At 61.9% G+C, this 55414-nt stretch carries 56 protein-coding genes and 1 riboswitch (2 of these 57 only partly in view); of the genes, 36 read left to right on the top strand and 20 right to left on the bottom strand.

The features are described 5' to 3' along the window. On the bottom strand, positions 1-164 hold the 5' portion of the coding sequence (locus ACU680_RS24955) for a PepSY domain-containing protein (RefSeq protein WP_007960465.1). 103 nt of this gene lie to the left of the window's left edge; only the first 164 of its 267 coding nucleotides appear in the window; its start codon is at positions 162-164; its stop codon lies off the left edge, out of view. Between the two features lie 168 nt (positions 165-332). On the opposite strand from ACU680_RS24955, the gene ACU680_RS24950 reads away from it, so the two are divergent. The 3 genes from ACU680_RS24950 to mntP all read left to right on the top strand — a co-directional run bounded on the left by ACU680_RS24950 (position 333) and on the right by mntP (position 3328). Then, a complete protein-coding gene (locus tag ACU680_RS24950; RefSeq protein WP_448180800.1) occupies positions 333-995 on the top strand; it encodes a response regulator in 663 nt (220 codons plus the stop codon). Continuing rightward, positions 992-2362: an ATP-binding protein gene (locus ACU680_RS24945; protein WP_448180799.1), complete on the top strand. Its 1371-nt coding sequence runs from the start codon at positions 992-994 to the stop codon at positions 2360-2362. Before ACU680_RS24950 ends, ACU680_RS24945 begins: the two co-directional genes overlap by 4 nt. A gap of 223 nt (positions 2363-2585) precedes the next feature. Then, positions 2586-2756: riboswitch (yybP-ykoY riboswitch) on the top strand. A gap of 8 nt (positions 2757-2764) precedes the next feature. Further along, positions 2765-3328: a manganese efflux pump MntP gene (gene mntP / locus ACU680_RS24940; RefSeq protein ID WP_448180798.1), complete on the top strand. Its 564-nt coding sequence runs from the start codon at positions 2765-2767 to the stop codon at positions 3326-3328. A gap of 1 nt (position 3329) precedes the next feature. On the opposite strand, the gene ACU680_RS24935 is transcribed toward mntP, so the two are convergent. The 5 genes from ACU680_RS24935 to ACU680_RS24915 form a co-directional block, all read right to left on the bottom strand. Continuing rightward, a complete protein-coding gene (locus ACU680_RS24935; protein ID WP_448180797.1) occupies positions 3330-4043 on the bottom strand; it encodes a DUF72 domain-containing protein in 714 nt (237 codons plus the stop codon). Between the two features lie 215 nt (positions 4044-4258). Then, positions 4259-6046 carry a thiamine pyrophosphate-requiring protein gene (locus tag ACU680_RS24930; RefSeq protein ID WP_448180796.1) on the bottom strand — a complete coding sequence of 596 codons (1788 nt, stop codon included), beginning with the start codon at positions 6044-6046 and terminating at the stop codon, positions 4259-4261. 214 nt (positions 6047-6260) lie between these two features. Then, positions 6261-7586, bottom strand: coding sequence for an MFS transporter (locus ACU680_RS24925; protein WP_448180795.1), 1326 nt, complete (start codon positions 7584-7586; stop codon positions 6261-6263). A 37-nt stretch (positions 7587-7623) separates the two neighbouring features. After that, complete coding sequence (locus ACU680_RS24920; protein WP_400759092.1) at positions 7624-8700, bottom strand: C45 family autoproteolytic acyltransferase/hydrolase; 1077 nt, start codon at positions 8698-8700, stop codon at positions 7624-7626. Between the two features lie 37 nt (positions 8701-8737). Further along, positions 8738-10465, bottom strand: coding sequence for an amidohydrolase (locus ACU680_RS24915; RefSeq protein ID WP_448180794.1), 1728 nt, complete (start codon positions 10463-10465; stop codon positions 8738-8740). A gap of 106 nt (positions 10466-10571) precedes the next feature. Between ACU680_RS24915 and ACU680_RS24910 the strand changes: the two genes are divergently transcribed. Further along, on the top strand, positions 10572-11534 hold the full coding sequence (locus tag ACU680_RS24910; RefSeq protein ID WP_448180793.1) for a LysR family transcriptional regulator: 963 nt from the start codon (positions 10572-10574) through the stop codon (positions 11532-11534). A 1-nt stretch (position 11535) separates the two neighbouring features. Here the strand turns inward: ACU680_RS24910 and ACU680_RS24905 are convergent, their stop codons facing one another. Then, positions 11536-11811, bottom strand: coding sequence for a DUF2798 domain-containing protein (locus tag ACU680_RS24905; protein WP_007960490.1), 276 nt, complete (start codon positions 11809-11811; stop codon positions 11536-11538). A gap of 126 nt (positions 11812-11937) precedes the next feature. Here ACU680_RS24905 and ACU680_RS24900 point away from each other — a divergent pair, with 126 nt between their 5' ends. Then, complete coding sequence (locus ACU680_RS24900; protein ID WP_448180792.1) at positions 11938-12867, top strand: LysR family transcriptional regulator; 930 nt, start codon at positions 11938-11940, stop codon at positions 12865-12867. Between the two features lie 33 nt (positions 12868-12900). Here ACU680_RS24900 and ACU680_RS24895 read toward each other — a convergent pair whose 3' ends face one another. Next, complete coding sequence (locus ACU680_RS24895) at positions 12901-13794, bottom strand: LysR substrate-binding domain-containing protein (protein WP_367084224.1); 894 nt, start codon at positions 13792-13794, stop codon at positions 12901-12903. Between the two features lie 184 nt (positions 13795-13978). Here ACU680_RS24895 and ACU680_RS24890 point away from each other — a divergent pair, with 184 nt between their 5' ends. The 3 genes from ACU680_RS24890 to ACU680_RS24880 all read left to right on the top strand — a co-directional run bounded on the left by ACU680_RS24890 (position 13979) and on the right by ACU680_RS24880 (position 16100). After that, on the top strand, positions 13979-14599 hold the full coding sequence (locus ACU680_RS24890; RefSeq protein WP_448180791.1) for a LysE family translocator: 621 nt from the start codon (positions 13979-13981) through the stop codon (positions 14597-14599). A 73-nt stretch (positions 14600-14672) separates the two neighbouring features. Then, positions 14673-15512, top strand: coding sequence for a glutathione-dependent disulfide-bond oxidoreductase (gene yghU / locus ACU680_RS24885; RefSeq protein WP_448180790.1), 840 nt, complete (start codon positions 14673-14675; stop codon positions 15510-15512). A gap of 231 nt (positions 15513-15743) precedes the next feature. Continuing rightward, the gene (locus ACU680_RS24880) at positions 15744-16100 is read left to right on the top strand and encodes a hypothetical protein (RefSeq protein ID WP_007960501.1); all 357 of its coding nucleotides are present in this window, start codon (positions 15744-15746) and stop codon (positions 16098-16100) included. On the opposite strand, the gene ACU680_RS24875 is transcribed toward ACU680_RS24880, so the two are convergent. The 3 genes from ACU680_RS24875 to ACU680_RS24865 all read right to left on the bottom strand — a co-directional run bounded on the left by ACU680_RS24875 (position 16097) and on the right by ACU680_RS24865 (position 19248). Continuing rightward, complete coding sequence (locus tag ACU680_RS24875; RefSeq protein ID WP_448180789.1) at positions 16097-16825, bottom strand: type 1 glutamine amidotransferase; 729 nt, start codon at positions 16823-16825, stop codon at positions 16097-16099. The two genes, ACU680_RS24880 and ACU680_RS24875, sit on opposite strands and share 4 nt — an antisense overlap. Positions 16826-16946: 121 nt before the next feature. Continuing rightward, positions 16947-18143 (bottom strand): MFS transporter, encoded by a 1197-nt coding sequence (locus ACU680_RS24870; RefSeq protein ID WP_448180788.1) that lies wholly within the window; start codon positions 18141-18143, stop codon positions 16947-16949. A 55-nt stretch (positions 18144-18198) separates the two neighbouring features. Next, complete coding sequence (locus ACU680_RS24865; protein ID WP_448180787.1) at positions 18199-19248, bottom strand: NAD(P)-dependent alcohol dehydrogenase; 1050 nt, start codon at positions 19246-19248, stop codon at positions 18199-18201. 160 nt (positions 19249-19408) lie between these two features. Between ACU680_RS24865 and ACU680_RS24860 the strand changes: the two genes are divergently transcribed. From ACU680_RS24860 to ACU680_RS24840, 5 genes are all read left to right on the top strand, one after another. After that, complete coding sequence (locus tag ACU680_RS24860) at positions 19409-20341, top strand: AraC family transcriptional regulator (RefSeq protein ID WP_448180786.1); 933 nt, start codon at positions 19409-19411, stop codon at positions 20339-20341. An 89-nt stretch (positions 20342-20430) separates the two neighbouring features. Next, on the top strand, positions 20431-20886 hold the full coding sequence (locus ACU680_RS24855; protein ID WP_027613020.1) for a (2Fe-2S)-binding protein: 456 nt from the start codon (positions 20431-20433) through the stop codon (positions 20884-20886). Beyond that, positions 20886-23138: a xanthine dehydrogenase family protein molybdopterin-binding subunit gene (locus ACU680_RS24850; RefSeq protein WP_448180785.1), complete on the top strand. Its 2253-nt coding sequence runs from the start codon at positions 20886-20888 to the stop codon at positions 23136-23138. Before ACU680_RS24855 ends, ACU680_RS24850 begins: the two co-directional genes overlap by 1 nt. A 17-nt stretch (positions 23139-23155) precedes the next feature. Beyond that, the gene (locus tag ACU680_RS24845) at positions 23156-24508 is read left to right on the top strand and encodes a c-type cytochrome (RefSeq protein WP_448180784.1); all 1353 of its coding nucleotides are present in this window, start codon (positions 23156-23158) and stop codon (positions 24506-24508) included. A gap of 11 nt (positions 24509-24519) precedes the next feature. Further along, the gene (locus tag ACU680_RS24840) at positions 24520-25524 is read left to right on the top strand and encodes an XdhC family protein (protein WP_448180783.1); all 1005 of its coding nucleotides are present in this window, start codon (positions 24520-24522) and stop codon (positions 25522-25524) included. A gap of 39 nt (positions 25525-25563) precedes the next feature. On the opposite strand, the gene ACU680_RS24835 is transcribed toward ACU680_RS24840, so the two are convergent. Further along, positions 25564-26229, bottom strand: coding sequence for an O-methyltransferase (locus ACU680_RS24835; protein ID WP_367084213.1), 666 nt, complete (start codon positions 26227-26229; stop codon positions 25564-25566). 111 nt (positions 26230-26340) lie between these two features. Here ACU680_RS24835 and ACU680_RS24830 point away from each other — a divergent pair, with 111 nt between their 5' ends. Together ACU680_RS24830 and ACU680_RS24825 are read left to right on the top strand one after the other, a co-directional pair. Then, positions 26341-26979, top strand: coding sequence for a TetR/AcrR family transcriptional regulator (locus tag ACU680_RS24830; RefSeq protein ID WP_367084212.1), 639 nt, complete (start codon positions 26341-26343; stop codon positions 26977-26979). 102 nt (positions 26980-27081) lie between these two features. Then, the gene (locus ACU680_RS24825; RefSeq protein ID WP_448180782.1) at positions 27082-28080 is read left to right on the top strand and encodes a zinc-dependent alcohol dehydrogenase family protein; all 999 of its coding nucleotides are present in this window, start codon (positions 27082-27084) and stop codon (positions 28078-28080) included. A 113-nt stretch (positions 28081-28193) separates the two neighbouring features. Here ACU680_RS24825 and ACU680_RS24820 read toward each other — a convergent pair whose 3' ends face one another. Then, positions 28194-28535, bottom strand: a complete 342-nt coding sequence (locus ACU680_RS24820) for a hypothetical protein (protein ID WP_367084210.1) — start codon at positions 28533-28535, stop codon at positions 28194-28196. Positions 28536-28621: 86 nt separating this feature from the next. Next, complete coding sequence (locus ACU680_RS24815; RefSeq protein WP_367084209.1) at positions 28622-29266, bottom strand: ATPase; 645 nt, start codon at positions 29264-29266, stop codon at positions 28622-28624. 170 nt (positions 29267-29436) lie between these two features. Here ACU680_RS24815 and ACU680_RS24810 point away from each other — a divergent pair, with 170 nt between their 5' ends. The 7 genes from ACU680_RS24810 to ACU680_RS24780 all read left to right on the top strand — a co-directional run bounded on the left by ACU680_RS24810 (position 29437) and on the right by ACU680_RS24780 (position 37560). Beyond that, a complete protein-coding gene (locus ACU680_RS24810; RefSeq protein ID WP_007960531.1) occupies positions 29437-29685 on the top strand; it encodes a hypothetical protein in 249 nt (82 codons plus the stop codon). A gap of 55 nt (positions 29686-29740) precedes the next feature. After that, entirely contained in the window at positions 29741-30769 is a 1029-nt protein-coding gene (gene ahr / locus ACU680_RS24805; protein ID WP_367084207.1) for an NADPH-dependent aldehyde reductase Ahr, read from the top strand. Between the two features lie 107 nt (positions 30770-30876). Then, complete coding sequence (locus ACU680_RS24800) at positions 30877-32034, top strand: GGDEF domain-containing protein (RefSeq protein ID WP_448180781.1); 1158 nt, start codon at positions 30877-30879, stop codon at positions 32032-32034. Between the two features lie 8 nt (positions 32035-32042). After that, positions 32043-32537, top strand: coding sequence for a PaaI family thioesterase (locus tag ACU680_RS24795; protein WP_448180780.1), 495 nt, complete (start codon positions 32043-32045; stop codon positions 32535-32537). A 186-nt stretch (positions 32538-32723) separates the two neighbouring features. Then, entirely contained in the window at positions 32724-33596 is an 873-nt protein-coding gene (locus tag ACU680_RS24790; RefSeq protein WP_448180779.1) for an AraC family transcriptional regulator, read from the top strand. An 87-nt stretch (positions 33597-33683) separates the two neighbouring features. Then, complete coding sequence (locus tag ACU680_RS24785; protein ID WP_448180778.1) at positions 33684-35228, top strand: methyltransferase regulatory domain-containing protein; 1545 nt, start codon at positions 33684-33686, stop codon at positions 35226-35228. Positions 35229-35430: 202 nt separating this feature from the next. Further along, the gene (locus ACU680_RS24780; RefSeq protein WP_448180777.1) at positions 35431-37560 is read left to right on the top strand and encodes a TonB-dependent receptor family protein; all 2130 of its coding nucleotides are present in this window, start codon (positions 35431-35433) and stop codon (positions 37558-37560) included. Positions 37561-37591: 31 nt separating this feature from the next. Here the strand turns inward: ACU680_RS24780 and ACU680_RS24775 are convergent, their stop codons facing one another. Next, positions 37592-37960: a lysozyme inhibitor LprI family protein gene (locus tag ACU680_RS24775; protein WP_448180776.1), complete on the bottom strand. Its 369-nt coding sequence runs from the start codon at positions 37958-37960 to the stop codon at positions 37592-37594. A gap of 40 nt (positions 37961-38000) precedes the next feature. Between ACU680_RS24775 and ACU680_RS24770 the strand changes: the two genes are divergently transcribed. From ACU680_RS24770 to argE, 9 genes are all read left to right on the top strand, one after another. Beyond that, a complete protein-coding gene (locus ACU680_RS24770; protein WP_448180775.1) occupies positions 38001-38231 on the top strand; it encodes a hypothetical protein in 231 nt (76 codons plus the stop codon). A 692-nt stretch (positions 38232-38923) separates the two neighbouring features. After that, positions 38924-39109: a DUF1843 domain-containing protein gene (locus tag ACU680_RS24765; protein ID WP_007969208.1), complete on the top strand. Its 186-nt coding sequence runs from the start codon at positions 38924-38926 to the stop codon at positions 39107-39109. A gap of 34 nt (positions 39110-39143) precedes the next feature. Beyond that, positions 39144-39761, top strand: coding sequence for a DUF1842 domain-containing protein (locus tag ACU680_RS24760; protein ID WP_448180774.1), 618 nt, complete (start codon positions 39144-39146; stop codon positions 39759-39761). 41 nt (positions 39762-39802) lie between these two features. Beyond that, positions 39803-40381 carry a DUF1842 domain-containing protein gene (locus ACU680_RS24755; RefSeq protein ID WP_007969210.1) on the top strand — a complete coding sequence of 193 codons (579 nt, stop codon included), beginning with the start codon at positions 39803-39805 and terminating at the stop codon, positions 40379-40381. Between the two features lie 102 nt (positions 40382-40483). Beyond that, a complete protein-coding gene (locus tag ACU680_RS24750) occupies positions 40484-41947 on the top strand; it encodes a GDL motif peptide-associated radical SAM/SPASM maturase (RefSeq protein WP_448180773.1) in 1464 nt (487 codons plus the stop codon). 247 nt (positions 41948-42194) lie between these two features. Next, positions 42195-43514: a flavin-containing monooxygenase gene (locus ACU680_RS24745; RefSeq protein WP_448180772.1), complete on the top strand. Its 1320-nt coding sequence runs from the start codon at positions 42195-42197 to the stop codon at positions 43512-43514. A 58-nt stretch (positions 43515-43572) separates the two neighbouring features. Further along, positions 43573-43989 carry a RidA family protein gene (locus ACU680_RS24740; RefSeq protein WP_003225869.1) on the top strand — a complete coding sequence of 139 codons (417 nt, stop codon included), beginning with the start codon at positions 43573-43575 and terminating at the stop codon, positions 43987-43989. 280 nt (positions 43990-44269) lie between these two features. Beyond that, positions 44270-44947, top strand: a complete 678-nt coding sequence (locus ACU680_RS24735; protein ID WP_448180771.1) for a DUF1028 domain-containing protein — start codon at positions 44270-44272, stop codon at positions 44945-44947. Then, positions 44944-46092, top strand: a complete 1149-nt coding sequence (gene argE, locus ACU680_RS24730) for an acetylornithine deacetylase (RefSeq protein ID WP_448180770.1) — start codon at positions 44944-44946, stop codon at positions 46090-46092. The genes ACU680_RS24735 and argE overlap by 4 nt, the downstream gene beginning before the upstream one ends. A 19-nt stretch (positions 46093-46111) precedes the next feature. On the opposite strand, the gene ACU680_RS24725 is transcribed toward argE, so the two are convergent. Beyond that, positions 46112-47023, bottom strand: a complete 912-nt coding sequence (locus ACU680_RS24725) for a LysR family transcriptional regulator (RefSeq protein WP_007966782.1) — start codon at positions 47021-47023, stop codon at positions 46112-46114. Positions 47024-47383: 360 nt separating this feature from the next. On the opposite strand from ACU680_RS24725, the gene ACU680_RS24720 reads away from it, so the two are divergent. Both ACU680_RS24720 and ACU680_RS24715 read left to right on the top strand, forming a co-directional pair. Continuing rightward, the gene (locus ACU680_RS24720) at positions 47384-48799 is read left to right on the top strand and encodes a purine-cytosine permease family protein (RefSeq protein WP_448180769.1); all 1416 of its coding nucleotides are present in this window, start codon (positions 47384-47386) and stop codon (positions 48797-48799) included. A 103-nt stretch (positions 48800-48902) separates the two neighbouring features. Next, entirely contained in the window at positions 48903-49526 is a 624-nt protein-coding gene (locus ACU680_RS24715) for a glutathione S-transferase family protein (RefSeq protein WP_448180768.1), read from the top strand. A 60-nt stretch (positions 49527-49586) separates the two neighbouring features. Here the strand turns inward: ACU680_RS24715 and ACU680_RS24710 are convergent, their stop codons facing one another. The 3 genes from ACU680_RS24710 to ptrR all read right to left on the bottom strand — a co-directional run bounded on the left by ACU680_RS24710 (position 49587) and on the right by ptrR (position 51767). Beyond that, complete coding sequence (locus ACU680_RS24710) at positions 49587-50015, bottom strand: TOBE domain-containing protein (RefSeq protein ID WP_103484165.1); 429 nt, start codon at positions 50013-50015, stop codon at positions 49587-49589. 127 nt (positions 50016-50142) lie between these two features. Next, the gene (locus ACU680_RS24705) at positions 50143-50805 is read right to left on the bottom strand and encodes a M24 family metallopeptidase (protein ID WP_448180767.1); all 663 of its coding nucleotides are present in this window, start codon (positions 50803-50805) and stop codon (positions 50143-50145) included. An 83-nt stretch (positions 50806-50888) separates the two neighbouring features. After that, complete coding sequence (gene ptrR / locus ACU680_RS24700) at positions 50889-51767, bottom strand: putrescine utilization regulator PtrR (protein WP_041063049.1); 879 nt, start codon at positions 51765-51767, stop codon at positions 50889-50891. A 103-nt stretch (positions 51768-51870) separates the two neighbouring features. On the opposite strand from ptrR, the gene ACU680_RS24695 reads away from it, so the two are divergent. Then, the gene (locus ACU680_RS24695; RefSeq protein WP_448180766.1) at positions 51871-53262 is read left to right on the top strand and encodes an aldehyde dehydrogenase family protein; all 1392 of its coding nucleotides are present in this window, start codon (positions 51871-51873) and stop codon (positions 53260-53262) included. Positions 53263-53406: 144 nt separating this feature from the next. Here ACU680_RS24695 and ACU680_RS24690 read toward each other — a convergent pair whose 3' ends face one another. Further along, entirely contained in the window at positions 53407-54576 is a 1170-nt protein-coding gene (locus ACU680_RS24690; RefSeq protein WP_448180765.1) for an acetyltransferase domain-containing protein, read from the bottom strand. Between the two features lie 181 nt (positions 54577-54757). Between ACU680_RS24690 and ACU680_RS24685 the strand changes: the two genes are divergently transcribed. Both ACU680_RS24685 and ACU680_RS24680 read left to right on the top strand, forming a co-directional pair. After that, positions 54758-55354: a paraquat-inducible protein A gene (locus ACU680_RS24685; RefSeq protein WP_448180764.1), complete on the top strand. Its 597-nt coding sequence runs from the start codon at positions 54758-54760 to the stop codon at positions 55352-55354. After that, positions 55351-55414: the start of a paraquat-inducible protein A gene (locus tag ACU680_RS24680; protein ID WP_448180763.1), read on the top strand. 626 nt of this gene lie beyond the right edge of the window; only the first 64 of its 690 coding nucleotides appear in the window; its start codon is at positions 55351-55353; the stop codon falls past the right edge of the window. Before ACU680_RS24685 ends, ACU680_RS24680 begins: the two co-directional genes overlap by 4 nt.

Here is a 55414-nt window from a genome sequence, read left to right as displayed (position 1 = left end):
CCGTCGGTGACCTTGAACTTGCTGATCTCGTAGCCCTGGGCTTTAAGCTGCTCCTGAAAGGCTTTCTGGTCTTGCCATTGCGAGCGTTCGGCGGTGGTGCATTGCGGGCCGGCGACGGCCAGCGGGCTGGCAACGATGAGGGACAACAGCAGAAGTTTGCGCATGGAAACACTCTCGCTCGATGAGGAAGGCCTCACTGTGCAAAAGCAACCTTAGTCGAAGCTTAGTTGGCAACGAGTCGTTACATCTTTCCCGTCGGGTCAGCTGCCACGGCCCGCTGCACAGCGGCATGATGCGGCCCTCACCCGCCGTGTTTCCCAAGAGAATCCGCTATGCGTCTACTGCTGGTCGAAGATGATCGCGCCCTCGGCCAGGGCATTCGCGTTGCCCTCGGCAGCGAAGGCTATACGCTCGACTGGTTGCAGGATGGGGTCAGCGCCCTGCACGCCCTGCGCAGTGAGAGCTTCGACTTGCTGCTGCTCGACCTCGGCTTGCCCCGGCTCGACGGCCTCGCGCTGCTGCAACGCTTGCGTGGCGAGCAGCAGGACTTGCCGGTGCTGATCCTCACCGCCCGCGACGGCACCGCCGAACGCATTGCCGGGCTGGATGCCGGCGCCGACGACTACCTGATCAAACCGTTCGACGTCGATGAACTGAAAGCGCGGATTCGCGCATTGCTGCGCCGCAGTCAGGGCCGTGCGCAGCCGGTACTTGAACATGCCGGCGTGTGCCTCGATCCGGTCACGCAGCAGGTCACCTGGCGCGGCACCGACGTGGTGGTGACGCCGATGGAGTATCAACTGCTGCATCAACTGATGGCCCGCCCAGGCAAAGTCGTCACCCGCGAACGCCTGTCCCGGGCGTTGTACGGCTGGCAGGAACGGGTCGAGAGCAATACCCTCGAAGTGCTGATCCACAATCTGCGCAAAAAACTCGCAAGCGAGTTGATCCGCACCGTGCGCGGCGTCGGTTATGTGCTGGAGCTCAAACCATGATTTCCATCCGTGCGCGGATTCTGGTGCCGGTGCTGATTCTGGTATTGATCGGCGACCTGCTGATCAGTTGGCTGGTGCTGCGCGACAGTCACCATGAAATCGAAGAAGTCTACGATGCCCAACTGGCGCAAAGCGCACGCCTGCTGCAAGGCGTGCTGGCCCAGCGCGCACCCGGCGACAACGACTGGAGCCGGCTCTATCAGGCCTTCGACGAAGCCATGAGCCGCGTCGGCGACGGCGAGGCCGCGCACCCTTACGAAACCCGTCTGACCTTTCAGGTGTGGCGCAGCGACGGGCAGTTGCTGGTGCGCTCGGCCGAAGCGCCGGAGCTTGCCGCACCGCCCACTACCCTCGGCTCGCATGACCTGATGGAGAATGGCCGCGACTGGTGCGCGTTTCTGCTCAAGGATTCGCAACAAGGGCTGCTGATCTGGGTCGGTGAGCGTGACGACATCCGCCAGGATCTGATCGAACGCATCGTCGGCCACACCGTCTGGCCGAGCCTGATCGGCGTCCCGCTGCTGGCCGCGCTGATCTGGCTGACCATCGGCTGGGGCCTGCAACCGTTGCGCGCCATGGCGCAGAGCATTCGCGGCCGTGACACCGAGACCCTGAAACCGCTGCACCTCAGCCCCCTGCCCCACGATCTGGAGCCGATGCAAACCGCGCTCAATCGTCTGCTGCAACAGATCGACAATCTGCTGGCGCGTGAGCGGCGCTTCATTGCCGACGCTGCCCATGAGCTGCGCACACCGCTGGCGATTCTGCGGATCCACGCGCAAAACGCGCAACTGGCGGCGACCCCGCAACAACGCGAAGAGGCGCTGGAATATCTGGTCAGTGCGGTGGATCGGGCGACGCGCATCGCCAGTCAGTTGCTGACCATGGCGCGCATCGAACCGCACCTGGCCAACCCCGAAACCCGCACTGTGGAACTGACCGAGCTGGTGCGCGAAGAACTCGCCGAACTGGCACCGCTGGCCATGGAAAAAGACGTCGAATTGATCCTCGACAGCGACCACCACTGCCCGGTCGACACCGACCCGGTCGCCCTCGCCATCGCCTTGCAGAACCTGGTGACCAACGCCCTGAATTTCGCCCCGCCGGGCAGCGAGGTACGGGTTCAGGTGCAACCGCAGGCGGGCGGCGCGGTGTACATCAGCGTCGAGGACGCCGGCCCCGGTATCAACGAGCAGGAATACGCGCGGCTGTTCGAGCGTTTTTACAGCCACGGCCACAGTAACGGCGCCGGACTGGGGCTGGCGATCGTGCAAATGATCGTCAGCAAGATCGGCAGCACGTTGCAGCTGTACAACCGGCCGCAGGGCGGGTTGTGTGCGCAATTGCGGATCAATGAGGAGCGCTGAGCTGACAAGTTCGAGCGTAACTCCGTGTGAAGATATCTGTGGCGAGGGAGCTTGTCGAATCGTCGCACCGTCCCGCTGGACTGCGCAGCAGGCCTTCTGCTGTTCGACAAAAGAAGGGCCGCTTCGCGACCCGGCGGGAGCAAGCTCCCTCGCCACAGAGTGTTGTGTTTATTGATCGCCTCGATGCTTTTGACAAAATTTTCATGCTTACCCCAATAACATTCGCAGCCTCGTTGGGGAGTAGCCTGTTTCCGAGTCCCTCGGAAGCGTCCGTATCAACATTCTCGGCAACACGCCGTGGTACGGACACCTTTTGGTTGGTGAGACCGACGACACATCCATGCCTAATGTCGGGCGTGTGGTTGTGTCGTTGACTCATAGCCCGACTGGAAGTGTGCCCCCGTGAATCCTGTTTCCCTCATATCCCTCGCTCTGGCCATGTCCACGGACGCGTTCGCCGCGGCCATCGGCAAAGGCTCCAGCCTGCACAAACCACGTCTGAGCGAAGCCCTGCGCACCGGCCTGATCTTTGGCGTGATCGAAGCCATCACCCCGATCATCGGCTGGCTGATCGGCCAGGCCGCCACCCGTTGGGTCGCCGAATGGGACCACTGGATCGCTTTCACGCTGCTGGTCATCCTCGGTCTGCACATGATCTACAACGGTCTGAAGCACGAAGACGAGGAAGAAGAAAAACCCGGCCAGCACTCGTTCCTGATTCTGGCGGTCACCGCGTTCGCCACCAGCATTGACGCCCTCGCGGTCGGCGTCGGTCTGGCGTTTGTCGACGTGAATATCTGGGTGGCGGCAGCGGCGATCGGCGTGGCAACCATGACCATGGTGACCATCGGCGTGATGCTCGGCCGGGTGCTCGGTGCGGTGGTCGGCAAGCGTGCGGAAATCGTCGGTGGCGTGGTGCTGATGATCGTCGGCGCGACCATTCTGTACGAGCACTTGTCGGCCTGAGTCAGATCTGGACAAGCGCCGCCAGTGTCATCGCGTTGCCCAACGCGGCGCCACTGGCGGTGTTGTCGAAGATGCACCAGACGCTGGCCCCCTCCGCAGCGCAGGCCTTCATGTCCTGCGCCAGCCGTTGCAGACAAGGCAACTCATAAGCACTGTGATAAATCCGTGGTGAGCCGTGCAGCCGCCAATAGCGCACACCCGGCCAGCCCTGCGCCGAACCGTCGGTACTGATCCGCGACGGATCGACCACGACTTGGGCAATCCTATACGCCTGCAACATCGGCGCAGCCGCCACCCACGATTCATGCCGTGGTTCAAACACCACGTCACCGTCGAAGCGTTGGCGCAACGCCACGAAAAACGCCTCTGCGCTTGCCGGCTCAAACACAAGCGACGGCGGCAGTTGCACCAGCAAACACCCCAACCGGTCAGCCAGTCCCTCGCACTGCCCGAGGAACTCATCCAGCGGCTGATCACTTTCGCGCAAGCGCAACTCATGGGTGATCAACTTCGGCATCTTCACCGAAAACTGAAACCCGGGCGGCACCGAATCCGCCCAGCGTGCATAGGTTTGACGCCGATGCGGACGATAAAACGAGCTGTTGATTTCCACGCAGTCGAACCGCGCCGCATAACGCTGCAGATGCGTGCCCTCGGCCGGAAACTCTGGCCAGTATTCACGCCCCAGACTCCAGCCTGCGCAACCGATGAACATCAAAAAAGCACCTTCGCCGCTTCACGCATGAAAATCTCCACGGTCTCGTTCACAGATTTCAGGCACAACGAAATACCTGTGGGAGCTGGCTTGCCAGCGAAGGCGTCGATACATCCACAAACGCTGTGCCTGACACAACGCTTTCGCGAGCAAGCTCGCTCCCACAGGGTTCAGCGGCGCTCACAGATTTGGAGCGCGACGAAGCGCCTACACGATTATTTTTTGCCGGGGAGGACGCTGGCCAGCACCTGCTTGGCAGCTTGCACGATCACGCCCGCCTCGTCCGGGTCGCCCTTGAGCAAGGTCGTGGCGAATTTCTTCGCCTGTTCGAGCTTGATGTGCGGTGGCAACGGCGGCACGTTGGGATCGGTCTTGAACTCGATAAGCACCGGTACGTCCGAGGCCAGTGCCTGCTCCCAGGCGGCGGCGACGTCTTCTTCGCGGTCGACGAAAATCCCTTTCAGGCCGATGGAAATGGCGAACAAGTGATACGGCACATCGGGGATGCTTTGCGACGCTTCGAACTTCGGATCACCCTCCATCACCCGCTGCTCCCAGGTGACCTGATTCAAGTCCTCGTTGTTGAACACCGCACAGATCCATTTCGGGCTGTCCCACTGACGCCAGTATTTGGCGACGGTGATCAGCTCGGCCATGTTGTTCATCTGCATCGCGCCATCGCCCACCAGCGCAATCACCGCGCGCTCGGAATGGGCGAACTTGGCGGCAATCGCGTACGGCACGGCAGCCCCCATCGAAGCCAGTCCGCCGGACAGCGAACACTGCATGCCCCGGCGAATTTTCAGGTCACGGGCGTACCAGTTGGCGCACGAACCCGAGTCACTGGTAATGATCGCCTGATCCGGCAGGCGTGGTGACAGCTCGTACACCACCCGCTGCGGATTGATCGGATCGGCCTTGGACATGGCGCGTTTCTCCAGGGTCTTTTCCCAGGTGCTGCGCCAGCCTTCGATTTTCTTGCGCCACTTGTGCGAGGTTTTCTGTTCGAGCAACGGCAGCAGCGCTGCGAGGGTTTCGGCGGAGTCACCAACCAGATTGACCTCCATCGGATAACGCAGGCTGAGCATGTCCGGCTGTAAATCGATCTGCACGCCACGCGCCTGACCTTCCTTCGGCAGAAATTCGGCATAGGGGAAACCCGAGCCGATCATCAGCAAGGTGTCGCATTCGTTCATCATCTTGTAGCTCGGTTCGGTGCCCAGCAGGCCGATGCTGCCTGTGACCCACGGCAAATCGTCCGGCAGCGCGGCCTTGCCGAGCAACGCCTTGGCTACGCCAGCACCGAGTTTTTCCGCAATGGCTATCACTTCATCCGTTGCCTGCAACGCGCCGGCGCCCACCAGAATCGCGACTTTTTCGCCACTGTTCAGAACGTCGGCGGCGCGTTGCAGATCGGCCTCGTAGGGCAGCACTTTCGGCTTGGTATAACCGACGCCAGAGTGCGCGGTGCCGTGCGCCCGCGCCGGTGGCTCGTATTCGAGATCCTGCAGGTCATTGGGCAGGATGATCGCCGTCACCCGCCGTTCGCCAACCGCCGTGCGCACGGCGCGATCGAGCAAATGCCGCACCTGCGACGGCGCCGACGCCTGCTGCACAAAAGCCCCGGCGACATCCTTGAACATCGAGACCAGATCCAGTTCCTGCTGATAGTGACTGCCGAGCGCCGTCCGCGCCTGCTGGCCGACAATCGCCAGCACCGGTTGGTGATCCATCCGAGCGTCGTACAACCCGGTGATCAGGTGCGAAGCGCCCGGCCCGGAGGTGGCAATGCACACGCCCAACTCGCCCGTGAACTTGGCGTGGGCCGAGGCCATGAACGCGGCCATTTCTTCGTGTCGGGCCTGAACGAATTCGATCTTGCCATTGGCCCGGGCGAGCGCGCCGAACACGCCATTGATGCCGTCGCCCGGATAACCAAAAATCCGCGTGACGCCCCATTGGCTGAGCCGCTCAACCAGAAAATCTCCCACTGTCGTCGTCATCTCGTTCCTCGCCTGTCACCGATGCATGAAGCCGTCCCGGCGGATTAGCCGCCGGGCGGTACAAGGGTCTGGACAGCTTGGGAGCACGCGAAGTTTCGATTGTTTTTATTGCCGAACCGCCCCCTGTAGGAGCTGCCGAAGGCTGCGATCTTTTGATCTTGAAAACAACATCAAAAGATCGCAGCCTGCGGCAGCTCCTACAGAGTCGAATGGTTCAACCGGCAGCGGGCATGGGTGAAGGCCAATCGGCCTCGTCGATCTGTTCAAGGCTCAGGTGCGCCGTTTCTTTGAGCAGCAACGAACACAACGTGACGATGCCCAGCGCAATCGCGCCGTAAACCGCCACCCCGAAAGCGTTGTGGTTGTTGGCGATAAGAATCGCCGTGGCCGCACTGGATGCCGTCCCGCCGCCCAGCGCCGCGCCGATCTGATAGGCCGCCGACATTCCCGAATAGCGCATGTGCCGGGGAAACTGCTCGGCGAGGAACGCCGGAATCGGCCCTTGCGTCGCGCCCATGAACGCACCGATGACGATGTACGCAGCGGTGGAAACCAGCAGGCTCTTGAGGCCGATCAGCGGGAAGAATGCGAAGAAGCCGAGGGCCATGATCACCGCGCCGAGGACCATCACCTTGCGACGGCCGATGCGGTCGGACAACAAGGCAAACAACGGCGCGGTGATGACGATGGCGATCGACAGCGACAAGTCGAAGATCAGCGCGTCGGTACTGCCGTAACCCAGTTGCGTGGCGTACGACAGAAAGAACGTGCTGCCGATGTAGGCGATGGTCACGTAGCCGAAAGCGATACCGGTGCACAGCAGCATGGCTCGGGGCCGTGCGCGTAATGCCTCGAGCAATGGCATGCGCACCGGCGCCTGCGGTTCAGCGGGCGGTTCGAGGGGTTTCTGCAAGCGCGCATACAGACCGATCAGCACCAGCACACCGCCGAGCCAGAACGGAATGCGCCAGGCGAATCCGGCCAGGTCATCGTGCGCCGCGACGCTGACGATGGCGAACACCCCGGCACCGAGAATCCCGCCGATACCGATGCCCATGCTGGTGAAGCTGCCCCACAGCCCACGTCGTCCGGGCGGCGCCGACTCGATGCCGAACAGCGCCGCACCGCCCCACTCGCCACCGGCGGCGAATCCCTGCACCAGCCTGAGCAACACCAGCAACACCGGTGCGCCCGCACCGAGGGTGGCATAGTCCGGCAGGCACCCGATCAGCAGCGTGCTCAGGCCCATCAGCAGCAGCGTGATCACCAGCATTTTCTGCCGGCCGAGTTTGTCGCCGTAATGCCCGAACACCATGCCGCCCAAAGGGCGGGCGAAAAACCCGGCGCCGAAAGCACCGAACGCCACCAGGGTCGCGGTCAGCGGGTCCATCTGCGGAAAGAACACCTTGGGAAACACCAGCGCGGCGGCGGTGCCGTAGATTACAAAGTCATAGAACTCCAGCGCGGTGCCCATGCCGGAGACGAAAAACGTCCTCAGCGCAGACGGCGAAGCGCTCGTGCGATCAATGTCGGTAGCCATGTGCAATGCTCGTTTTGTTTTTATTGGAGGCAGCGGTTCAGAAGCGCAGATAGCCGTTTCGGGCCAGTTGTTTGGGGTTGCCGGCGGCGTATTCAAGCACGCTGTTTTCAGTGTCGATGCCGATGGTCAGCAGGGTTTCCCAGCGTTCGGTGGCCGGCATGCTCAGGTCCGGATGGAAGCAGATCGGCGCGTCTTCGCCCGCCTCGCCACACATGGCGTCAGCCCGCTGACTGAGGTTGCCGCTGGTCATGTTCGGCCGCGCCGTGTTGACGTGGGCAATACGCGCGTAGGTCGTGGACGCATCAGGGGTGCGCTCGCCCAGACTCAGTTCGGGATCGAGAAAATGGTTGGTGTGAGTGATCCAGCCGTCGGCGTCGGGCCGCACCACGGCGGTGAAGGCCGGCGACATTTCAATGCTCACCGCACGCGGGTTCGAATCCTCGCGGGAGAACACGGTCAGCACCGTGGAGGCACTGACTCGCGCCGAACGCGCCAGCGCAATCGCCTCCTCAACACTGCTGGCTTCCTCGAGGATGCGCCGGGCAATCGCGTGCACCGGCACCCCGGCCGATCCATTGTCGCTGGCGTGATGGAGGATGTTGAAGTGCAGGCCCAGCCCCGCGCTGTTGACGCCGATCTTGCCGAGCATGCCGAACTCGGTGAACAGTTTGACCGTCATGCCCTTGGCCGTGGTCAGTTGCAGAATCAACCCGTTGGGCACCAGCGAATCGTGCCAGTCCCAGGTCTGAATGGTGCGTGGCGCCAATGCGCCGTTGGGCGCAAACACCGCGGTGGAACACTCGCCTTCGGTGGACGCCGGCATCACCGCGAGAATCTCGGTGCGGGCATTCAGGCTGGCGAGCTGCCATAGTGGTACTCCGGCGCCTTCAGCGGTGGCGACGATTTCTTCGGCGAGGCTCGGGCACCAGCCTTGCAGGGTGTGCAGACTGGCTTCGCCGATGGCCCGCACTTGTGCCTCAGGCACGCCGACCTGAGAGAAGAAATCCAGATAAAGCGCCACTGTCTGGCGGATCTGCGCAGCCCAGGTGACGCCAATCTGTTGCCCGCGAATCTGCGGGTTGCGGGTGTCGGTGACAAAGCAATGAACATTCACGAAAAGGTTTCCTTGGTTACGTTACACAGAGAGGCCGTCAAGGCTTGCGGCGGTAGATTTCGCGCCCGGCAAACCAGGTATTGAGCACTTGGGTGTCGCGCAGGGCGGCGGGATCGACCGTGAATACATCGCGGTCGAGGACGATCATGTCGGCCTGCTTGCCGGGCTTGAGCGAACCGATCCGGTCTTCCAGGCGCAGCACTTTGGCCGCGTTGAGGGTGTAGGCCTGGAACATGGTCTGGCGGTCGATGTCTTCGGCGGCGTTGAGCACGCCTTTCGGGCCTTTGCGGCTGACCGCCTGATAGATCGCCTTCCACGGTTCGGGGGTGGTAATCGGCCAGTCACTGGCACCGGCGATGGTCGCGCCATTCTTCAACAGCGAGCGCGCGGGATAGGTGTACATGAAGGCCATCGCGCTGACGTAGGGCTTGACCAGATCCATACTCGACTCGTCGGCAGCGGCCCAGAACATCTGCATCGAGGCGATCACATTCAGCGCCTTGAAGCGGGCGAACTCCTTGGGGTTGACCATTTGCAGGTGGGTGATCGAATGGGCGATGCCGCTCTGCCGATCCTTGCGCGCCTGTTCGATGCCATTGAGCGACTCACGCACCGCACGGTCGCCGATGGCGTGGATGTGCACCAGCCAGCCGCGCGCATCGGCGGCACTGACCAGTTCGCCGAAATGCGCCGGGTCGATCAGCAGTTCACCGGTTTTTTTCGAGTTGCGGTACGGCTCGAGCATCGCCGCGCTCTGCGCCGGCACTTCGGCCACGCCGTCGGCGAAGATCTTGATCCCCGGCAGGGTCAGGTTGCTGACGCCGAGAAACTGCTGGCGCACCTTGTCCAGCTCATCAAGGTCGGCCGGCGTAGCCTTGGAGTCAGCCATCAGCAGCGCCGCGACGTGAGCGGTGAGTTCGCCGTTTTCCGAGAGTTTTTTGTAGGTCGGCAGCACGCCGAGCGAGGTGTTGGTGATGTCACTGCCGGGGACTTCGTTGGCGAGCGGGTCCAGCCACCCGGTGATCCCCAGGCTCTTGTAGTAGTTCAGCGCTGCGCGCCCGCCGGCCAGCAACTGATCAGCCGTCGGCGGCGGCAGCAAGGCCTGCACCGGGTACAGACCGGCATCGACGAGAAAGCCATCCGGGCTGCCGTCGGGGTGGTGGCCAATGGTCGCCTGTTCTTCGCCTTTGAGGCCCTTGATCTTTTCAGCCGTCACGCCAGCGCGTTCGAGCATCGCCCGATTGGCCCAGCCGGTGTGCAGATCCCAGCCCAGCAACAGGATCGGCTGGTTCGCCCATTCGCCCTGATTGAAGCGCTGTTCGAGGCCGGCAATGTCGCTCCAGTAAGTCGAAGGCAATCCGCCGACACTGAGGAATTGCCCGCGCTGCGCCTTGCCGTTCTGGCGCCATTGGCGCAGGCGTTGTTCCAGTTGATCGAGCGGCAGCAGTTGCCCGTCCAGGTTGGCCTGCAACAGCTGCAGCCCGCCCTTGATGGTGTGCGAATGCGAGTCGATGAAGCCGGGCATCAGCACCTTGCCGTGCAGGTCGATCACTTGCGTGGCCGCCGTCTTCAGGCGCAACACCTGCGCATCCGTGCCCACGGCGAGGATCTTGCCGTTTTCCACCGCCACCGCTTGCTGCAAGGGCTGGCCGGGTTCGGCGGTGTAGACCTTGGCGTTGTGCAGGATCAGATCGGCGGACGCCAGACTTTCCAGTGAGGCACAGGCCAGTGCCGATGACACCATCAGGGTCAGTAGCTGCTTCATGAGGTTTCTCGTTATTTTTGTTAGGCTGCGAGCAAGCCTATCCAAGCCTTGGCGATAACTGAATGCCACCTCGCGCACAACTTCTGTGCCCATCAGGAATAGATCAATGGACAAGATGAGCGCCCTGACCATGTTCGTCGCCACCGCCGAACACGGTAATTTCAGCCGCGCCGCCGAGGTGCTCGGCAAGACCCCGTCGGCCCTGACCAAAGCCGTGGCGCAGCTGGAAGACGAACTCGGCACGCGCCTGTTCGACCGCACGACCAGACGCATGGCGCTGACCGAGGCCGGGCGGATTTATCTGGACGGTGCGCGGCAGGCGCTGATGCAACTGCAACTGGCCTGCGAAGGCGTCGAGCAGCTCAAGCACGAATTGAGCGGCGGCCTGCGCATCACCGCGCCGCCCTCCTTCGCCCCGGCGTTTCTCAACGAAGTCTGCTGCCGTTTTCTCGACGCCCACCCGCAGGTGCATCTGGAAGTCGACTTGAGCGATAGCTATGACGACCCGGTGGACGGCGGTTACGATCTGGCACTGCGTGACGGCCCGATCGATCTGCCGGGGGTGATCGCCCAACCTATCGTCGAGAATCAGGTGGTGTTGTGCGCCAGCCCGGCGTATCTGGCGCGCAAGGGCAAAGAGGTGTCACTGGACAACTATCAGCAGCACGAGTGGCTGATCTTCCGTCATCCGCTGCTCAACCGGCATTTCTGGTGGGTCAAGCAAGGGGAGCGGCGGATTCGCCTGACCCAGCCGAATCCGCGAGTGGCCAGCGACAATTACGACTTCCTGCTGGCGTGCCTGCTGAAGGGCCAGGGCCTGCAGTTTCTGCCGCAATGGAGCGCTGCAGCGTATCTGGCGCGCGGCGAGCTGGTGGAAGTGATGCCCGAGTACTGGCGTGAGCCGAGCGCGTTCGGCCCATGGATTTACGTGCTGTACCTGGCGCACCGGCGCAGCACGCGCAAGGTCAAAGTGTTTATCGAATTCTTGAAGGCGCACTGGCGCCCACTGGCACCTGGGGTGAATCCCGACCTGCCCGCCGCTGACGGCCGCTGTTTTTCCGAGTTGTGAATCAACGGTGCGGATGCACCGTCATCGCCACCAGTTTGATCACGATCGGCCGCACCACGAGGATGCAAAGGAAAGCCACCGGCATCGCCAGCTTGTAGGCGTGCAGCGCATTACTCAGGTAGTCGTTATCAATCCCGGAGTTGGCGGCGGTGATCACCAGCGACATCAGGAATGCCATGATCGTCGCCATGTACAGCGCAAACACATACGGCGTCGCCCGTGCAGAAAGCTTGCGTCGGCCGAGATACAAGGCATCGGTATCTGTTCTTTGATTCATATGGCTTTTCCATCCATTGATAGGGAGCCGGCACCTTAGCAAAGCCCCCTGCCCTCAACTAGACGGCCCGCCGCAGGTACTTTATAAAGCATAACTTACGAATCAAACCCATACGGCGGGACACGGATGAATCTGTTGGCGGCGATTGCCAGTTTTATCAAAGTGGTCGAGGCCGGCTCGATCGTCGGCGCCGCCAAGACGTTGGGCGTCAGTGCGGCCGCCGTGAGCCAGACCCTCAATCGCCTCGAAACCCACCTCGGCGTTCGCCTGCTGCAACGCACCACACGCAGCATGGCGCTGACCGAAAACGGCGCGTTGTATTACGAAAAGGTGCGACGTATTGCGGCTGATCTGGAGTCGGCTCAAAGCGCGATCATCGGCGACGAAGGCGAGCTGCAAGGCCGCTTGAGCATCGCCTCCACCAGCGCCTTCGGCCGTCACGTATTGGCGCCGTTACTCGCCAGTTTCGCCGCACTGCATCCGCGCCTGCTGGTCGAGCTGTCGACCACCAACGGCAAGATCAATCACATTCAGAACGGCATCGATCTGAGCCTGCGGATCAAGCCGCAACTGGAAGATGGCATCGTCGCGCGCAGGATCGTGTCCCTGCCCTTCGTCTTCTGCGCCGCTCCCGCCTACCTTACGCGCGCCGGCGTACCGCAGTCACCGCAAGAGCTGCAGCATCACGCCTGCCTCGCATTCCGCTATCCACTGGATGGCCGCTTTCTGCGCTGGGGTTTGATCCGCGACGGCCAGCCCTACGACGCACCGATCAATGCCACCGCCATCAGCGACGACATTGATGCGCTGGCGCAAATGGCAGTCCACGGCGCGGGCATCACGCGCCTGGCCGAATTCGTCGCCGCGCCCTATCTTGAGAGCGGTCAACTGGTGCCGCTGTTTGAAAATCTCCCGGGTGAAAGCCACGCCTATGTCGAACCGATGGACATCTACGCCTGCGTGCAGGAGCGTGCGGCGATGACGCCGAAGGTTCGAGCTTTCATGGATTATTTGACGGAGCACCTGAACAGGCGCTGGCCGATGCAAGTTCGTTGATCATGCCTGGCGGATGAATGCAGCGCTCTGTCTTCAACGCTTCAGATCAGCACCGAGCCGTTGACTGCACGCGCTCATCTGCCGGGTAATCCATTCGCGAAAAAGCATGGCATTTGCACTCTGTTCGAAGGGTCGCGGTGATAACAGGCAATAACTCGAACCGTCGCGAACGAAGCCGAACGGCGCGATCAATTGGCCGGACTTGAGTTCGTCCTGCACCATCAGAAACGACGCCATACCGACGCCCAGTCCGGCCAGCGCGGCCTGAATGCACAGGTAGAAATGCTCGTAATCGACCCGACTGACCTCCGCCACGCTAATCCCGGCCTGTCGCACCCAGTTATCCCACGCCTGCGGGCGCGTCTTGCTGTGCAGCAGGCAGGCACCGCGCAAATGATCGCTTGCAGGACGACTGGACGGCACGCAAACCGGGCCGATCCACTCCTCGCAAATGCTCACGCCATGCACGGTCTCGTTCCAATGAAAATCGTCGCGCCGGATCGCCAGATCCACCCCTGAACGAGCGAAGTCGATGGGCCCGCCGGCCGTCAGCAATTGCACCTGCAACTGCGGGTGTGCGCTGTGGAAGTCAGGCAAGCGCGGGATCAGCCATTTCATGGCGATGGTCGGCTCGCAGGACACCACCAGCACGTCATCGTGGACTTCGCGTTGCAGACGATAAACAGCGCTTTCCAACTGCTCGAACATCGGCGCGGTGACATTGAACAGCAAGCGCCCGGCGTGGTTGAGAAAGATCGCCCGATTGCGCCGCTCGAACAGTTCGACGCCGATCGCCTCCTCCAGCAAGCGCACCTGACGACTGACCGCACCGTGGGTGACGTGCAGCAGCTCAGCAGCCTTGACGAAGCTCTGGGTCTGGGCGGCGGTGTTGAAGAAGCGAAAGGCAGCCAGCGGAGGCAGGTTCATATAGACGATGATTTCTCACAGATTTTCGCGACTATAAATCGTTTTTTTTGCCGAAGACACTTCTCCATCATGGCGCCGCTCGCAGACGCTAGAGCATTCGCATCAACAATGTTGGTCGTTGGTACAGATCGAAGCTCGACATCTGTGAATTTTAGTAGCGCAAATAACGTCATGGAGAGCAGGAATGAACGAGCTGTTTCTGGTAATCGCCATCACCATTTTGGCGGTGATCAGTCCTGGGCCGGACTTTGCCATGGTCACCCGCAACAGTTACGCCTACGGCCGGCGCAGCGGTTTGCTGGCGGCGCTGGGCATCGCCTGTGGCGTGCAGGTTCATGTGTTCTACACGGTGTTCGGGGTGGCGCTGATCATCACCCAATCGCTGCTGCTGTTCTGGATGATGAAACTGCTGGGCGCCGGCTACCTGATCTATCTGGGCATCAAATCCTTTACCAATAAATCTGTGCTGACATTTGCCGATGCGAGCGCTTCGGCGCCCCGCGCCTGGAAGGTGTTCTGCTCAGGTTTTCTGACCAATGCACTGAATCCGAAAACCATGTTGTTCGTGGTGGCGGCTTACAGCCAGGTGGTGGAGCCAGGCAGTTCACTGACGGTGAACTTCGCCTATGGCCTGTTCATGTCGGTCATTCATTGGGCATGGTTCAGCCTGGTCGCGCTGTTTTTCTCCACTGAACGGCTACGCCGGCGCCTGCTGGAAAAACAGCGGCTTCTCGACAAGGTCATCGGGATCGCATTGATGGGTCTGGCGGCGTGTTTGATCATTCCGGGGGTTGCGCAGTCTTGAGCAAGAGCGTTTATGCTGTCGTGTCTGATACCCGTCAGCTCATTCTCGGCAAGTTCATCATGAGGCCCATTTCATGAGTAAAGCGCCCTACGTACCGCCCAAGGTCTGGAAACACGAAGCCCCCTCCGGCGGCCAGTTCGCCAGCATCAACCGCCCGATTGCCGGGCCGACGCATGAAAAGACGTTGCCGGTGGGCAAGCATCCGCTGCAGCTGTATTCGCTGGCGACGCCCAACGGCGTGAAGGTGACCATCCTCCTGGAAGAGTTGCTCGCACTGGGGCACACCGAGGCCGAGTACGACGCGTGGCTGATCCGCATCAACGAGGGCGATCAGTTCTCCAGCGGCTTTGTCGAGATCAACCCGAACTCGAAGATTCCGGCGCTGCTCGACCGCAGCGCGCAGCCGCCGATTCGGGTGTTCGAATCCGGTTCGATCCTGCTGTATCTGGCGGAGAAATTTGGCGCCTTCCTGCCCCAAGACCCGGCCGGCCGCACGGAAACCCTGAACTGGCTGTTCTGGCAGATGGGCGCCGCGCCTTATCTGGGCGGCGGCTTCGGGCACTTCTATGCGTATGCGCCGGAGAAGCTCGAATACCCGATCAACCGCTTCACCATGGAAGCCAAGCGTCAGCTTGATGTGCTCGATCGACGCCTGGCTGAAAGCCGCTATCTGGCCGGCGACAGCTATACCATCGCCGACATCGCGGTCTGGCCGTGGTACGGGCAACTGGTGCGCAATAACGTGTATTCGGCGGCTGAATTCCTCGCAGCCCAGGAGTACACCCACGTGCAACGCTGGGCAGAAGAAATCGCCGAGCGCCCGGCAGTCAAGCGTGGCCAGCGGGTCAACCGCACCTGGGGTGACGAGGCGAGCCAGGTTGCGGAGCGACATCAGGCCAGCGATCTGGATTGACGCCGCGCTCCCACAAAGACTTGTGCTGGACATGGGAATCCGTAATCACCAGCAAACTTTATGGGAGCGAGCTTGCTCGCGAAGGCGCCGGGTCAGTCAACACTGACATAACAGACCTGGCGCTTTCGCGAGCAAGCTCGCTCCCACAGGGAATTCGGGTTGGACATGAGGATTTTTGAACCTCAGCAATTACAGTGAGACCACACCACCACTGTCGTCAAAGGATCTGCAATGCCCCCTGGAAAACGTGAACTGGCGCGGATCGAGCGGCGCTTGATTGCCACGCTCACCGACGCGTGTGAAACCGCAAAAAGCGAAATCAAAGGCTTCACCTGGCTGACCCACACCGCTGACCTGAACGCACTGGCGGCAACCCTGAACGTCATCTGGGTGTTCGACACTGAAGCCGACAAAAACCTCGCCCTGACTGACGCCAAGGCACGTCTCTTCGAACTGACGGCCACTGCGCTAAAGGAGGCCGATATCGATCTGTCCCCTTCAGAGCGCAATGTGCGTTTCGACTCCGAGGAGGAATGCCAACGCACGCACGGAGGCAACTGGCGCGAGCGTCTGGCCCGGTATTCCTAGCCCTTGCGTTGCTGCTGATACTGCGCCATCAGCTTGTCGAGGAACTCGAACAGCTTGAGGTTCATCTGCTCATACGCGTTGGTGCGAAGTGCCGCCGGCTGCTGAACGAAACGACGATCGACCGCTGCCGCCAACTCTTCAGGGGAAGCGGCAATCAAGCGCTCCACGACCTCCGCCGTGAACTCCATGTGGCACTGGAAACCGTAGACCAGATCGCTGTATTCGATTATCTGACGCGGGCAGCCCTCACTGACGGCGAGAACCTTCGCCTGCGCCGTCAGCCCCGGCATGTCGTTGTGCCAATGCCCCACTTCGAGCACATCGCCAAAGTGCGCCACCTTGGCATTACCCTTCCCTGCCTCGGTCAAGGTGATCGGAAAATTGCCGATCTCTTTTTCCGGACTGTTTCCATGCGCAGCACCCAGCGCTTCGCCGAGCAATTGCGCACCCAGGCAAACGCCGACCACTACCTTGTTCGCGTTGATCGCCCGGACGATCAGATCGCGCTCGGCGGCCGCGTCGAAGTGCGCGCATTCGTCTTTGCTCGTCGCCGGCGATTGCGGGCCGCCCAACACCACCAGCAGGTCGATGTTTTCGACGCTCGCGGGCAAGGCCTCAAACGCATGAACGCGCGAATAGCTCGCTTCATGGCCACGCTCGCGCACCCAGGTCTCATAGGCGCCGGGTGATTCGAATGCTTCGTGGACGACGAAATGAACGTTCATTGGAAATCCTTGGTGAGGGGCTGAGAGAGTGATGCGCGAAAGCCTATATGACACTTGGTGTCATATGCAAATCCGTTGCTGGAGCCGAGCTGCCCGCTCAACGATCACTCTCTCACTTCTCTCAACCGGTCACGTTCGATTCGACCAGATGCACTTGCTCAGCACTGCGACCGGCAAGCCAGGCGAGCGCAGACGCCACCACCAACACCGCAGCGCTCAGCTCGAAGGTGGCTTTATAACCGCTCAGGTCAAACGCCAGCCCACCGACGATGGCCCCTGCTGCGATAGCCAGTTGCACGATGGCCACGAGCAAGCCTCCGCCGGCTTCGGCATCTTCCGGGAGTGTCTGCGCCAGCCATGTCCACCAGCCAACGGGAGCCGCGGTAGCCACCAGACCCCATAGCCCGAGCAGTACCGCGGTCAGCAGCGGCGATGCGCCGAAGTTCACCAGCGCCAGTGCGATGACCGCCATTACCAGCGGGATAGCCGTAAGCGTGCGGTACAGGCCGGTGACGAGGAATCTTTCGATCACAAAGGTCCCGATGAAACCCGCAAGCCCCAGTCCCAGCAGCATCAAGGACAGTGTTGAGACGCTGACCCCGGTGACCCCCTCCAGAAACGGCCGCAGGTAGGTGAACAGCATGAATTGCCCCATGAAAAATACGCTGACAGCGACCATCCCCAAGGCGACCGGCCATTGCTTCATCAGCCGCAGGGCGTTGCCGCGACCGGCCTGACGCTCGAGCTTGAAGGACGGCAGACTGATCAGCAGCCACACGGCCGCCAGCGCGGCGACCGGAACCACGCAGAAAAATGCGCCGCGCCAGCCTATCAACGCGCCGAGGAAACTCCCCGCCGGAGCGGCAATTACCGTCGCCAGCGCGTTTCCGCCGTTGACGATCGCCAGCGCCCGGGATACTTGATCAGGCGGCACCAGACGCATCGCGGTCGCCGCCGACAACGACCAGAAACCGCCGATGGCGATGCCGATCAAGGCCCGCCCGAACATGAACGAGGGGTAGCCCGGCGCGAACGCGACGACCGTACCCGAGACGATCATCAGCAAGGTCAGCCCCAGCAACAGCTTTTTGCGCTCGACACGCGCGGCGACCGCTGCAATCACCAGACTGGTCACCAGGGCGAATGCACCGGACACGGAAATCCCCTGCCCGGCCTGGCCTTCGCTGATGTGCAGATCGGCGGCAATCGGCGTCAGCAGGCTGACCGGCATGAATTCTGAGGCGACCAAAGCGAAGGCGGCCAACGACATGGCCAACACCGCGCTCCAGCCGCGTTGTTCTGTAGAAAGGGAAGTCATTGGAACTACCTGTATTGCGAGAGGCGTCCGGGCGATTGCCCGGACGCACTGTTTTTCACGGTGCCAGCGTCGCGTTATCGATCACGAAACGGTATTTGACGTCACCTTTGAGCATGCGCTCGTACGCCTCATTGATCTGCTCGGCACGGATCAGCTCAATGTCCGAGACGATGCCGTGTTCGGCACAGAAATCGAGCATCTCCTGAGTCTCTGGAATACCGCCGATCATCGATCCCGCGAGGGTGCGACGCTTCATGATCAGGTTGAACACGTTCGGCGATGGATGCGGCGACGCCGGAGCGCCCACCAGTGTCATCGCGCCGTCACGCTTGAGCAGCACCAGCAAAGCGTCGAGGTCGTGGGGGGCGGCCACGGTGTTGATGATCAGGTCGAAGCTTTTCAGGTGCGCGGCCATTTGCTGCGCATCGCTTGAAACCACCACTTCATCGGCGCCAAGGCTTTTCGCGGCCTCGCGTTTCGATTCGGACGTGGTGAACGCCACGACGTGCGCGCCCAACGCGTGCGCCAGTTTGATCCCCATGTGCCCCAGACCACCGATGCCCACCACGCCGACTTTCTTGCCGGGGCCGGCGTTCCAGTGCCGCAGCGGCGACCAGGTGGTGATGCCCGCGCACAGCAGCGGCGCCACCGCAGCCAGTTGAGCCTCGGGGTGGCGAATGCGCAGGGCGTAGCGCTGATGCACGACGATCGCTTGCGAATAGCCGCCGAGGGTCCAGCCGGGGGCATCCGGGGTCGGAAAATTGTAGGTGCCGATCATGCCGTCGCAGTAGTTTTCGAGGCCTTCGGCACACTCCTCGCAATGCCTGCAGCTGTCGACAATGCAGCCAACGCCGACCAGATCACCCGGAGCGAAGCCGCTGACCTGTTGGCCTACGGCGGTGACCCGACCGACGATCTCGTGACCGGGCACACATGGATATTGTGTGCCCTCCCATTCGGCCCGCACCTGGTGCAGATCAGAGTGGCAGATACCGCAATAGGCAATCTCGATCTGCACGTCTTCCGGGCCGGGATCGCGACGGGTGATGCGCAGAGGTTCAAGCGGTTTGTCGCCCGCATGGGCGCCATAAGCGAAGACTTGCATGGTGGCTCTCCTGTAATGGTTTGACACATTCTCCCGGTCGATTCGCCTCTGCCCTAGTGCATTCCTCTTGAATGCTTGCCTGATCCTCTGAGGTTGCAGGGCGGTATATAGGAAACCTCTGCTGGGCGGACTAGAGTTCGATCAACAGGAGCGACCCGACATGAACCCTACCCCCGCGCGCCACGAATCACCTTTGGCGTTGAACATTGACCCGCTCGTGAGTGCGCCGGGTGACTTCGCCACGTCCGTACCCGGCTTGTCGCTGTTTCGCCGCGATCAGCCGGCGCCACCGACCGTGTGCATGATCGAGCCGAGCCTGATTCTGGTGGGCCGTGGGGAAAAGCGCTTATGGGTCGGCGGTGAGGGTTACCGCTACGACCCTTCGCGGTTTCTGGTCACCTCGCTGGATCTGCCCGCCAATTCCGAAGTGATGCTTGCCAGCCCCGAACAGCCCTGTGTCGGGCTGGTGCTGAGACTGGATGTCGGCATGCTCGCCGAGATCCTCAGCAAAGGTGGCTTGCCTGCGAAACGGCAGCCGTCGATGAACACCGGCGCTGGTATTGGCAACCTGTCGTGCGCGCTGGAAGGCGCGCTTGAGCGCCTGCTGGCATTGCTTGACGAGCCTGAGGCGATCCCGGTGCTGGCGCCGCTGATTCTGCGGGAAATCCACTATCGGCTGCTCCATACCGATCAAGGCGCGCGGCTGCGGCAGATCACGGCCGTCGATGGCCAGGGTTATCGCATCGCCAAAGCCATCGACTGGCTCAAGGTCAACTACACCGCGGCGCTGCGCATCGATGAGCTGGCGGCGCGGGTGCAGATGAGCGCACCGACCTTTCACCACCACTTCCGCCAACTCACCGGTATGAGCCCGCTGCAGTACCAGAAATGGCTGCGCTTGAACGAGGCGCGCCGGCTGATGTTGATGGAGCGTCTGGACGTTTCGCGAGCGGCGTTTGCGGTCGGCTATGAAAGTCCCTCGCAGTTCAGCCGCGAATACGCCCGCCTGTACGGCACCGCACCCAGTCGTGACATCGCGCTGCTGCGTGGCGACCCCTTCGCCGCAGAAGCGCTGGGCAACGCGGCCAGTTGAGCAAAAGAACACGCGTTACCGGTGAGGCGCCACGCCGCGTTTCACCGCTTATAAAAATGCACGTCAACCGATGATCGAGCGGGTGAACCATGGAACTACGAATCAACCAGAAAACCTATCAGGTCGATGCCGACGCCGATACGCCCCTGCTGTGGGTGATCCGCGATGATCTGGGCATGACCGGCACCAAATACGGCTGTGGACTGGCGCAATGTGGCGCCTGCTCCGTGCTGGTGGACGGCAACGTGGTGCGCTCGTGCGTCACGCCGGTGGCCGGTGTGGTCGGCCGTGAGGTCACCACCATTGAGGCGATCGAGGCCGATGACGTCGGCAAACGCGTGGTCTCGACCTGGGTTGATCTGCAGGTCGCCCAGTGCGGCTACTGCCAGTCCGGCCAGGTGATGGCTGCCACGGCGCTGCTCAAGCAAAACCCAAAACCGAGTGACGCGCAGATCGAGGCGGCGATGGTCAATCTGTGCCGTTGCGGCACGTACAATGCCATTCATGCCGCCGTGCATGAGCTGGCCGGCAAGGGAGACGCCTGATGAACGTGCGTATCGATCCTGCTCAGGAAGCATCAGCACTGGCTCTGCATGAACCAATCAACGTGTCGCGCCGACGTTTCCTGGCCGGCACCGCCGTCGGCGCACTGGTGCTCGGCTTCGGCCTGCCACTGGGTGCGACTCGCGTGCAAGCGGCAGTGGCGGCCGCGACTGCCGAGCGCGGCACGCAGGTGCCGGCGTTTCTGGAAATTCGCCCGGACAACCGCGTGCGCCTGCTCTGCCCGTTCATGGAAGGCGGACAAGGTACGTTCACCGCGATGGCGCAGATCGTCGGTGAAGAACTGGATGCCGACCCGTCGACATTCCTGGTCGAAGCCGCGCCGCCCGGCGAAGCTTATGTAGTGATGGAAAACGGCATGCGCATCACCGGCGGCAGCATGTCGGTGCGCATGAGTTACCCGGTGATGCGCCGCCTCGGCGCCCTCGCCCGCGCCATGCTGCTGCAGGCCGGTGCGCAGCAACTGGGGGTGCCGGTGAGCGAACTGAGTACCGAACCCGGCAAAGTCGTGCACGCCAGGTCGGGCCGCTCGCTGGCCTACGGCGAACTGGCCGAACACGCCATGGATCTGCCGGTTCCCGATCCGGCGTCGGTGCAGTTGCGTGATCCGAGCCAGTTCCGCTGGATCGGCAAACCGGTGAAGCGCGTCGATGCCTACGACAAGTCCACGGGCAAGGCGCTCTACAGCATCGATCTGAAGGTCGACGACATGCTCCATGCCGCCGTTCAGCATGCCCCGCGTTTGGGCATGACCGTGGGCAACTTGCGCAACGAAGAACAGGTCAAGGCGATGAAAGGCGTGCATTCCGTGCATCGCCTGCCGGGGGCCGTGGCGGTGGTCGCCGAGCGTTGGTGGCACGCCAAACGTGCAGTGGAAGCAATTCAGGTCGACTGGCAGGAGCCAACGGCCGACAGCCAGGTACGCTCGATGCCTGCGGACTTTTCCAGTGACGCCTGGCTCAAGCGCCTGGCAGACGACAAAGGCCCGGCCAGGGATGATGAAAATGAGGGCGACGTGGCTGCAGTTCTGGCCAGCGCCAAAACGCGGATTGACGCCACTTACCACAACCAGTACCTGAACCACGGCCAGTTGGAGCCGCCATCGGCGCTGGCCCGATTCAATCCGGACGGTTCGCTGGAGGTCTGGTTGCCGAATCAGGCGCCGGACATGTTTCGTGCGGACATCGCCAAACGCACCGGGCTGGATCCGTCGCGCATCACCTTGCATTCGCCATTGCTGGGGGGCTTCTTCGGTCGGCATTTCCTCTACGACGCCGCCAGTCCCTACCCGCAGGCGATCGAGTTATCGAAAGCGGTTGGTCGTCCGGTGAAACTGATCTGGAGCCGCGAGGAAGAGTTCCTGCGTGACGTGCTGCGTCCTGTAGCCGCAGTGAATTTCCGCGCCGCGCTGGACAACGACGGCTGGCCGCTGGCAATCGAAGCAATCAGCGCCACTGAAGGCCCGACCGAGGCGCTGGCCGGCAAGCAGGGTGAGAAGCTCGACCCGACGGCACTTGAAGGCTTGTCGGGCAAGTCCTATGCAATCCCCAACAAGCGCATCGCGCAGATCTACGCCAAAGGCCCGGCAATGCTCGGTTACTGGCGTTCGGTGGGCAACTCGCTCAACGACTTCTTCTATGAATCGTTCCTTGACGAACTGGCCGACAAGGGCGGTAAGGACCCGTTTGAACTGCGCCTGCATCTGCTGCGCGACAACCCGCGACTGACCACGCTGCTGCAAGCAGTGGGCGAGCTGTCGGGTGGCTGGAAGCGTGGGCCGTTCACCGCGGCGGACGGCAGCAAACGCGCGCGAGGCGTGGCGATGGCGTCGCCGTTCGGTACGCAGACGGCGGTGATCGCTGAGGTCTCCATCGAGAACGGTCAGGTCAAGGTGCACGACATCTGGCAGGCGATCGACCCCGGCAGCATCGTCAATCCGGCGATTGTCGAAGCGCAGGTCAATGGCGCGGTGGCGCTGGGCCTGTCGCAGACCCTGGTGGAGGAAGCCGTGTGGATTGATGGCAAACCGCGCGCGCGCAACTACGACTTGTATCCGATCCTGCCGCCTGCGCGAATGGCCCGGGTCCACGTGCGTGTTGTCGAGAGTGGAGAAAAAATGGGCGGCATCGGCGAACCACCGTTGCCCGCTGTCGCGCCCGCCGTGGCCAATGCGGTGGCAACGCTGACCGGGCAACGGGTGCGCAGCCTGCCCATGAGCCGCCACACCTTCAGTTGATCAGCGCCGGAGCGTCCATGAATAACCGCCGATTCGCAAGAACCGCTGGCTGGCTGGCAGTGCCGTGCCTGGTCGCGGCAGGCCTGCTGGCCTGGTACGTCACCCGCGAGCCTGTCTCGCGCCTTGAACACAACCAAACCGTCGTGGCCGATATCGACCCGGCGCTGGTCGCGCGTGGCGAATACGTCGCCCGCCTCAGCGATTGCGTGGCATGCCACAGCGTGCCGGGCGGTGCGCCGTTCGCCGGCGGTCTGGAAATGGCCACACCGCTGGGCGCGATCCACTCGACCAACATCACCCCGGAGCCGGAAACCGGCATCGGTCGCTACAGCCTGGCGGACTTCGACCGTGCGGTACGCCACGGCGTGGCACCCGACAGCCGTCGTCTGTACCCGGCGATGCCCTACCCGTCCTACGCCAAGCTCAGTGACGACGATGTGCGAGCGCTGTACGCGTTTTTCATGAAAGGCGTGGCACCGGTCAAGCAGGCGAATATCCCGAGTGCGATTCCTTTCCCGTTGAACCTGCGCTGGCCGATTGCGTTGTGGAACGGTGTGTTTGCCGATACCGAGCCTTACGTGGCCAAACCGTCGCAAGATGCCGTGTGGAATCGCGGCGCTTATCTCGTTCAAGGCGCAGGACACTGCGGCAGTTGCCATACGCCGCGCGGTCTGGCGTTCAACGAGAAGGCTCTGGATGAATCCGCCACGCCGTACCTCGCCGGCGCCTTGCTCGATGGCTGGTACGCGCCAAGCCTGCGTGATGATCACAACGCTGGTCTGGGTCGCTGGAGCGAGCCGGAGATCGTGCAGTTCCTCAAGACCGGGCGCAACAAACACGCGGTGGTTTACGGCTCGATGACCGAGGCGTTCAACAACTCGACGCAGTTCATGAGCGATGACGATCTGACCGCCATTGCCCGTTATCTCAAGTCATTGCCCGGGGACCGTCAGCGCGACGGCCAGCCATGGCAGTACCAAGCGGTTTCGGCAACGGAACGTCTGGACGCACCCGGTGCTCATACCTACGTCACACGCTGTGCTTCGTGCCACGGCCTCGACGGCAAGGGCCAGTCGCAATGGATGCCGCCGCTGGCCGGCGCCACTTCGGCACTGGCCAAGGAAAGTGCCTCGGCGATCAACATCACCCTCAACGGTTCGCAACGAGTGGTGGCAGCCGGAGTGCCGGACGCCTACCGCATGCCGGCCTTCCGCGAGCAGTTGTCGGATCAAGAGATCGCCGAAGTGCTGAGCTTCATGCGCAGCACCTGGGGCAATCAGGGCGGTGCCGTTGAAGCGCAGGCCGTCAGCAAGCTGCGTGAACGCACGGGTCCGGCCAGCAGCAGCCCGATCATTCTGCAAATGCGTTAGAGGAACGTTTGATGGAAAGCATCGACTTGCTGGTCCTGCGCACTGCCCGGGACTGGCTCGCCGCCGGAGAGCAAGTATTGCTCGCCACGGTGGCGCGCACATGGGGCTCTTCGCCGCGCCCGACAGGGTCGATGATGGCCTTGCGTAACGACGGGCGCGTGATCGGCAGCGTGTCCGGCGGCTGCATCGAGGACGACCTGATCGATCGCTACACCACCGCCCATGGCGGTAGCGGCCTCAAGGACAGTGCGCCCGAGGTGGTGCGCTACGGCGTCAGCGCCGACGAGGCGCATCGTTTCGGTTTGCCCTGTGGCGGCACGCTTGAGCTGATTCTCGAGTTCAACCCGTCGTGGCAGGTGCTGGACGAACTGCTTGTGCAACTGGATGCCGGGCAGCTGGTGCGCCGCTGCCTGGCACTGGATAACGGTCGCGTCACACTGGAAACCACGGCAACTCCTGAGCAATTCAGTTTCGACGGCCAACGGATGTTCAATACCCTCGGGCCGGGGTATCGGCTGCTGATGATCGGTGCCGGTGCGCTGGCCGAGTATCTGGCGACCATGGCGCTGTTCAACGGCTTCAAGGTCGCGGTGTGCGACCCACGTGCCGAATACATCGAAACCTGGGCGGTGAACGGTGTGGAGCGGATCACCGGCATGCCGGATGACGTGGTCCGCGACTTCGCGGTCGATCTGCGCACCTGCATCGTCGCCTTGAGTCATGATCCGCGACTCGACGATCTGGCGCTGCTCGAAGCTCTTCACAGCCCGGCGTTTTACATCGGCGCCATCGGTTCGCGGCGCAATAGCCAATTGCGTCGCGAACGTCTGATCGAGCATTTTGGTGAGACCCAGGCGTCACTCGAGCGCCTGCACGGGCCGATCGGCATCTACATTGGCAGCAAGACACCGGCGGAGATCGCGGTCAGCGTGATGGCCGAGATTCTGGCCGCGAAGAATGGCGCCCACCTGCCGAAGGCGTTTTCGATTGCCAGCGCCAAGGCGCAGGTAGCCTGACTGGCTGGAACAATAGCGATCTGCAAGGCCTTTCGCGGCTTACGCGTAATCCCCCAGCCGCATCGACAACTCGATGTCATCCGCAAATGGCACCGACAGGTAACCGTTGTGTGGCGCACGCACATGGGCCAGATATTCCGGGCAATAGTTGGTGTTGTCCGCCACCACCAGCGCGCCCGGCTTCAGGTGTTTTTCCACTAGGCTCAACACGTCGCCGTACAACGCCTTGGCCCCATCGAGCAGGAGCAAGTCGACTGACGGCGGCAGGTTGCTGGCGAGCGTGACGAGCGCATCGCCTTCGCGGATTTCCACCAGGTCACTGACGCCGCCCTCGATGAAGTGATGGCGGGCCAGGGCGATTTTCGACGGTTCGAATTCGCTGCCGATCAGTACGCCGCCACCGTTGTCGCGCAGTGCCGCCGCCAGGTGCAGGGTGGACAGGCCGAACGAGGTGCCGAACTCGACAATCGCTTTGGCCCTGGTATTGCGCGCCAGCATGTACAGCAGTTTGCCGGTGTCGCGCGAGACCGGCAGCCACAGGTCCTTGAGCATGGCGTAGAGTTGCAGGTACTCGGTCTTGCTGTGCATCAGGCGCTCGCGCTCCGCGCCCGACACCGTTTCCAGCACCGGGCTGGTGGCGGCGCTGGCCTGGCCGTAGAGGCGTTCGATCAGGCTGGCCAATGGTTCAGAAGTCAGGGTGGTCATGATTGCTTTCCGTCAATGGGGGATTAAGATGCGAGTGATTCGTCGCATTTAAATGATGCGAGTGATTCACTCGATCCGCTATTCGCGTTTCCCCCGAGGCCCGAGCCGCCCATGAGCAATCGTCAGACCGCCCGTATTTCCTCGCGTAAACAGCCGCAGCAGGCACGCTCGGCTGACTTGGTCGCGGCGATTCTGCAGGCGGCTATTCAGGTTTTGACCGAACATGGCGCGACCCGATTCACCACCGCACGGGTCGCGGAAAAGGCTGGCGTGAGCATCGGCTCGCTGTACCAGTACTTCCCCAACAAGGCGGCGATCCTGTTCCGCCTTCAGAGCGATGAGTGGCTGCACACCACGCAGATGCTGCAGCGAATTCTGGAAAATCCCGAGCATCCGCCACTGACACGCCTGCGCACGCTGGTGCAGGCGTTCATCCGCTCGGAGTGCGAGGAAGCGCAGATGCGTGGTGCACTGAACGACGCGGCGCCGCTGTATCGCGATGCGCCCGAGGCCCACGAGGTGCATGCTGCAGGACGGCAGATCTTCGCCACGTTCATCCTGCATTTGCTGCCGGAATCCGATGAGCCAACCCGCGTCGCGGCCTGCGATCTGATCCTGACCACGCTCAGTTCGGTGGGCAAAGACTTTTCCGGCACTGCGCGCAGCGACCTGGAGATCACGGCCTTCGCCGATCGGCTGGCGGACATGTTCAGCGCCTACGTAATGACGCTGAATCAACCTTCAATGTGAGTCAGCGACTACGCTGGGTAACGGCGAACCGTATCCGGTCGACAAACCTCCCGCCAGGTTTCACCATGGCCCCTTTCCCTGAAATGACAGCGAGGCGTCGTAATGAGCCAATCCACCATCCGCGCGTTGATCCTTGATGACTATGCTGAAAACAGCTTTCGCGAAGCGCAGATCGAGCGCCCGGTGCCGCAGGCTAACCAGGTTTTGGTGCGCATCATCGCCAGTGGCGTAAACCCCATCGACTACAAGATCCGCACCGGCAACGCGCCGTACGCGATGCCGGAACTGCCGGCGATTCTCGGTACTGACATGGCCGGGGTGATCGAAGCGGTCGGCGCCGACGTTACCCATCTGGCGGTGGGCGATGAGGTGTTCGGCATGGTCGGTGGCGTGCGCGGCTTGCCCGGTTCGCTGGCCGAGTACCTGGCGGTGGATGCGGATCTGGTGGCACGCAAGCCGAAAAATCTCGACTTCCGTGAGGCCGCTGCGGTGCCACTGGTGTTCCTCACCGCGTGGGAAGGTCTGGTCGACCGCGCGCATGTCAAGGCCGGTCAGAAGGTGCTGGTGCACGGCGGCGCGGGCGGTGTCGGCCACATGGCGGTGCAAATTGCCGCCGCGCTGGGCGCTGAAGTGTTCGCCACGGTCTCGCCGGGCAAACGTACGATTGTCGAGGGCTACGGCGCCACGGCCATCGACTACCAGAGCGTGCCGGTGGAGCAGTACGTGAATCAGTTCACCGACGGCAAGGGTTTTGACGTGATCTACGACACCGTCGGCGGCCAGAGTCTGGATGACTCGTTCGCGGCGATCCGGCTCTACGGCCACGTCACCAGTTGCGCGGCGTTCGGCACCCACAACCTGGCCACCGGGTCGCTGCGCAGTGCCACGCTGTCGGGGATTTTCGTCCTGCTGCCGATGCTCACCGGTGTCGGGCGCAAGCACCACGCGGAAATCCTCGGTTACGCCACGCGGCTGATCGAAGAAGGCAAGGTCAAGCCGTTGATGCATGCCGATCGCTTCAATCTCAGCCAGGCGCGCCAGGCGCATGACGCGGTGCAACAAGGCACGGCGATTGGCAAGGTGGTGATCGACGTCGCCTGAAGCGCAAAAACTCCGGCGAAAAAAAGCCCCGCAACCGAATGAGGTGCGGGGCAAAGGACTGGTTGGTTGCGGCCAACCAAAGGAGCTCGGTCAGAACCGTTTGCGCAGCCGGGTCAGATGCAGTCCTGGGCAGCGCGTTCAAAGCTTGAAGGCAGGAAGTTCGAGGCCAGCAAGTGGCGCTCGTAGATGAACACCTTGCCGCCGTTGCCGGCCTTGTAGGCCTCGAGTACGTTGTCGGCCGACACCTTGCTCGGCACCACAATCCGGTAGCTGCGCTGGGTTTGCGAGACGGTCGGGTTCAGCGCGCTCTTCTGCAGCTTCGGCACCACGCAATCGGCGTATTGCGCCGGGGTCTTGCTGGTGTGCAAGGTCAGCGTCGGGTCGTTCGGTGCGGAGGCGCAACCGGCGAGCAGCAAGGAAGCAACGGCCAGGGTCGGGGCAAACAAAGCACGCATCGGGGTAATCCTGAAAATAAAGGTTCGGTTCAACTGGCAGCGATTCAGCGTCACGGCGCCGCCGCTGCCCTTTTGGTTTTGAGTGTTCAGCTGGAAGCCACCAGTGCCTTGAGCGAGGCATCGAACTGCTTCAAGGCATTGAGTTGCAGGTCACGTTGCTGCTCGATCTGCGCGGCAATCTCCTGCGCCGCTTTGTCGTGTACCCAGACCGACGGAATCTGTTTCTCCACCGCGCCTTCGGCCTTGCCGATGTACTGCAGGTCGGCATCGTAGAAACGCGCAATGAAGTGCGCTTCGTACAGGCTGTTCTGCTGGGTCAGCAGGCGGTTGAAGGTGTCGAGTTTCACCACGATGTCCGGATGCGCCAGAATCAGCGTATCGAGGTTGTCGTAAACGGTCACCGACACGAACTGACGCTGCAACGAGCTGAGCAACCAGTCGATCGCCAGTTCCGGGTCGGAGCTGCTGACAAACGCGGCACGGATTCGCGAATCCAGTGCATCCTTGGCCCCGTGCAGCGCCATATCGTGGTAACGCGTCAGGTACTGCAGGTTTTCCCGGGTGTCTTCGCTGTACAACACACCCACGCTCTGTGAATGCTGCAAAGTCGCGCTGCTGCCGGCGATGGGCTGAAGATGACAGGCACAAGCGTCTTCGGCGTAAGACGGTGCCGTGGCTACCATACCGCTCATCAGCAGAGCGGTCAGCGCCAGTCGGGTCAGTGTCTTCATCGCGCAATTTCCTTGAGCTGCGTGTTCAATGAAAGCGATTTTCCGCCTATTGAATGCAAAGCTGAACTTGCGTTTCGTGATGGTCACTATTACTTCTAGCGATAGTTACCGACGATAAAGTTTGATAGATGCTCATCCCTAATGACTAAAACAACAGTGAGGACGCCGATTTGAGAACCTTTGACCTGATCCGCGACGCGGTTTTGCAGGACTTTCGCGAGCGGGTAGCCGAATACCTGGTGCAGTACGAAAACGTGTTGCTGGACAAGGACATCACCGACGCGCAGCTCAAGCGCGATACCGCCAACCAGTTGCGCGGTTATCTGCGCGGGTTGAACACCACCCGGGTGCTGGGCATGGCTTATTGGGAAGAACTGGATCGGCGGGTCGTCGACACCTGGCTCGCGCCCGCGACATGACCGACTAGACTTGCCGGGCTGCCAATGTCCCGTCAGTCGAACCGGAGGTGTCCCCATGAGCAACAGCGAACCTGCAACTTTCAACGGCTGGGCCGCCACCGCCGCCGGCGCCCCGTTGGAGCGCTACAGCTACGATCCCGGCCCCTTGGGCGAAGAGGACGTTGAGGTCGCCGTGGAATACTGCGGTGTATGCCACTCCGATCAGTCGCTGATCGATAACGATTGGGGCATCAGCCGCTACCCGTTCGTGCCGGGCCACGAGGTGGTCGGCAAAATCGTGCGCATGGGCCCGCAGGTGCGCGGCCTCGAACTCGGCCAGCGCGTCGGCATCGGCTGGTACAAGGGCAGTTGCATGCACTGTTCGTCCTGCATCAGCGGCTCGCAACAACTGTGCGGCACTGCGCAACCGACCATCATCGGCAGCAACGGCGGTTTCGCCGATCGGGTGCGTTCGCACTGGGCGTGGGCGATTGCGGTGCCCGCCAATCTTGATCCGGCGATGGTCGGCCCGCTGTTCTGCGCCGGTTCCACCGTGTTCAACCCGCTGCTGCAGTTTGGCGTCAAACCCACCGACCGCGTCGGCGTTGTCGGCATCGGCGGCCTCGGTCATCTGGCGCTGCGCTTTCTCAATGCGTGGGGTTGTGAGGTCACCGCGTTTACTTCTTCACTGAACAAGCAGGACGAAGCCAGGCGTCTGGGCGCGCACAACGTCGTGGCCTCGACCGACAGCAGTGCGCTGAAAGCGATTGCCGGCACCCTGGACTTTTTGCTGATCAGCGCCAACGCCGACCTCGACTGGACAGCGATGCTCGCCACCCTGCGCGGCAATGGCCGGCTGCATTTCGTCGGCATCGTGCCCAGCGCGATTCCGGTGCATGTGTTCGATCTGATCCCGCAGCAGAAATCCCTGTCCGCCTCTCCGGTCGGCTCGCCCGGCACCATGGCGACCATGCTCGAATTCTGCGCCCGGCATCAGATTCTGCCGCAGGTCGAGATGTTTCCCATGAGCAAGGTCAACGAGGCGGTCGACCATCTGCGTAGCGGCAAGGCGCGCTACCGCGTGGTGCTGGACGCCAGCCAGTGACGATTGCGTGCGGCGTCTGCCTGCGCAGATGCCGCGCCTCCTGCCAAAACGCCCCCAAACGCTTACAATCGCCCGTCTAACCGACCTTCAGACAGGCTCCCCAAGAAATGCCGCTCGACCCACCAACGATGCTGACCATCTCGATCGCTCTCGCAGCCGCCGCCGCGCTGTACCTGGCGGTCGAGTGGCGCAGCATTCGTGAGCCTTCGCTGCTGTTCTGGAGCGCCGGTTTCGCCACCATCACCGTCGGTTCCACCCTGGCCTTGCTGCGCAGCAACGGTTTTCTGCTGATCGGCATCTGGTTCGCCAACGGCTTGCTGGTGACCGCGCACTTTCTGTTTCTGCTGGGGGTGGCGCGCTTCACGCAGATCCGCCTGTCCCCGGCCTGGTATCTGATCTTCGTCAGTTGGCTGGTCATGCTGTTATTGCCGGACGGGCCGCTGTGGTCGAAAGTCATGCTAGCCGCCAACTCGCTGCTGGTGGCCGCCTCGACGCTCAAGGCCAGTCTGCTGTTGCGCCCACACGGCAAGTCGCTGAGCGTCGGCGCCGTGCAACTGCGCTACGTGCTGTTGGGCCACGGCATTTTCTATGTGGCCAAAGCCATGACGGTGATGATCCCGGGCACACTGATCGACCTGGCCGCGTTCCGTGGCGAAATCATCCAGATCTCGCTGGTCGAGGGTGCGATGGCGATCATGCTGATCGCGCTGTCGATGACCGGCACCGAACGCTATCGGCGCGAAGAGCAGATCGCCCGACTGGCCGCCCGAGACCCGCTGACCGCCCTCTTCAACCGCCGCGCCCTTGAAGTGCGCGCCCCGCGCCTGCTGCGGGAGGTCTGTGCAGAGCAACCCGGCGCGCTGCTGCTGATCGATATCGACAATTTCAAACTGGTCAACGACCACTACGGCCACACGGCCGGCGACCGTTTGCTGGTGGCGTTGAGCGAGATGATCCGCGCCGAATCTCCCGAGGGTGGGCTGGCCGCGCGTCTGGGCGGTGACGAATTTGTCATTCTGCTGAGCAACGCGCCCAGTGAACAGATCGTCAGACTGGGCGACACCCTGCGCGATCAGTTTCAGCGCATTGCGCTCCAGACATTTCCCACTGCCGAGCCGGTGACGCTGAGCATCGGCGCCACCCTGTTCAACAAGCCGCCGGCCAGTCTGGCGGCGCTGATCGAACAAGGCGATGCCGCACTCTACGAATCCAAGCGCGGCGGCCGCAATCGCCTGCGCCTGACCGGGCTCACCACTTCAGGATGATCAGACCCATGAGCCGTTCCGAAACTCCCCTGCAAGACCTCGCCGCCCCCGAGGGCGTCTGCTACGGCTGTGGCGGCCGCAACCCACATGGGCTGCACGTCAAAAGTGTCTGGCACGAGGACGGCGTGCATGTGATGGCCGAACACCTGCCAGACGACAAATACTGTGGCTGGCCGGATCTGGTGTACGGCGGTTTGCTGGCGATGCTGGTCGACTGCCATTCAAACTGGACCGCGATGGCTTACCACTATCGCCACGAACAACGCGAACCAAGCAGCCTGCCGCGCATAGACTGCGTCACCGGCAACCTCGGCCTCAAGTTCATCAAACCCACGCCGATGGGCGTCACCCTGACCTTGCGCGCCAGGGTCGCGGGCGAGGTCGGGCGCAAGACGCGGGTGATCTGCGAGGTGTACGCCGGGGATGTGCTGACGGCAATTGGCGATTCAGTGTTCGTACGCGTCGACACCCACCAACTGGCGGATGCAGCCCACGGCCGCTGACTCCCCCTCCCCTGTAGGAGCTGCCGCAGGCTGCGATCTTTTGATTCTGCTTTTGAGGGTCAAAGTCAAAAGATCGCAGCCTGCGGCAGCTCCTACAGGTGCGACACTTGAGCAAACCCGGCTAGGCGCACCTGCCCCGAAATCGTCGAGGCTATAGCAGACCGCACTTCCAGGAGTCTTTACCCAGTGTCCGAACTGCCGACCCACTTCGCCTACACCCGACGTTTCAACGCCGTACTCGCCTACATCGACGCCCATCTCGAAGGCGACCTGTCAGTGAACACGTTGAGTCAGGTAGCGAACTTTTCGGCGTTTCACTTCCATCGGCAATTCAGCGCGTTCGTGGGCGTGCCGGTGTCGCGCTACGTGCAATTGATGCGCTTGCGCAAGGCAGCCCATCGGCTGGCCGCGCAGCCAGATCACTCGATACTGGACGCCGCGTCCGACGCCGGTTTCGAGAGCCCGGAAGCCTTCAGCCGCGCATTTCGGCGCGACTTCGGCATGACGCCGAGCGCCTTCAGGAAGCAACCGAACTGGCAGATCTGGAATGCGGTATTCGCCATCCCTCACTTTTCCAGGAGCGTCATCATGCAAACCAGAATCGTCGATTTCCCCAGCGTACGGGTCGCCGCGCTTGAGCACTGCGGCGCGCCGGCGCAGGTTCAACAAAGCGTGCAGACATTCATTGCCTGGCGCATGCATAGCGGGCAGTCGCCCGTGGCCTCGAGCCGCACCTTCGGCATTCCCTACAACAACCCCGACACCACAGCGGCGGCGGATTTTCGCTTCGCCATCTGTGGCGAGATTGATGAGCCGGTGGCACCCAATACGTTCGGCGTGGGGGAACTGGTGATTCCCGGGGGGCGTTGCGTGGTGGTGCGGCATGTGGGTTCACCGGATCACATTGGCGAAACCATCTATCCCGTCTACCGCGACTGGCTGCCGGCCAGCGGTGAGGAATTACGTGATCATCCGCTGTTTTTCCATTACCTGAGCGTCTATCCCGAGACCCCACAGGATCAGTGGCAGACAGACGTCTACGTACCTCTGCAATCGTAAGATTCACTTACATGTTTTTCCGCTTGTGGTGCGCAATGCCAACCCCTTATAAGAGCGACTCTCACTCGCGAATTTAAGGATGCACCCATGAGCAATGCCTGGAACGAAGGGTATTTCACCGATGAGGGTTACACCTATTCGTACAGCCGGGAAATCAACCCGGTGTTCCAGCGTTTTTGTTTGTTGTTGCGCGGTTTTACCACCCTCGAAAGCGCTGGTGGCTACCACTGCGAACTCGGCTTTGGCCAGGGTGTCTCGATCAACATCCACGCCGCCGCCAACCCGGGCAACTACGTCGGCACCGACTTCACGCCGTCCCAGGCCGCGCATGCCATGGCGCTGGCGAACGACTGGAACAGCCAGGCCCGCCTGTATGACGACAGCTTCGAGCAACTGCTGGCCCGCGATGATCTGCCGGCCTTCGACAGCATCAGCCTGCATGGCATCTGGTCCTGGGTCAGCCGCGACAACCAGCAACTGATCGTCGAGTTCGCCCGCCGCCACCTCAAGCCCGGCGGCATGTTGTACGTGAGCTACAACTGCTTCCCGGGCTGGTCGCCTTCGGCGCCACTGCGCAATCTATTCAGCCTGCACAACCGCTTTGCCAGCCAGGCCTCGACCAGCCCGGCCAAACGCATCGATGCCGCGATAGAGTTTTCCGAAACGCTGTTGGCGGCCAATCCGAAGTACGCCAGAGCGGCGCCGGCCCTGGGTGCCCAGTTGCAGAGCATCAAAGGCCAGAACCGTCAGTACGTGGCCCACGAGTATTTCAATCGCAACTGGGACTGCATGTATTTCATCGACGTGGTCGATGCCATGACCGCAGCCAAACTCGACTTTGCCACCACGGCCGTACCGCTGGACACCGTGGCGGCGCTGAACCTCAGTGCAGAAGGCATGGACTTTCTGCAAGGTATCGAGCACCCGATCATGCGCGAACAGGCGCGCGACTATTTCATCAATCAGAACTTCCGCCGGGATCTGTACGTACGCGGCGCCAATCGGCTGTCTGCCGCCGAGCAGCGCGATGGCCTGCTGAGAAGCCGTTTTGTCCTGTTGCAAGCCATTGAAAGCATTCCCGACACAGTCACAGGTCCTGCAGGCGCCGCTTCGCTGCAGGCGGAGATTTACCGCCCGGTACTCGCAGCGCTCGCCGCCAATGCCTACACTCCGAAAACCTTGCAGCAATTGTCGATGGCCGTCGGCGCCGTTGCTTATGACGACCTGGTGCAGGCTGTCACCGTGCTGATCGGCATGGGCGTCGCCGCCCCGTGCCAGAGTGAATCCGCCGAAAGGCAGGTGCAGGAACGTTGCGACACCCTCAACCTGCAACTGTGCAAGCGCGCACTGTTCAACAGCAACATTCAGGTACTGGCCAGCCCGGTCACCGGCGGTGGCGTGCCGATCAGCCGCGTACAGCAGCTGTTCCTGATTTCGATCAAGCAAGGCATGACCGACCCGCAAGACTGGGCGCAGTTGGCGTGGGCCGTCATCGGTGATCAGGGCGAAGTGCTGCACAAGGGTGACCAGCCGCTACTCACCGCCGAAGAAAATCTTGCCGAGATGACCGAACAGGCCCGGGCATTTGCCCAGACACCGCTGGACATTCTCATGGCGTTGAAGATTGCTTGATCCTGATATATGCCGGACGACTGGCCGCGATCGAAAGCGGCCAGTCGTCTGCGTTTGCGGCCATGAATGCCGCCTCCTGAATTAACCGCCACCGCTTCCATCCCCGATTCCCGGCAAAAAAGCAAAATTGCCATGTGTTTCCATCGTTCCTTCTTGCGTCGCACTGTTCATTGCCCGTTCCTGTCTGCCTGGAGTTTCTTCGATGCCGTCGCCCAAATCCCTGCCCTCTGCCCTGCTGGGCCTGGCCCTCGCCTGCCCGGTCATGGCCGAGGAACCCAAAAGCATGGAGCTGGGACAGGTGCTGATTTCGGCTGAAGAACAAAGTGGCGCCGACGCCTCTGTGGCCGAGGCCCAATCGCGTCTGGCGCAGGTGCCCGGCGGCAGCAACCTGGTCGACATGCGCCAGCCGTTGCAGGGCCGTGTGGCGAGCAATCAGGATGTGCTGGCGTATCAGCCGGGGGTCTACGCGCAGTCGGCGGGTAATGAAGGGGTAAAAATCTCGATCCGTGGTTCGGGGGTCAACCGCGCACCGGGCGCGCATGCCTCGGGGTTGTACACGATGCTCGACGGTCTGCCGCTGACCGGCCCCGGCGGCACGCCCTACGAATTGCTCGAACCGCTGTGGCTCGACCATGTGGAAGTGCTGCGCGGCGCCAACGGTTTTGATCGTGGTGCGCTGGCGCTGGGTGGCGCCGTCGATTACGTCAGCCACACCGGCTACGACGCGCCGAAACTGCAAGTGCGCTACGCCACCGGCAGCCACGGTTATCAGCAGCGTCAGGTGAGTTCCGGGCAGGTGCTGGGCGACTTCGATTACTACGTGTCGCTGACCGACTCGAACGCCGACGGCTATCAGGATCACACCGCCAGCGAGAGCAAAGGCGTGATCGCCAACTTCGGCTATCGCTTCAATCCGAACCTGGAAACCCGCTTCTATATCCGCTATCGCGAGACCGACAACGACCTCGCCGGCCGCGTAACCAAACACTCGATCGAGCACGACCCACGGGCGGCCAACCCGGCCTACGTGTCGCGCGATGACAGCCGCATACAACCGGGCAGCACCTTCATCGGCAACAAGACCACCTACTACATCGACGACGATTCGAGCATTCAGACCGGCCTGGTCTATCACGACTACCCGATGGACCTGCGCGAAGGCCCGAACCGTCTGAAGGTGGCCTACACCGACGTCAGCGGCACGTTCGATTACAAGCGCCGCGACACCCTGTTCGGCATGGAAAGCCGCAGCACCGTGGGCCTGCGCACCACCAAACACTTGCCCAATGACGGCGCCAGTGAATTCGTCCGTATCCCCAGCGGCAACACCGCCGGTTATGCGCCGGGCACGCGCATGCGCAACTTCACCTATCAGGGTTCGGACACCGTTCTGCACGTGGGCAACGACCTGGAAATAGCCGACGACTTGTGGCTGACCACCGGCCTCGCCGCCATCTACACCCGCCGCGAAAGTGCCGTCACCTACCCGCAGGGCGGCGGCAAGACCAGCCTGGGCGACTGGGACTACGCGCCGCGTCTGGGCCTGCGCTATCAGGTCACGCCGGACCTGCAACTGTTCGGCAACCTCAGCCGTTCGGTCGAGGCACCGCACCCGTGGTCGCTGATCTACAGCTCGAACATCCGCTTCCCGGCCGGCAACGGCGCGGCGACCGGCACCCAGAGCGACCCGATCAAACTGCAGAACCAGACCGCGACCACCCTCGAACTCGGCGGTCGCGGCGACAGCGCGCTCGGCCAGTGGAGCCTGGCGTGGTACTACGCCCAGGTGCGCCACGAGTTGCTGTCGGTACTGCCAGATGCCAACGCCATCACCCCGTACGAACTCAACGCCAGCCCCACCGTGCACCAAGGCGTGGAAGCCAGTCTGCAGAGTACGCTGTGGTCAGCCGAAGACGGACGTAAATTGAGCCTGCGCCAGGCCTACACCTTCAGCGATTTCCACTACCGGAACGATCAGCGCTTCGGCGACAACCGCCTGCCGGGCCTGCCGATGCACTACTACCAGGGTGAACTGCGCCACGATTGGCCACAAGGCTTCTTCGCGGCGGTCAACACGCAACTGGTGTCCAAAGTCGCCGTGGATTACGCCAACAGCTACTACGCCGATCCCTACGCACTGTTCGGCGCCACCGTCGGCTACAACGCGCCGAAAAACGACTGGCAGACCTGGCTCGACCTGCGCAACCTGACCAACAAGCGCTACGCCGCAACGGTCACGCCGGGGTATGACGACAAGGGCCAGGATGCGGCGCGGTCTACGCCGGGTGAAGGGTTGGGGGTTTATGTCGGGGTGTCGTGGAGTCTGCTCTGACGGCATGCCCTGACCAGACAAACGCAGCGGGTCAAAACGGCCCCTGCGTCATCACCCGCGTCTCGATGATGTTGCGCAGCGCGTCAACCCGCTTCCGGTACAGCTCAGTCAAGCAACCGACCTTGGCGCCACAAGCCTTGCGGCTTTTCAGGAAAGCCTGCTGTTCGCTGATCAGCGCGTCGCGCCCGCCCATCGGCAGCAGGCGTTTGTCGAGGCTGAACAGCTCGCCCATGGTCACGTCCAAGTCGTTCAGCGTGCGGTTGGCGCAAACGGCTTTCTCGTCTGGCGTCCGCGCCTTGGCGCAGTCGAAACTGGCGGCGAGGGCCGAATCGGCGGCCAGCCACAAACCGGCACCGACTAACACGCCAATCACCGATGAAATTTCTCGAACTCGTGTCATGTCGTCGTATCCAACGTTGTAAGCCAATGGAGGTATGAAAATGAAAAACACTGACGACCGCAAGCCTGCAACCCCTCATAACGCGCCTCCGCTCGACGCTGCGGGCAAACCGGTGAATGTGGTTCGCCGCGATCTGCAGGACAGCGACGACGATACCAAGGTTGTGGACGAGGTGCTGACGCCGACCTCGATCCGCACCAAAGAACAGGAGGCCGAGGAACTCAAGCGCAAGACCGATGCGATCGAACGCAAGGTTGCCGACGGCAATTGACTCGCCAGCCACAGGGCAGCGCTGACGAGATATACCGGGCGGACGGATTGCTTATTGCCAATCAATCCATCCGGCTCTGCGCTGGCCTTGGCCCTTTCTCCCCCTGGAAATACCCTCGTCCGCTCAACGGTTTGCCGCCCTTGAGCGGATACCTCCTGCGAGCCGTCAATCTCTCGCCCACGACCGTTCGGCGCTTTCTCTGGCAAGGCCGCAAATTCGCATCTAGGGTTGCATCGCTGGCGATATGCCAGCCATCCAGCGAATGTCGAATCGGCACTCGCCCGTAGCGGCACCGGAAAAGCAATCAGGGATGGTTTTTGTGCTTGCGGTTCTCCTGCGCTCTTGCCGAGCGCGCTACTGATCCCTGCGTTTCGTTGTGTTCTATCAAGGACAGAAAGATGAACAACGTATCGGTCAATTCTCTGCATCTGCCACTCAGGCAGGCCACACGCGACGCTCCCGACATCCCACCCGGCGGATTCGGCTGAGAACGCTGGCGCCGGCCCGGGCGTATTGACGCCTGCACTGCGCGCACTGAACCCCGCACTCGATCAGATCCCGACAGATCAGGTAACCCGCTCGTGGAGAACAGCGCCTGCCGCTGCTCTTGCTGGTCGCGGCTGCCTGGCTGTCAGGTACGGCGCCCCTTGTCCGCAAGGGGCGGTTTTGCAGCACCGATGAGGAACCTCGCTATGTCCCGTTCAACGGCCAGCATCCCGCCTTACGGGGTCGCCATTCAAAGTGCGATCAAGCAAGGCGATGTGCAGCACATGAAAACGTTGTTGCAGCAGCGCGACACCAGCAAGCCTGAAGCGCAAGACCTGAAAGACGCGTACGAAAAACTGGCCAGGGAAGTTTCCAGGCACGAAAAGTCCTGAAGCCATCAATCACATTGCAACGGAGGCAAACAACATGTCCGGTTCTACTGAAAATGTCGGCCTGTTCCCGGTGAGCTATCGCATCGGCACCGGCGCACCCGGCGCGCAGTCGCTGGCCCTGCACCTGCTGGTCTCGACGCCCAATACGAAAGTCAACGGCACCGCCGCGATCACCCAGGCAACCAATCCGCCACTCGACGTGCACTCCGACGTCTGGGGCGAGTACACCTACCTCACCGTGATGTCGCCCGGCGTCAGTAAAATCCTCGTGACCGCCCAAGGCAATCACGGCGGCCCAGGCGCCAACTCCATCATCAATTTCGATGTGCGTCTGGTGGTGGGCACCGACTGGCGCGAAGGTGTCGCCAACTATCGCTACTTCGATGGTCAACGCTGGCATGAGGTCAACAACGCCCCGGCGCACCTGGTGGAGTCGATACCTTCACCGTTCAATCCCGGCCCGGTGATCAACCCGCACCCACCGATCCTGCCGCTGTATGCCGCGCCGATCCAGAGCGCCATCGCCAGCGGTGATCTGGCGCAGATGAAGAACCTGGCCCGGCTCGCCGAACAGCAACTGGAGCAACTGCCGAAATTGCGCGACGCACTGGACACCGCGAAGAAAGAGGTCAGCCGGCTGCAGAGCCACTGAGTCAGGCCACTTGATCCGCCATTCACTTAGGGAGTAGCACCATGTCGATTGGACTTTTTCACACCCGTCTCAGCATCAGCAATGCACTGCCCGGCGCACCGGTTCTGAACCTTGATCTGCTGGTCGATACCGTGAACAAACGTGTCAGCGGGATTGCCAGCGTGTTTCAGGCCACCTGGCCGACGGTCAATTTCCGGACTCAGGTCTGGGGCAGTTTTTCCGAAACCAAGCTGACTGCAAACGTCGAAAATCACATCATCCTCACCCTCGACGGTGGTCCGAGCGGCCCGCTCAGCCAGATCGCGCAGACCTTCCACCTCAGAGGCATTCTGGGCGGCGACTGGGCCAGCGGTTTTGTCGATTATCGCTACGAAGAACAGGGTCAGTGGCACGAGGTGAAGCACGTCGCGGTGCATCAGGCACCCAGCGAGCAACCGCACCCCACGCCGCATCCGCAGCCACTGTACGCCGTGGCCGTGCAGCAGGCGCAGACCGGCGGCAATCTGGCGCAACTCAAAACCGTGGTGCAACAGGCCGAGCAACAGGTGGCGCACGAGGGCGCCTTGCGCAGTGCCCTTGAGCATCTGAAAGCGGAAATCGCGCGTCTGGAAACGCGCTAACCGCCAGACCCCGGGCGCGATTGCAAAGGATCTCGCCCAGGGCTTGTTCAACTGCGGTCAATCCCTTCGAAGCGCGCACCGGATTGTGCGCAAGGATTTCCCATGTCAGACGTGCGCCCTGCCCGTTATCTCAGCGACACCGATCTCAAACGCTACGTGCCGGTGCATGTGGTCTGGGAGATCACCCTGGCCTGCGACTTGAAATGCCTGCATTGCGGCTCCCGCGCAGGGCATCGCCGGCCTGACGAACTCAACACCCGCGAATGCCTGGACGTCATCGATTCGCTCGCCGCGCTTGGCACCCGCGAGATCACCCTGATCGGCGGCGAAGCCTATCTGCGCAAGGACTGGACACAACTGATCAAGGCCATTCACGACCACGGCATGTACTGCGCAATCCAGACCGGCGGGCGCAACCTGACGCCGGCGAAAATGCAGGCAGCGGTCGATGCCGGGCTCGACGGCGTGGGCATTTCCCTCGATGGTCTCGCGCCGCTGCATGACGCGGTGCGCAACGTCCCCGGCTCGTTCGACAAGGCCGTGGACACCTTGCGCCGGGCCAAGGCTGCGGGGCTGGCGGTGAGCGTCAACACTCAGATCGGCGCGGCCACCCTGCCCGACTTGCCGGCGCTGATGGACACCATCATCGAACTCGGCGCCACCCACTGGCAGATCCAGATCACCGTCGCCATGGGCAACGCGGTGGACCATCCGGAACTGCTGCTGCAACCCTATCAACTGCTGGACGTGATGCCGCTGCTCGCGCGGCTGTATCGCGAAGGCGTCGACCGTGGCTTGCTGATGAACGTCGGCAACAACATCGGCTATTACGGCCCGTATGAACATTTATGGCGCGGCTTCGGTGACGAACGCGTGCACTGGACCGGTTGCGCCGCCGGCCAGACTGTTCTGGCGCTGGAGGCCGACGGTACGGTCAAGGGTTGCCCGTCATTGGCGACCGTCGGTTTCTCCGGCGGCAACGTACGCAACATGAGCCTGCACGACATCTGGCACTACAGCGAAGGCATGCATTTCGGCCGCCTGCGCTCGGTGGATGACATGTGGGGTTACTGCCGTGGCTGTTACTACAACGATGTCTGTCGTGGCGGTTGCACCTGGACTTCGCATTCGTTGCTCGGCAAACCCGGCAACAACCCTTACTGCCATTACCGCACCCTGGAGCTGCACAAGCGCGGGCTGCGCGAGCGCATCGTCAAGGTCGAGGACGCGGCGCAGAAGTCGTTTGCCGTGGGCCGTTTCGATCTGATCACCGAACGCATCGACACCGGCGAAAAAGTCAGCAGCGTCAGCGACAGCGGTCAGGTGATCAAACTGGCGTGGATCAATCAGGGCCAGCAATCGCCGGAACAAGGCCGGATCGCCCCGCAACTGAGCCTGTGCCGCAGCTGCTTGCAGTACATCTATCCGCACGAGGTGATCTGTCCGCATTGCGCCGCCGATGTCGCCGCCGCCGAAGCCGAACACCAGACCAATCGCGTGCGGCAGCAGGCGATCATGAACACGCTGACCGGGCTGTTGGGCATCGCGCCCAGTCACTTGAACTGAGCGCTTGCTGCCCCTGCAGTCGATATTTTCCAACTCTGTCCCGGGTTTTCCTGCCCGGGGCAACTCTCCCCCCGCCCTGCAAGCCGCGGTTTTACTGGCTTTGTCCTTTCTGCTTCAGCAATTTGTATTCACATCCCAGCTTAATAATATTTTACCGATACCCCCCTCCTGCCTAGTCTGACCGCAAGCAAAACGGACCAGCCTGAAGCGATCCGAATCCACTTGCCTTGCCAGGAAGGATGTAGAAATGACCACTGAAATAATAAAAACAGACACGCTTGTCGTGGGGGCCGGACAGGCGGGTGTGGCGATGAGCGAGCACCTGAGCAAACTCGGTGTGCCGCACCTGGTGCTGGAGCGCAGCCGCATTGCCGAACGCTGGCGCACCGGGCGCTGGGACTCGTTGGTAGCCAACGGTCCGGCGTGGCACGACCGCTTTCCGGGGCTGGAATTCGATGATGTCGATCCCGATGGTTTCGCCCCCAAGGAGCGAGTCGCCGACTACTTCGAAGCCTATGCGAAGAAATTCAACGCGCCGATCCGCACCGGGGTCGAGGTCAAAAGCGTAATACGCAATGTCGGTCGTCCGGGCTTCACCGTCGAGACCTCCGAAGGGGTGATCGAGGCCAGCCGCGTGGTTGCAGCGACCGGGCCGTTCCAGCGTCCGGTGATCCCGCCGATCGCCCCGCAAGACCCGCGCCTGCTGCAGATCCACTCCGCCGACTATCGCAATCCGCAGCAATTGCCCAACGGCGCGGTGCTGGTGGTGGGCGCCGGTTCGTCCGGCGTGCAGATCGCCGATGAACTGCAGCGCTCCGGCAAGCAGGTTTACCTTTCGGTCGGCGCCCATGACCGTCCGCCGCGTGCCTACCGAAACCGCGATTTCTGCTGGTGGCTTGGAGTGCTCGGCGAGTGGGATCAGGCAGCGATGAAACCCGGCCGCGAGCATGTGACCATCGCGGTCAGCGGCGCGCATGGCGGGCGCACCATCGATTTTCGCGGTCTGGCCCATCGCGGCATGACCCTGGTTGGCGTCACCGAGTCGTTCAATAACGGCGTGGTGACCTTCAAGCAGGACCTGGTGGACAACCTCAAACGTGGCGATGACAACTACCTCGCCCTGCTGGATGCCGCCGATGCCTACATCGAGCGCAACGGTCTGGATCTGCCCGAAGAGCCCGAGGCCCGCGAAACCTACCCGGATCCCGACTGCGTGAAAAATCCGCTGGTGGATCTGGATCTGGCCAAAGCCGGGATCACTTCGATCATCTGGGCCACCGGGTTCGCCGTGGATTATTCCTGGCTGCAGGTCGCAGCGTTTGACGACAAGGGCAAACCGCAGCACCAGCGCGGCGTATCCAGCGAGCCGGGGGTGTATTTCCTCGGGTTGCCCTGGCAGTCGCGGCGCGGTTCGTCGTTCATCTGGGGCGTGTGGCACGACGCCAAACACGTGGCCGACCACATCGCCACCCAGCGCAAATACCTCGACTACAAGGATGCCGAGCAGCGTGAAGCAGCCCTGCATTCGAACGCCAACACCAAAGCCGCCGACACCGTCGACGCTTGATTGCCCTCTTTCGCGGCGGTGCCCGGTGCGCCGCTGATTACCCAGTCTGGAGCTGTACATGAGCAAGCCAACCCACACCCGCATCCGTATGTTCAACACCAAGGACACCTACCCGAACCAGACCCTGGACAACGACCTGTGCCAGGCCGTGCGCGCCGGCAACACCGTGTATGTCCGGGGTCAGGTCGGCACCGATTTCGACGGCAATCTGGTGGGCCTCGGTGATCCGCGTGCGCAGGCCGAACAGGCCATGCGCAACGTCAAGCAACTGCTCGAAGAAGCCGGCAGCGACATGAGCCACATCGTCAAGACCACCACTTACCTGATCGACCCGCGCTACCGCGAGCCGGTGTACCAGGAAGTCGGCAAATGGCTCAAAGGCGTGTTCCCGATTTCCACCGGGCTGGTGGTGTCGGCACTGGGGCAGCCGCAGTGGCTGATGGAGATTGATGTGGTGGCGGTGATTCCCGAGTAATCAGGCAGACCGAGTCGCGGCCATCGCTGGCAAGCCAGCTCCCACAGGTATTTGAGGTGCCTTCAAGTTTTGTGATCACCCCAATTACTGTGGGAGATTGATGTGGTGGCGGTGATTCCCGAGTAAGTCGGCAGACCGAGTCGCGGCCTTCGCTGGCAAGCCAGCTCCCACAGGTATTTGAGGTGCCTTCAAGTTTTGTGAGCAACCCAATTACTGTGGGAGCTGGCTTGCCAGCGATGAGGCCCGCAAGGACAACAAATTCCTCGAAAGGAGTTAGACCATGACCTTTTCAATCGCAGCCCGTTGCCCCGAAACCGGCCAGTTCGGTGTCGCCATCAGTTCCTCCAGCATCGCCGTCGGCGCACGGTGCCCGTGGCTGCTGCCAGGCGTCGGCGCGGTGTCGAGCCAGAACATCACCCTGCCGTCCCTCGGCCCGGAAGTCCTCGCGCTGATGGAGCAAGGCCACGCGCCCGACGCGGCGCTGGACCAGGTCCTGACCCGCAACGGCTACAGCCAGTACCGGCAGATCACCGCGATCAACCACCTCGGCCAGACCGCGCATTTCAGCGGCGCGCAGACCCTCGGCGTGCACAACGCGGTCTGCGGCGAACAATGCGTGGCGGCCGGCAACATGCTCGCCGGGCGTGCGGTGATCGAGGCGATGGTCAGGGCTTTTGAAGACGGCGAAGGCCAATTGGCTGACCGCTTGCTCAAGGCCTTGCACGCCGCACAGGCTCTCGGAGGCGAAGCCGGGCCGGTGCATTCGGCAGCCGTGGTGGTGGTCGGCGAGCAGACCTGGCCGATCGTCAATTTGCGCGTCGATTGGGCGGACGAAGACCCGATCGGCCAGTTGCAAAAACTCTGGGACGCCTATCAGCCACAGTTGCAGGACTACATCGATCGCGCCCTCGATCCGGCCAAGGCGCCGGGTTATGGCGTTGCCGGAGACGATCGATGAGCAGCATCGCGTTGCTCAGGACGCTGGTTGGGTTCGACACCACCAGCCGCGAATCCAATCTGCAACTGATCGAGTTCGTGCGTGATTACCTCGCAGGCTTCGATGTGCCGTGCGAGCTGATCTACAACGCCGAGCGCAGCAAGGCCAATCTGTTCGCCACGATTGGCCCGGCCGAGCAACCGGGCATTGTGCTCTCGGGGCACACCGATGTGGTGCCGGTCGACGGCCAACCGTGGACGGTGGCGCCATTCGAACTCAGCGAGCACGATGGCAAGCTGTTCGGGCGCGGCACCGCCGACATGAAGGGCTACATCGCCTGCGTGTTGGCCCTGGTGCCGGCGTTGGTCGCTGCAGACCTGCGCATGCCGGTGCACATCGCCCTGTCTTACGACGAAGAAGTCGGTTGCCTCGGGGTGCGCTCTTTGCTCGCGGAGCTGGAGCAGCGCCCGGTCAAACCGCTGCTGTGCATCATCGGTGAACCCACCGAACTGAAACCGGTGCTCGGCCACAAAAGCAAACTGGCGATGCGTTGCGACGTGCACGGTCATCCGTGCCATTCGGCCTACGCGCCGCTGGGGGTCAACGCCATCGAGTACGCCGCCGAGCTGATCGGCGAGCTGGGGCGCATCGGCCAGCAACTGAAGGCGCCCGAGCATCACGACGCGCGTTTCGACCCGCCCTTCAGCACGGTGCAGACCGGGGTGATCAGCGGCGGCAAGGCCTTGAATATCGTGCCCGCCGATTGCCGCTTCGACTTCGAAATCCGCGCCCTGCCCTCGCAGGATCCGACCCTGGTCGCGCAGCAGTTGCAGGCTTACGCCGAGCAGCAAGTGCTGCCGCGCATGCGGGCAGTGAGTGAGCACAGCGCGATTCGTTTCAGTGAGCTGTCAGCCTATCCGGGCCTGGCCACCGATGCGCAGAGTCAGGCGGCGGAGCTGATCGCGGCATTCTGTGGCTCGCGGGAATTCGGCACCGTGGCATTCGGCACCGAGGGCGGGCTGTTCGATGCGGCGGGGATTCCCACCGTGGTCTGCGGTCCCGGCAGCATGGACCAGGGGCACAAGCCCGATGAGTTCGTCAGTCGTGCGCAAATCGATGCCTGCGATGCGATGCTGCAACGGATGCTGACCTTTATCCGCGCTTGAGACACGGCTCGATGTACGCTCAGGCGTACAGTCGAGCCAACTCCTCCCGGCAATGATCGACGAACAACTGCACCGGTTTGGTCAGTTGCACCCGGCGCAGCCAGGCTGCCGACAAGCCCGAGCCGGTCACGGTTTCCGCCAGCGGCACGCACACCACTTTCTGCCCGTCGTAGGTGTACTCGCCGAACGGTCGGGTCACCAGAATCGAAAAACCGAAACCGCGCCCGACCATGCCGCGCACCATCTCGATCGACGGTGAGCTGAAGACAATGTGCGGGGTCAGTCCGCGTTCTTCGAAGATGCTCACGAAGTAGGTGCGGCTGGGCACCACGTCGAGCAGGATCATCGGTTCCAGCACCAGATCGTGCAACGAGACTTTCGCCTGTTGCGCAAAACGATGATCGGCGGGTAGCAAGGCGTAAGGCTGCTGCGGTGGCATCAGCGAGGTGGTTTCGATGGTGCTGTCGAGGTCGTGTTCGAAGAGCATTGCCACATCGATACTGCCGGCGGTCAGCGCCTGCACCAGTTCCTGCTGTTCGCCATCGCGAATACGGATTTCCACGCCCGGCCAGCGCTGCTTGAAACCGGCGATCAGGCGCGGCAGGTACAGCGGCGCGACCGTTTCGAAACAGCCGATATCGATCTGCCCCGAGACCACGTCGTTGTCCGCCAGCGCGTTCTGCTCGAACTCATGCGCCACTCGCAGCAATTCCAGCGCCTTGCGATAGAAGCGCGAACCACTGGGCGTCAGCGACACGCCTTGGGCGTGATGGCGGATGAACAACTGCACGCCGAAGCTTTCTTCCAGATGCTTGATCGCGGTCGATACCGACGGCTGGGCGATGTAGAGCTTGCGCGAAGCTTCGGCGACGCTGCCGCAATCGGCGGTGGTGACGAAGTATTTGAGCTGGCGCAGGTTGTAGGCGGCCATGGAAACCTCTGCAAGTAAGACGACGCGTCTGTGGCGAGGGAGCTTGCTCCCGCTTGAGTGCGCAGCACTCACAATATCGGGGGAGTGACGCCGTTTTTGGGGCCGCTGCGCAGCCCAGCGGGAGCAAGCTCCCTCGCCACAGGAAAGGGTTCGCCTCTGAAATTTTTGTTGTTGATCACGGTTGAACATACCGGACAGCCCCCCAACCCGCGGCATATATTTTTTAAGGTCTGAAGCAACAAACTTACTAATTTATCTATCCCGGGCCTTTGCACATGATCGCTTCAACAAGAAATGCGCCGTCCGTGTCGGCGCTTACCGAAGTACGTCCACGTACTCATCCTTGCCTTGGAGTTCGTCATGTCCACCTCTGCAACAACGTCCGCCCCGCTCATTGAAAAACACACGATAGGATACGTGCCCCCCGAAGATCGCCACGGAAAGGTCAGGGATCTGTTCACGCTGTGGTTCGGCGGCAACATCGCGCCGTTGCCCATCGTCACTGGCGCGCTGGGCGTGCAGTTGTTCCACCTGAATCTGGTGTGGGGCATCGTCGCGATTCTGGTTGGTCACCTGGTCGGCGGCGTGCTGATGGCGCTGCACTCGGCGCAAGGCCCGCAGATGGGCATTCCGCAGATGATCCAGAGCCGCGCGCAGTTCGGTTCGCTCGGCGCGCTGCTGGTGGTGCTGATTGCCGGGGTCATGTATATCGGCTTCTTCGCCTCCAACATCGTGCTGGCCGGCAAGTCGCTGCACGGCGTGGTCGACAGCGTGCCGGTGCCGGTCGGCATCGTCATCGGTGCCCTCGGTTCGGGAATCATCGGCATTATCGGCTACCGCTTCATCCACGTGCTCAACCGCATCGGTACCTGGGTGCTGGGGATCGGCATCGTCGTCGGTTTCGGCTACATCTTCACCCACATTCAGACCGATGACTTCCTCACTCGCGGCAACTTCAACCTCTCCGGCTGGCTCGCCACTGTGTCGCTGGCGGCGCTGTGGCAAATCGCATTTGCGCCGTACGTGTCCGACTATTCGCGTTATCTGCCGGCGGACGTGAAAGTCTCGTCGACATTCTGGACCACGTATCTGGGTTCGGCGCTTGGCTCGAGTCTGGCGTTCGTCTTCGGTGCTGTCGCCGTGCTCGCGACCCCTGTGGGCATGGACACCATGGACGCGGTCAAACTCGCCACCGGCTCGATCGGGCCGCTGATGCTGGTGCTGTTCCTGCTCAGCGTGATCAGCCACAACGCCCTCAACCTGTACGGCGCGGTGCTGTCGCTGATCACGTTGGTGCAGACCTTCGCCTACCGCTGGATCCCCACCGCGAAAAGTCGCGCGGTGATCTCGATCATCGTCCTGCTGGCCTGCTGTTTTGCTGCGGTCGGCGCGTCCAAGGACTTCATCGGCCACTTCGTCGACATGGTGCTGGTGCTGTTGGTGGTTTTGGTGCCGTGGACGGCGATCAACCTGATCGACTTCTACGCCATTCACAAGGGCCAGTACGACATCCAGTCGATCTTTCAGGTCGACGGCGGCATCTACGGCCGCTACAACCCGCAGGCATTGCTGGCCTACGCGATCGGCATCGCGGTGCAGATTCCGTTCATGAATACCCCGCTGTACGTCGGTCCGGTGTCGGCGCACATCAACGGCGCGGACCTGTCGTGGCTGGTGGGGCTGCTGGTGACCTCGCCGTTGTACTTCTGGCTGGCCAGCCGTGACAGCGCCTATCGGCGGCGGATGATGGGCGGGAAACTGGTGGGCAGTCTCTGAGATTGACTCGCTGTAAACACAAGGCCCGCCACTGTGCGGGCCTTGTGCATTGCAGTGTGGTATTTCTTGTGGCTGGACAGTCAGCCACAACACAGGGAATCCCATGCTGCGAATACTGGGCAAGGCCTCATCGATCAACGTGCGCAAAGTGCTGTGGACCTGCGCCGAACTGCAGATCCCGTTCGAGCGTGAGGACTGGGGCTCGGGCTTCAAACCCACCGACACGGCGGAGTTCCTCGCGCTCAATCCCTGCTCCATGGTGCCGGTGATTCAGGACGGCGATTTCACCCTGTGGGAATCCAATACGATCATTCGTTATCTGGCAGGCGCCTATGGCGGCGCCGACCTCTACCCCGCCGAGCCACGAGTTCGCGCGCGGGTCGATCAGTGGATCGACTGGCAGGCGTCGGAGCTGAACCGGTCGTGGTCGTATGCGTTCATGTCGCTGGTGCGACAGTCAGCGGATCACCAGGACAGTGCCGCGTTGCTCAACGGCGTCGAGCAATGGTCGAAGACCATGGGCATCCTTGATCAGCAGTTGCAGAAAACCGGCGCCTACGTCAGTGGCGAAGCGTTTTCGCTGGCAGATATTCCTATCGGGCTGTCGGTCAATCGCTGGTTCGAAACGCCGCTCGCGCATCCGGACTATCCCGCCGTCAGGGCGTATTACGAGCGTTTGAGCCAACGCGAAGGCTTTCGCCTGTATGGCAGAAACGGTACGCCATAACGAAAAAACCTCTGATTCCGGATAACGGAACCAGAGGTTTTTTATTCGCCGCAGCCTCGATCAGGCTGGCACGCCCAGAATGATGTGCGAAGCCTTGATCACCGCCGTGGCGCTCACACCTTTGGCCAGACCCAGCTCGGCAACGGCATCACGGGTAACGATCGAATAAACCTTCGAGCCGCCGGCCAACTCGATCACCACTTCAGCGTTGACCGCACCGTCGGTGACGCTCAGCACTTTGCCTTCCAGACAGTTACGCGCCGACAGGCGAATGTCGCTGGATTCGGTCATCAGCATCACCCACGGTGCCTTGACCAGGGCAACAGCTTCCTTGCCAACGGCGATGCCGAGGTTCTTGATGCTTTCCATGGTCACGACAGCAACCAGTTGCTCGCCCCCGGCCAGGGTCAGAACCACTTCGGCGTTGACCGCGCCGGCTTGAACCTGGCTGACTTTGCCTTTGAATACGTTGCGTGCGCTGACTTTCATGACGGGCTTCCTTTTTTGACTTTAGAGTTAGGAAAAACGGCCTGCATCATCGGAGTAAGCGCTATGTAGAAACAACTACAGCGCTGCGCTCTGTTGTCACACTTCAGATCTGCCGAACAACAATAGATCAGATCAGCAGATCTTCATAAAACGCGCCGAACGGTCGCTGCGGGTGGGCGATCTGGATTTCCAGGATCCATACACCGGCGTTCGGTGCCTGGTCGAAATCGCCGAGATTGCCGCCGCGATGGATCGCGTGAGGGAAATCGCTGACGCGGTGGCCCTTGATGTCGAGATTGAGTTTCCAGCCCATGGCTTCAGCCTGATCGCTGGCATAGCGGTACAGTTCGACACCGCTCACGCCTTGGCGCCACAGCGCCTCGACCCGCTTGAACAGCTCCTTGGAGGCCGCCGCGCAGGCGATCATTTCCGGATCGGAGCCGGTGGTGAAGGTTGCGCCTGCATCGCCTTCGTGCCCCTGCCAGACCACGCCCATGTCGATAAAGAAAATATCGTTTTCACCGAGCACCGGATCGCCTTCGGAACGTTCCTTGAATGCCTTCAGCGTGTTGGCGCCAAAGCGGATCAGCAGCGGATGCCAGATGCGATCCATGCCCAGTCCGGCAAGGATCTGCTTGCCCAGTTCCTGGGCTTCGGATTCACGCATGCCCGGCTTGATCACCTTGGCAATGGCGTCGACGGCTTTCCAGGTCAGGTCCTGCGCATGACGCATCGTCTCCAGCACAAACCGTTCTCCGACGGCTTCTTTACCGCTCAGGGCTGCACTCATTTGCTTGTTCCTCATGGCTACGCTGTAAAGTTTTTTATATTGCGAAACGCCGATCAAGATACAACCATGACACAACGTGTCAATTACTCTTCTGCACGCACCACGCCGCGCTCCTCCAGCAAACGCACGAACATGCTCAAGCTGCGCGACACCGTGCCTCGGCGCCACACCAGCCACGTAGTCAGATAACGAAAATCCGCCGCCAGCGGCCACACGCTCACGGTTGCGCTGCCGGGCATGCTCTGCAGCATCTTGCGCGGCATCAGCGCCAGCCCGGCACCGGCGCTGACGCAGGCGAGCATGCCGTGATACGACTCCATCTCGAAAATCTTCCCCGGCACCGCAGCGTCGGTGCTGAACCATTTTTCGAAGTGATGACGATAGGAGCAGTTGGAGCGGAACGCATAGATGTTCTCGCCGTTCACATCCGCTGCGCGCTGCACCGGGGCGTGATTGAGTGGCGCGATGATGACCATTTCTTCCTCGAACGCCGGCACGCCTTCCAGCGCCGGGTGCAGCACAGGGCCATCGACAAACGCCGCCGCCAAGCGCCCGGCGAGCACGCCGTCGATCATCGTCCCGGACGGGCCGGTGGACAGGTCCAGATCGACTTTGGGATGCAACTGGTTGTACGCCGCCAGCAGTTCGGGGATACGCACTGCCGCGGTGCTTTCCAGCGATCCGAGGGGGAATGCGCCCTGCGGTTCTTCGCCAGCGACGGTGGCCCGCGCCTCCTGCACCAGATCGAGAATGCGCCGCGCGTACTCGAGAAAACTCCAGCCGGCCGGCGACAGGCGCAGACGGCTTTTCTCGCGAATGAACAGGTCGACGCCCAGATCCTGCTCCAGTTGCTTGATCCGCGTGGTCAGGTTCGACGGCACGCGATGGATCTGCGCCGCGGCGGCGCTGATGCTGCCGTGCTCGGCAACGGCCTTGAAGATTTCCAGCTGCACCAGATCCACAGTCATTCTCCAATCGTGAAAGAAACGATCTTTATTATTCAGTTTCCAGAAAACAAACGCCACCCTACTCTAGGCCCATCCACTGAACACGCAGGACGACGCCATGAGCCAGATTTCCAGCCAGACCCACGCCATCTCGATCAACCCCACTACCGGCGAGCAGGTCGGTCACTACCCCTTTGAATCGGCACAAACTCTCGACGCAGCGCTGACCCGCGCCGCATTCGGTTTCTCGAAATGGAAACGCAAGCCGCTGCAGGATCGCTCCCGCGCCCTGACCGCCCTCGCCGGCGCTCTGCGCGACAGCGCCGAAGCCATGGCGACCATGATCACCCTGGAAATGGGCAAGCCGATCGCCCAGGCCCGTGGCGAAATCGAAAAATGCGCCAAGCTCTGCGAGTGGTACGCCGAAAACGGTCCGGCCATGCTCAGCGCCGAAGCGACCCAGGTCGAAGGCGGCAAGGCGCGCATCGAATACCGACCACTCGGGCCGATCCTCGCGGTGATGCCGTGGAACTTCCCGATCTGGCAAGTGCTGCGCGGCGCGGTTCCGGCGCTGATCGCCGGCAACACCTACGTGCTCAAGCATGCGCCGAACGTGATGGGCAGCGCCTACCTGCTGCGCGACGCCTTCAAGAACGCCGGTTTCGCTGACGGCGTGTTTGAAGTGATCAACGTCACCCCGGAAGGTGTTTCCACCGCCATCGCAGACCCGCGCATCGCCGCCGTGACCCTGACCGGCAGCGTGCGCGCCGGCATGGCCATCGGCGCTCAGGCCGGTGCCGCACTGAAGAAATGCGTGCTGGAGCTGGGTGGTTCCGACCCGTTCATTGTGCTCAATGATGCGGATCTGGATGAGGCCGTGCAGGCTGCCGTCATCGGTCGCTACCAGAACTCCGGTCAGGTTTGCGCAGCGGCCAAGCGTCTGATCATCGAAGAAGGCGTGGTCGAGGAATTCACCCGCAAATTCGTCGAGGCCACCCGCAAGCTGAAGGTCGGCGATCCGCTGTCCGCCGACACTTACATCGGCCCGATGGCGCGTTTCGACCTGCGTGACGAACTCGATCAGCAAGTGCGCGATACCCTTGAAGAAGGCGCGACCCTGCTGTTGGGCGGTGGCAAAGCCGAAGGTCCGGGCAACTACTACGAACCAACCGTGCTGGCCGACGTGACCGACCGCATGACCTCGTTCAAACAGGAGCTGTTCGGCCCGGTGGCCTCGATCATCACCGCCCGCGATTGCGCCCACGCCATCGCCCTGGCCAACGACAGCGACTTCGGCCTGACCGCGACGATCTACACCGCCAACGTGCAACTGGCGCAGCAACTGACTAGCGAACTGGAAACCGGTGGCGTGTTCATCAATGGCTATTCGGCCAGTGACCCGCGCGTGACCTTCGGTGGCGTGAAGAAAAGCGGTTTCGGCCGCGAGCTGTCGCACTTCGGCGTGCGCGAGTTCTGCAACGCACAGACCGTGTGGCTGGACCGCAAATAACCCGGAACATCACCGTCCCCTGTAGGAGCTGCGGCACGCTGCGATCTTTTGATTTTGATTTTGCAGATCAGGATCAAAAGATCGCAGCCTCGTTTCACTCGACAGCTCCTACAGGGTGTTAAGCAGCACAGTTGCCTTCGGGGCTTACAGATATTTCAGCCAGGCGATGTCACGGCGCCGCGATTTCAGCGCGGAAAACCAGCGTACCGCCGGGTACAGTGCCAGCGCCAACAGCAGCGACACCAGCCAGATTGCCGCTACTGAATCGAAGCCGAAATAGCTACCGTAGTTAAGGCCGAACAGCGCCACGGCAATCAGATACAGCACCTTCAGCACGTACAGATGCAGCAGATAGAAGAACATCGGTGCCGAACCGAAAACCGTCAGCCAGCGAATCCAGCGGCGCGTCTGCAACCGTTCAAATACCATCAACAACAGCAATCCGATGCTCACCGTCAGGGTGATGAACAGCAGCGATGGCGGGTACTTGGTGATGTTGAAAAACGCCATCAGCGTTTGCACGGTCGTGTCTTCAACCGCCCAAGGCTTTTCGCCGTATCCGTTGAGCAGCCGCAGCCCGACGAAACCCAGCAGTCCGGCGATACCAGCCAACAACAGGCACTGCTGACGAACTCCGGCGTCGGCCGCACGGGCAAACCACGGGCCCAGCGCATAACCCAGACCGATCACGCCGATCCACGGCAACAGCGGATACGAAGTGCGCAAGCGCAGACTGTCACCAACTTCGATCCAGCCCCGATCATGCAGAATCGCCCATGGCACATGCAGTGCCGACTCCGGCGCGAAATGCAGCCCATCCAGCAGGTTATGCCCGGCAATGATCGCCAGACTCAGCGCCAACAACAGCCAGCGCGGCAACCAGACCAGCAGCGACAAGGCGATCATGCTCAAGCCAATCGCCCAGATCACCTGCAGATAGATCACGCTCGGCGGCAACTGAAACGTCCATGCAAAATTCACCAAGGTGAATTCCAGCACCACCAGAAACAGCCCTCGCTTGAACAGGAAGGCACTGACATCGGCCTTGCCCGCGTACTTTTCGCCGAACAGCCAGGCGGACAGTCCAGTGAGCAACACGAACACCGGTGCACACAGATGCGCCAAAGTGCGACTGAAAAACAACGCTGGCTCGGTGTTGGCGATGTCCATCGGGTCGGACACCTGACGATGCAACAGGAACGTCTCGCGCACGTGATCCAGCAGCATGAACAGGATGACCAGACCTCGCAACGCATCAATGGACAGCAAGCGGCCGCTCGGCGGCAGGTTGGAACGGGCACACGCAATCGTCATGGACATTTCGCCATTGAGTCTATGAATCGGAGGTCGCAACGGCGAGCCCTACAAAAAAATTCGCGTTACTCTATAACATAAAAAATCAATTCCCAAGCCAAACGTCATTTGCCCAATCCCGCCAGGCTTCTATAGTGAGCAGGCGCCCCCTGCCCTTTGCGCCTGCTGTCGAGCGTTGCCCATGACCTCAACCGAACACCTGATCATCTGCGAGCATTGCGATTGCGTGTACGAAAAAGTAGTGCTCAGCAAACACCAGAAAACCCTCTGCGTACGTTGCGGCGGCGTGCTGCAGCGCTATAACGGTTTGACCGTCGAGCAGCGGCTGGCCTTGAGTTTCACCGCGGCGATGCTGTGGCTGTTCGCCAATTTCTACCCGGTGATGAGCATCAGCATGAAGGGTCTGAAGAACAGCGCGACGCTGTGGGATTCGGTGCTGGCACTGAGTCAGGGGCCGATCACGTTCATGGCGATGGTCGCAGCGATCTCGATCATCATCGCCCCGGCGTTTCAACTGGTGCTGCTGATCTGGGTGCTGAGTTTCGCCCTGTCGTCGCGTCGGGCACCGGGGTTCAAGCTGTGCATGCGCTGGCTGGAAACCCTGCGCCCGTGGAGCATGCTCGAGGTGTGTCTGCTGGGGGCGATGGTGGCGGTGTTCAAACTGGCCGGGCTGCTTGATGTGTTGCCGGGGATCGGCCTGTTCGCCCTGGCGGTGCTGAGCCTGATGATGATCCGCATTGCCGGCCGCGACATTCGTGACCTGTGGGACATTCTATGAAGCGACCCGCGACCGCCAGCGAACTGAACCTGTGCCTGTGCCACAGCTGCGGGCTGGCCT

The organism is Pseudomonas sp. LF020 (genome assembly GCF_053456425.1).
The sequence above is the reverse complement of the archived record's forward strand: the minus strand, read 5'-3'. Positions and strand labels throughout refer to the sequence as shown.

Excerpts from the sequence above, each read along its gene's own strand:
- ACU680_RS24950 (WP_448180800.1), top strand. The coding sequence starts at position 333 with ATGCGTCTACTGCTGGTCGAAGATGATCGCGCCCTCGGCCAGGGCATT.
- ACU680_RS24945 (WP_448180799.1), top strand. The coding sequence starts at position 992 with ATGATTTCCATCCGTGCGCGGATTCTGGTGCCGGTGCTGATTCTGGTA.
- ACU680_RS24935 (WP_448180797.1), bottom strand. The coding sequence starts at position 4,043 with ATGTTCATCGGTTGCGCAGGCTGGAGTCTGGGGCGTGAATACTGGCCA.
- ACU680_RS24930 (WP_448180796.1), bottom strand. The coding sequence starts at position 6,046 with ATGACGACGACAGTGGGAGATTTTCTGGTTGAGCGGCTCAGCCAATGG.
- ACU680_RS24925 (WP_448180795.1), bottom strand. The coding sequence starts at position 7,586 with ATGGCTACCGACATTGATCGCACGAGCGCTTCGCCGTCTGCGCTGAGG.
- ACU680_RS24915 (WP_448180794.1), bottom strand. The coding sequence starts at position 10,465 with ATGAAGCAGCTACTGACCCTGATGGTGTCATCGGCACTGGCCTGTGCC.
- ACU680_RS24910 (WP_448180793.1), top strand. The coding sequence starts at position 10,572 with ATGGACAAGATGAGCGCCCTGACCATGTTCGTCGCCACCGCCGAACAC.
- ACU680_RS24905 (WP_007960490.1), bottom strand. The coding sequence starts at position 11,811 with ATGAATCAAAGAACAGATACCGATGCCTTGTATCTCGGCCGACGCAAG.
- ACU680_RS24900 (WP_448180792.1), top strand. The coding sequence starts at position 11,938 with ATGAATCTGTTGGCGGCGATTGCCAGTTTTATCAAAGTGGTCGAGGCC.
- ACU680_RS24895 (WP_367084224.1), bottom strand. The coding sequence starts at position 13,794 with ATGAACCTGCCTCCGCTGGCTGCCTTTCGCTTCTTCAACACCGCCGCC.
- ACU680_RS24890 (WP_448180791.1), top strand. The coding sequence starts at position 13,979 with ATGAACGAGCTGTTTCTGGTAATCGCCATCACCATTTTGGCGGTGATC.
- yghU (WP_448180790.1), top strand. The coding sequence starts at position 14,673 with ATGAGTAAAGCGCCCTACGTACCGCCCAAGGTCTGGAAACACGAAGCC.
- ACU680_RS24880 (WP_007960501.1), top strand. The coding sequence starts at position 15,744 with ATGCCCCCTGGAAAACGTGAACTGGCGCGGATCGAGCGGCGCTTGATT.
- ACU680_RS24875 (WP_448180789.1), bottom strand. The coding sequence starts at position 16,825 with ATGAACGTTCATTTCGTCGTCCACGAAGCATTCGAATCACCCGGCGCC.
- ACU680_RS24870 (WP_448180788.1), bottom strand. The coding sequence starts at position 18,143 with ATGACTTCCCTTTCTACAGAACAACGCGGCTGGAGCGCGGTGTTGGCC.
- ACU680_RS24865 (WP_448180787.1), bottom strand. The coding sequence starts at position 19,248 with ATGCAAGTCTTCGCTTATGGCGCCCATGCGGGCGACAAACCGCTTGAA.
- ACU680_RS24860 (WP_448180786.1), top strand. The coding sequence starts at position 19,409 with ATGAACCCTACCCCCGCGCGCCACGAATCACCTTTGGCGTTGAACATT.
- ACU680_RS24855 (WP_027613020.1), top strand. The coding sequence starts at position 20,431 with ATGGAACTACGAATCAACCAGAAAACCTATCAGGTCGATGCCGACGCC.
- ACU680_RS24850 (WP_448180785.1), top strand. The coding sequence starts at position 20,886 with ATGAACGTGCGTATCGATCCTGCTCAGGAAGCATCAGCACTGGCTCTG.
- ACU680_RS24845 (WP_448180784.1), top strand. The coding sequence starts at position 23,156 with ATGAATAACCGCCGATTCGCAAGAACCGCTGGCTGGCTGGCAGTGCCG.
- ACU680_RS24840 (WP_448180783.1), top strand. The coding sequence starts at position 24,520 with ATGGAAAGCATCGACTTGCTGGTCCTGCGCACTGCCCGGGACTGGCTC.
- ACU680_RS24835 (WP_367084213.1), bottom strand. The coding sequence starts at position 26,229 with ATGACCACCCTGACTTCTGAACCATTGGCCAGCCTGATCGAACGCCTC.
- ACU680_RS24830 (WP_367084212.1), top strand. The coding sequence starts at position 26,341 with ATGAGCAATCGTCAGACCGCCCGTATTTCCTCGCGTAAACAGCCGCAG.
- ACU680_RS24825 (WP_448180782.1), top strand. The coding sequence starts at position 27,082 with ATGAGCCAATCCACCATCCGCGCGTTGATCCTTGATGACTATGCTGAA.
- ACU680_RS24820 (WP_367084210.1), bottom strand. The coding sequence starts at position 28,535 with ATGCGTGCTTTGTTTGCCCCGACCCTGGCCGTTGCTTCCTTGCTGCTC.
- ACU680_RS24815 (WP_367084209.1), bottom strand. The coding sequence starts at position 29,266 with ATGAAGACACTGACCCGACTGGCGCTGACCGCTCTGCTGATGAGCGGT.
- ahr (WP_367084207.1), top strand. The coding sequence starts at position 29,741 with ATGAGCAACAGCGAACCTGCAACTTTCAACGGCTGGGCCGCCACCGCC.
- ACU680_RS24800 (WP_448180781.1), top strand. The coding sequence starts at position 30,877 with ATGCCGCTCGACCCACCAACGATGCTGACCATCTCGATCGCTCTCGCA.
- ACU680_RS24795 (WP_448180780.1), top strand. The coding sequence starts at position 32,043 with ATGAGCCGTTCCGAAACTCCCCTGCAAGACCTCGCCGCCCCCGAGGGC.
- ACU680_RS24785 (WP_448180778.1), top strand. The coding sequence starts at position 33,684 with ATGAGCAATGCCTGGAACGAAGGGTATTTCACCGATGAGGGTTACACC.
- ACU680_RS24780 (WP_448180777.1), top strand. The coding sequence starts at position 35,431 with ATGCCGTCGCCCAAATCCCTGCCCTCTGCCCTGCTGGGCCTGGCCCTC.
- ACU680_RS24775 (WP_448180776.1), bottom strand. The coding sequence starts at position 37,960 with ATGACACGAGTTCGAGAAATTTCATCGGTGATTGGCGTGTTAGTCGGT.
- ACU680_RS24770 (WP_448180775.1), top strand. The coding sequence starts at position 38,001 with ATGAAAAACACTGACGACCGCAAGCCTGCAACCCCTCATAACGCGCCT.
- ACU680_RS24765 (WP_007969208.1), top strand. The coding sequence starts at position 38,924 with ATGTCCCGTTCAACGGCCAGCATCCCGCCTTACGGGGTCGCCATTCAA.
- ACU680_RS24760 (WP_448180774.1), top strand. The coding sequence starts at position 39,144 with ATGTCCGGTTCTACTGAAAATGTCGGCCTGTTCCCGGTGAGCTATCGC.
- ACU680_RS24755 (WP_007969210.1), top strand. The coding sequence starts at position 39,803 with ATGTCGATTGGACTTTTTCACACCCGTCTCAGCATCAGCAATGCACTG.
- ACU680_RS24750 (WP_448180773.1), top strand. The coding sequence starts at position 40,484 with ATGTCAGACGTGCGCCCTGCCCGTTATCTCAGCGACACCGATCTCAAA.
- ACU680_RS24745 (WP_448180772.1), top strand. The coding sequence starts at position 42,195 with ATGACCACTGAAATAATAAAAACAGACACGCTTGTCGTGGGGGCCGGA.
- ACU680_RS24740 (WP_003225869.1), top strand. The coding sequence starts at position 43,573 with ATGAGCAAGCCAACCCACACCCGCATCCGTATGTTCAACACCAAGGAC.
- ACU680_RS24735 (WP_448180771.1), top strand. The coding sequence starts at position 44,270 with ATGACCTTTTCAATCGCAGCCCGTTGCCCCGAAACCGGCCAGTTCGGT.
- argE (WP_448180770.1), top strand. The coding sequence starts at position 44,944 with ATGAGCAGCATCGCGTTGCTCAGGACGCTGGTTGGGTTCGACACCACC.
- ACU680_RS24725 (WP_007966782.1), bottom strand. The coding sequence starts at position 47,023 with ATGGCCGCCTACAACCTGCGCCAGCTCAAATACTTCGTCACCACCGCC.
- ACU680_RS24720 (WP_448180769.1), top strand. The coding sequence starts at position 47,384 with ATGTCCACCTCTGCAACAACGTCCGCCCCGCTCATTGAAAAACACACG.
- ACU680_RS24715 (WP_448180768.1), top strand. The coding sequence starts at position 48,903 with ATGCTGCGAATACTGGGCAAGGCCTCATCGATCAACGTGCGCAAAGTG.
- ACU680_RS24710 (WP_103484165.1), bottom strand. The coding sequence starts at position 50,015 with ATGAAAGTCAGCGCACGCAACGTATTCAAAGGCAAAGTCAGCCAGGTT.
- ACU680_RS24705 (WP_448180767.1), bottom strand. The coding sequence starts at position 50,805 with ATGAGTGCAGCCCTGAGCGGTAAAGAAGCCGTCGGAGAACGGTTTGTG.
- ACU680_RS24695 (WP_448180766.1), top strand. The coding sequence starts at position 51,871 with ATGAGCCAGATTTCCAGCCAGACCCACGCCATCTCGATCAACCCCACT.
- ACU680_RS24690 (WP_448180765.1), bottom strand. The coding sequence starts at position 54,576 with ATGACGATTGCGTGTGCCCGTTCCAACCTGCCGCCGAGCGGCCGCTTG.
- ACU680_RS24685 (WP_448180764.1), top strand. The coding sequence starts at position 54,758 with ATGACCTCAACCGAACACCTGATCATCTGCGAGCATTGCGATTGCGTG.